This window comes from Streptomyces sp. NPDC050619 (genome assembly GCF_040654815.1).
GTDB lineage: Bacteria > Actinomycetota > Actinomycetes > Streptomycetales > Streptomycetaceae > Streptomyces.
Genome location: NZ_JBFAIR010000010.1, coordinates 169,398 through 225,084 on the forward strand (window position 1 = coordinate 169,398; position 55,687 = coordinate 225,084).

54 protein-coding genes and 1 pseudogene (2 of these 55 only partly in view) are annotated in these 55,687 nt (G+C 68.1%); 24 read left to right on the top strand and 31 right to left on the bottom strand.

All coding sequences use genetic code 11. The annotated features are described in order from the left end of the window. Positions 1-450, top strand: partial view of a hypothetical protein gene (locus AB0I77_RS18730; protein WP_363283676.1) — the 3' end only. The gene continues 801 nt to the left of window position 1, outside the view; 450 of the gene's 1,251 nt are visible here — the last part of the coding sequence; its start codon lies beyond the left edge, outside the window; it ends in the stop codon at positions 448-450. A gap of 55 nt (positions 451-505) precedes the next feature. Here AB0I77_RS18730 and AB0I77_RS18735 read toward each other — a convergent pair whose 3' ends face one another. Both AB0I77_RS18735 and AB0I77_RS18740 read right to left on the bottom strand, forming a co-directional pair. Continuing rightward, on the bottom strand, positions 506-976 hold the full coding sequence (locus tag AB0I77_RS18735) for a DUF3592 domain-containing protein (RefSeq protein ID WP_363283677.1): 471 nt from the start codon (positions 974-976) through the stop codon (positions 506-508). 168 nt (positions 977-1,144) lie between these two features. After that, a complete protein-coding gene (locus AB0I77_RS18740) occupies positions 1,145-1,849 on the bottom strand; it encodes a DNA alkylation repair protein (RefSeq protein WP_363283678.1) in 705 nt (234 codons plus the stop codon). A 49-nt stretch (positions 1,850-1,898) separates the two neighbouring features. On the opposite strand from AB0I77_RS18740, the gene AB0I77_RS18745 reads away from it, so the two are divergent. The 4 genes from AB0I77_RS18745 to AB0I77_RS18760 all read left to right on the top strand — a co-directional run bounded on the left by AB0I77_RS18745 (position 1,899) and on the right by AB0I77_RS18760 (position 6,527). Then, positions 1,899-2,657, top strand: coding sequence for an alpha/beta fold hydrolase (locus AB0I77_RS18745; RefSeq protein WP_363283680.1), 759 nt, complete (start codon positions 1,899-1,901; stop codon positions 2,655-2,657). A gap of 272 nt (positions 2,658-2,929) precedes the next feature. Beyond that, the gene (locus AB0I77_RS18750; RefSeq protein WP_363283682.1) at positions 2,930-5,233 is read left to right on the top strand and encodes a PQQ-binding-like beta-propeller repeat protein; all 2,304 of its coding nucleotides are present in this window, start codon (positions 2,930-2,932) and stop codon (positions 5,231-5,233) included. 95 nt (positions 5,234-5,328) lie between these two features. Then, complete coding sequence (locus AB0I77_RS18755; protein WP_363283683.1) at positions 5,329-6,075, top strand: phosphotransferase; 747 nt, start codon at positions 5,329-5,331, stop codon at positions 6,073-6,075. Between the two features lie 89 nt (positions 6,076-6,164). Continuing rightward, on the top strand, positions 6,165-6,527 hold the full coding sequence (locus AB0I77_RS18760) for a DUF805 domain-containing protein (protein ID WP_363283684.1): 363 nt from the start codon (positions 6,165-6,167) through the stop codon (positions 6,525-6,527). 61 nt (positions 6,528-6,588) lie between these two features. Here the strand turns inward: AB0I77_RS18760 and AB0I77_RS18765 are convergent, their stop codons facing one another. From AB0I77_RS18765 to AB0I77_RS18780, 4 genes are all read right to left on the bottom strand, one after another. After that, positions 6,589-7,113: a hypothetical protein gene (locus tag AB0I77_RS18765; protein WP_363283685.1), complete on the bottom strand. Its 525-nt coding sequence runs from the start codon at positions 7,111-7,113 to the stop codon at positions 6,589-6,591. 180 nt (positions 7,114-7,293) lie between these two features. Then, complete coding sequence (locus AB0I77_RS18770; RefSeq protein ID WP_363283686.1) at positions 7,294-7,797, bottom strand: hypothetical protein; 504 nt, start codon at positions 7,795-7,797, stop codon at positions 7,294-7,296. 42 nt (positions 7,798-7,839) lie between these two features. Continuing rightward, a complete protein-coding gene (locus AB0I77_RS18775; RefSeq protein WP_363283687.1) occupies positions 7,840-8,277 on the bottom strand; it encodes a hypothetical protein in 438 nt (145 codons plus the stop codon). A gap of 234 nt (positions 8,278-8,511) precedes the next feature. Further along, positions 8,512-9,003 (bottom strand): hypothetical protein, encoded by a 492-nt coding sequence (locus AB0I77_RS18780; protein ID WP_363283688.1) that lies wholly within the window; start codon positions 9,001-9,003, stop codon positions 8,512-8,514. Positions 9,004-9,194: 191 nt separating this feature from the next. On the opposite strand from AB0I77_RS18780, the gene AB0I77_RS18785 reads away from it, so the two are divergent. Then, entirely contained in the window at positions 9,195-10,469 is a 1,275-nt protein-coding gene (locus tag AB0I77_RS18785; RefSeq protein ID WP_363283689.1) for a transcriptional regulator, read from the top strand. Here AB0I77_RS18785 and AB0I77_RS18790 read toward each other — a convergent pair. The 3 genes from AB0I77_RS18790 to AB0I77_RS18800 form a co-directional block, all read right to left on the bottom strand. Continuing rightward, entirely contained in the window at positions 10,450-11,112 is a 663-nt protein-coding gene (locus AB0I77_RS18790; protein WP_363283690.1) for an HAD family hydrolase, read from the bottom strand. The genes AB0I77_RS18785 and AB0I77_RS18790 overlap by 20 nt on opposite strands. 358 nt (positions 11,113-11,470) lie before the next feature. Beyond that, positions 11,471-12,187: a very short patch repair endonuclease gene (locus AB0I77_RS18795; protein WP_363283691.1), complete on the bottom strand. Its 717-nt coding sequence runs from the start codon at positions 12,185-12,187 to the stop codon at positions 11,471-11,473. Between the two features lie 77 nt (positions 12,188-12,264). After that, positions 12,265-13,581, bottom strand: coding sequence for a DNA cytosine methyltransferase (locus AB0I77_RS18800; protein WP_363283692.1), 1,317 nt, complete (start codon positions 13,579-13,581; stop codon positions 12,265-12,267). 119 nt (positions 13,582-13,700) lie between these two features. Here AB0I77_RS18800 and AB0I77_RS18805 point away from each other — a divergent pair, with 119 nt between their 5' ends. Then, positions 13,701-14,483: a GIY-YIG nuclease family protein gene (locus AB0I77_RS18805; RefSeq protein WP_363283693.1), complete on the top strand. Its 783-nt coding sequence runs from the start codon at positions 13,701-13,703 to the stop codon at positions 14,481-14,483. A gap of 53 nt (positions 14,484-14,536) precedes the next feature. On the opposite strand, the gene AB0I77_RS18810 is transcribed toward AB0I77_RS18805, so the two are convergent. After that, positions 14,537-14,674, bottom strand: a complete 138-nt coding sequence (locus AB0I77_RS18810) for a hypothetical protein (protein ID WP_363283694.1) — start codon at positions 14,672-14,674, stop codon at positions 14,537-14,539. 446 nt (positions 14,675-15,120) lie between these two features. Between AB0I77_RS18810 and AB0I77_RS18815 the strand changes: the two genes are divergently transcribed. The 5 genes from AB0I77_RS18815 to AB0I77_RS18835 all read left to right on the top strand — a co-directional run bounded on the left by AB0I77_RS18815 (position 15,121) and on the right by AB0I77_RS18835 (position 22,451). After that, complete coding sequence (locus tag AB0I77_RS18815) at positions 15,121-17,478, top strand: ATP-binding protein (RefSeq protein ID WP_363283695.1); 2,358 nt, start codon at positions 15,121-15,123, stop codon at positions 17,476-17,478. Further along, on the top strand, positions 17,475-19,139 hold the full coding sequence (locus AB0I77_RS18820) for a DEAD/DEAH box helicase family protein (RefSeq protein ID WP_363283696.1): 1,665 nt from the start codon (positions 17,475-17,477) through the stop codon (positions 19,137-19,139). The genes AB0I77_RS18815 and AB0I77_RS18820 overlap by 4 nt, the downstream gene beginning before the upstream one ends. Beyond that, a complete protein-coding gene (locus AB0I77_RS18825; RefSeq protein ID WP_363283698.1) occupies positions 19,136-19,735 on the top strand; it encodes a hypothetical protein in 600 nt (199 codons plus the stop codon). The genes AB0I77_RS18820 and AB0I77_RS18825 overlap by 4 nt, the downstream gene beginning before the upstream one ends. 9 nt (positions 19,736-19,744) lie before the next feature. Next, the gene (locus tag AB0I77_RS18830) at positions 19,745-21,094 is read left to right on the top strand and encodes an RNA polymerase subunit sigma-70 (RefSeq protein WP_363283699.1); all 1,350 of its coding nucleotides are present in this window, start codon (positions 19,745-19,747) and stop codon (positions 21,092-21,094) included. Positions 21,095-21,311: 217 nt separating this feature from the next. Next, entirely contained in the window at positions 21,312-22,451 is a 1,140-nt protein-coding gene (locus AB0I77_RS18835) for a DUF3578 domain-containing protein (RefSeq protein WP_363283700.1), read from the top strand. 232 nt (positions 22,452-22,683) lie between these two features. Here the strand turns inward: AB0I77_RS18835 and AB0I77_RS18840 are convergent, their stop codons facing one another. The 5 genes from AB0I77_RS18840 to AB0I77_RS18860 form a co-directional block, all read right to left on the bottom strand. Next, positions 22,684-23,562, bottom strand: coding sequence for an Eco29kI family restriction endonuclease (locus tag AB0I77_RS18840; protein WP_363283701.1), 879 nt, complete (start codon positions 23,560-23,562; stop codon positions 22,684-22,686). A gap of 1,301 nt (positions 23,563-24,863) precedes the next feature. Next, positions 24,864-25,595, bottom strand: coding sequence for a transglycosylase SLT domain-containing protein (locus AB0I77_RS18845; RefSeq protein WP_363283702.1), 732 nt, complete (start codon positions 25,593-25,595; stop codon positions 24,864-24,866). A 98-nt stretch (positions 25,596-25,693) separates the two neighbouring features. After that, positions 25,694-26,122 (bottom strand): VOC family protein, encoded by a 429-nt coding sequence (locus AB0I77_RS18850; RefSeq protein ID WP_363283703.1) that lies wholly within the window; start codon positions 26,120-26,122, stop codon positions 25,694-25,696. 49 nt (positions 26,123-26,171) lie between these two features. Next, the gene (locus tag AB0I77_RS18855) at positions 26,172-27,110 is read right to left on the bottom strand and encodes a sigma-70 family RNA polymerase sigma factor (RefSeq protein WP_363283704.1); all 939 of its coding nucleotides are present in this window, start codon (positions 27,108-27,110) and stop codon (positions 26,172-26,174) included. Positions 27,111-27,120: 10 nt separating this feature from the next. After that, the gene (locus AB0I77_RS18860) at positions 27,121-28,386 is read right to left on the bottom strand and encodes an FAD-dependent oxidoreductase (RefSeq protein WP_363283705.1); all 1,266 of its coding nucleotides are present in this window, start codon (positions 28,384-28,386) and stop codon (positions 27,121-27,123) included. A gap of 347 nt (positions 28,387-28,733) precedes the next feature. On the opposite strand from AB0I77_RS18860, the gene AB0I77_RS18865 reads away from it, so the two are divergent. Then, entirely contained in the window at positions 28,734-29,246 is a 513-nt protein-coding gene (locus AB0I77_RS18865) for a hypothetical protein (protein ID WP_363283706.1), read from the top strand. Between the two features lie 27 nt (positions 29,247-29,273). Here the strand turns inward: AB0I77_RS18865 and AB0I77_RS18870 are convergent, their stop codons facing one another. From AB0I77_RS18870 to AB0I77_RS18880, 3 genes are read right to left on the bottom strand one after another with little or no spacing between them, the layout of a single operon-like run. Then, positions 29,274-30,284 (bottom strand): SEC-C domain-containing protein, encoded by a 1,011-nt coding sequence (locus AB0I77_RS18870; protein ID WP_363283707.1) that lies wholly within the window; start codon positions 30,282-30,284, stop codon positions 29,274-29,276. Positions 30,285-30,331: 47 nt separating this feature from the next. Beyond that, positions 30,332-31,531 (bottom strand): MFS transporter, encoded by a 1,200-nt coding sequence (locus AB0I77_RS18875; RefSeq protein ID WP_363283708.1) that lies wholly within the window; start codon positions 31,529-31,531, stop codon positions 30,332-30,334. Positions 31,532-31,575: 44 nt separating this feature from the next. Then, positions 31,576-33,048, bottom strand: coding sequence for a glycoside hydrolase (locus AB0I77_RS18880; RefSeq protein ID WP_363283709.1), 1,473 nt, complete (start codon positions 33,046-33,048; stop codon positions 31,576-31,578). A gap of 218 nt (positions 33,049-33,266) precedes the next feature. On the opposite strand from AB0I77_RS18880, the gene AB0I77_RS18885 reads away from it, so the two are divergent. After that, entirely contained in the window at positions 33,267-34,073 is an 807-nt protein-coding gene (locus AB0I77_RS18885) for a class E sortase (protein ID WP_363283710.1), read from the top strand. Between the two features lie 404 nt (positions 34,074-34,477). Here the strand turns inward: AB0I77_RS18885 and AB0I77_RS18890 are convergent, their stop codons facing one another. After that, positions 34,478-34,771: a hypothetical protein gene (locus tag AB0I77_RS18890; RefSeq protein ID WP_363283711.1), complete on the bottom strand. Its 294-nt coding sequence runs from the start codon at positions 34,769-34,771 to the stop codon at positions 34,478-34,480. A 733-nt stretch (positions 34,772-35,504) separates the two neighbouring features. Between AB0I77_RS18890 and AB0I77_RS18895 the strand changes: the two genes are divergently transcribed. After that, on the top strand, positions 35,505-36,737 hold the full coding sequence (locus AB0I77_RS18895) for a thioesterase domain-containing protein (protein ID WP_363283712.1): 1,233 nt from the start codon (positions 35,505-35,507) through the stop codon (positions 36,735-36,737). A gap of 51 nt (positions 36,738-36,788) precedes the next feature. On the opposite strand, the gene AB0I77_RS18900 is transcribed toward AB0I77_RS18895, so the two are convergent. Further along, the gene (locus AB0I77_RS18900; RefSeq protein WP_363283811.1) at positions 36,789-37,193 is read right to left on the bottom strand and encodes a hypothetical protein; all 405 of its coding nucleotides are present in this window, start codon (positions 37,191-37,193) and stop codon (positions 36,789-36,791) included. Between AB0I77_RS18900 and AB0I77_RS18905 the strand changes: the two are divergent. After that, a pseudogene (locus AB0I77_RS18905) lies at positions 37,108-37,308 on the top strand (transposase); the annotation flags it as partial. The gene AB0I77_RS18900 and the pseudogene AB0I77_RS18905 overlap by 86 nt on opposite strands. Positions 37,309-37,928: 620 nt before the next feature. Here the strand turns inward: AB0I77_RS18905 and AB0I77_RS18910 are convergent. Continuing rightward, positions 37,929-39,305, bottom strand: coding sequence for a pyridoxal-dependent decarboxylase (locus AB0I77_RS18910; protein WP_363283713.1), 1,377 nt, complete (start codon positions 39,303-39,305; stop codon positions 37,929-37,931). Between the two features lie 339 nt (positions 39,306-39,644). Between AB0I77_RS18910 and AB0I77_RS18915 the strand changes: the two genes are divergently transcribed. Continuing rightward, positions 39,645-40,568 carry a trimeric intracellular cation channel family protein gene (locus tag AB0I77_RS18915; protein WP_363283714.1) on the top strand — a complete coding sequence of 308 codons (924 nt, stop codon included), beginning with the start codon at positions 39,645-39,647 and terminating at the stop codon, positions 40,566-40,568. 79 nt (positions 40,569-40,647) lie between these two features. On the opposite strand, the gene AB0I77_RS18920 is transcribed toward AB0I77_RS18915, so the two are convergent. Together AB0I77_RS18920 and AB0I77_RS18925 are read right to left on the bottom strand one after the other, a co-directional pair. After that, complete coding sequence (locus AB0I77_RS18920; protein WP_363283715.1) at positions 40,648-41,010, bottom strand: hypothetical protein; 363 nt, start codon at positions 41,008-41,010, stop codon at positions 40,648-40,650. Positions 41,011-41,071: 61 nt separating this feature from the next. Next, positions 41,072-42,415: a hypothetical protein gene (locus AB0I77_RS18925; RefSeq protein WP_363283716.1), complete on the bottom strand. Its 1,344-nt coding sequence runs from the start codon at positions 42,413-42,415 to the stop codon at positions 41,072-41,074. Between the two features lie 535 nt (positions 42,416-42,950). Here AB0I77_RS18925 and AB0I77_RS18930 point away from each other — a divergent pair. From AB0I77_RS18930 to AB0I77_RS18940, 3 genes are all read left to right on the top strand, one after another. Next, positions 42,951-43,262, top strand: coding sequence for a DUF6412 domain-containing protein (locus AB0I77_RS18930; protein WP_363283717.1), 312 nt, complete (start codon positions 42,951-42,953; stop codon positions 43,260-43,262). A 90-nt stretch (positions 43,263-43,352) separates the two neighbouring features. Beyond that, a complete protein-coding gene (locus AB0I77_RS18935; RefSeq protein WP_363283718.1) occupies positions 43,353-44,066 on the top strand; it encodes a YidC/Oxa1 family membrane protein insertase in 714 nt (237 codons plus the stop codon). Positions 44,067-44,222: 156 nt separating this feature from the next. Then, positions 44,223-45,080 carry a fumarylacetoacetate hydrolase family protein gene (locus AB0I77_RS18940; protein WP_363283719.1) on the top strand — a complete coding sequence of 286 codons (858 nt, stop codon included), beginning with the start codon at positions 44,223-44,225 and terminating at the stop codon, positions 45,078-45,080. Positions 45,081-45,171: 91 nt separating this feature from the next. Here AB0I77_RS18940 and AB0I77_RS18945 read toward each other — a convergent pair whose 3' ends face one another. The 3 genes from AB0I77_RS18945 to AB0I77_RS18955 form a co-directional block, all read right to left on the bottom strand. Further along, positions 45,172-46,050, bottom strand: a complete 879-nt coding sequence (locus tag AB0I77_RS18945) for an LLM class F420-dependent oxidoreductase (protein WP_363283720.1) — start codon at positions 46,048-46,050, stop codon at positions 45,172-45,174. 70 nt (positions 46,051-46,120) lie between these two features. After that, on the bottom strand, positions 46,121-46,636 hold the full coding sequence (locus tag AB0I77_RS18950; RefSeq protein ID WP_363283721.1) for a heme-degrading domain-containing protein: 516 nt from the start codon (positions 46,634-46,636) through the stop codon (positions 46,121-46,123). Further along, a complete protein-coding gene (locus AB0I77_RS18955) occupies positions 46,633-47,751 on the bottom strand; it encodes a Gfo/Idh/MocA family oxidoreductase (protein WP_363283803.1) in 1,119 nt (372 codons plus the stop codon). Before AB0I77_RS18955 ends, AB0I77_RS18950 begins: the two co-directional genes overlap by 4 nt. Before the next feature lie 119 nt (positions 47,752-47,870). Here AB0I77_RS18955 and AB0I77_RS18960 point away from each other — a divergent pair, with 119 nt between their 5' ends. The 4 genes from AB0I77_RS18960 (at position 47,871) to AB0I77_RS18975 (ending at position 50,857) form a co-directional block, all read left to right on the top strand. Then, positions 47,871-48,596: a hypothetical protein gene (locus AB0I77_RS18960; RefSeq protein ID WP_363283723.1), complete on the top strand. Its 726-nt coding sequence runs from the start codon at positions 47,871-47,873 to the stop codon at positions 48,594-48,596. A 100-nt stretch (positions 48,597-48,696) separates the two neighbouring features. After that, a complete protein-coding gene (locus AB0I77_RS18965; RefSeq protein WP_363283724.1) occupies positions 48,697-49,476 on the top strand; it encodes an HAD-IIA family hydrolase in 780 nt (259 codons plus the stop codon). A 139-nt stretch (positions 49,477-49,615) separates the two neighbouring features. Next, positions 49,616-50,188, top strand: coding sequence for a hypothetical protein (locus AB0I77_RS18970; RefSeq protein ID WP_363283725.1), 573 nt, complete (start codon positions 49,616-49,618; stop codon positions 50,186-50,188). A gap of 6 nt (positions 50,189-50,194) precedes the next feature. Continuing rightward, complete coding sequence (locus AB0I77_RS18975; RefSeq protein ID WP_363283726.1) at positions 50,195-50,857, top strand: class F sortase; 663 nt, start codon at positions 50,195-50,197, stop codon at positions 50,855-50,857. Positions 50,858-50,929: 72 nt separating this feature from the next. Here AB0I77_RS18975 and AB0I77_RS18980 read toward each other — a convergent pair whose 3' ends face one another. The 5 genes from AB0I77_RS18980 to AB0I77_RS19000 form a co-directional block, all read right to left on the bottom strand. Continuing rightward, positions 50,930-51,187, bottom strand: coding sequence for a hypothetical protein (locus tag AB0I77_RS18980; protein ID WP_363283727.1), 258 nt, complete (start codon positions 51,185-51,187; stop codon positions 50,930-50,932). Positions 51,188-51,521: 334 nt separating this feature from the next. Then, the gene (locus AB0I77_RS18985; RefSeq protein ID WP_363283728.1) at positions 51,522-52,511 is read right to left on the bottom strand and encodes a zinc-dependent alcohol dehydrogenase family protein; all 990 of its coding nucleotides are present in this window, start codon (positions 52,509-52,511) and stop codon (positions 51,522-51,524) included. Then, positions 52,508-53,389 (bottom strand): carbohydrate ABC transporter permease, encoded by an 882-nt coding sequence (locus tag AB0I77_RS18990; RefSeq protein WP_363283729.1) that lies wholly within the window; start codon positions 53,387-53,389, stop codon positions 52,508-52,510. Before AB0I77_RS18990 ends, AB0I77_RS18985 begins: the two co-directional genes overlap by 4 nt. After that, a complete protein-coding gene (locus AB0I77_RS18995) occupies positions 53,386-54,348 on the bottom strand; it encodes a sugar ABC transporter permease (protein ID WP_363283730.1) in 963 nt (320 codons plus the stop codon). The genes AB0I77_RS18990 and AB0I77_RS18995 overlap by 4 nt, the downstream gene beginning before the upstream one ends. 81 nt (positions 54,349-54,429) lie before the next feature. Then, a protein-coding gene (locus AB0I77_RS19000; RefSeq protein WP_363283731.1) for a sugar ABC transporter substrate-binding protein crosses the window boundary here: on the bottom strand, positions 54,430-55,687 show its 3' portion. Its footprint extends 95 nt past the window's final position; 1,258 of the gene's 1,353 nt are visible here — the last part of the coding sequence; its start codon lies off the right edge, out of view — the gene reads right to left on this strand; it ends in the stop codon at positions 54,430-54,432.

The following is a 55,687-nucleotide window of genomic DNA, read 5'->3' on the forward strand; positions in this document are numbered from 1 at the left end:
ACGGTCATCGCCTCGCTGCGCCGCATACGGGGCACCAGCGCCCCCTATATGTTGCCGCTGGCGTCGGCGGTCCTGAAGTTCCCCACCGGCGCGCTGTCGGCCTTCCTCGGAGTGCTGCTGATCAGGGGCGCCTTCCTCCCCGGACTCAGCGACCTGGACAGCAGGGCGCAGGTCCTCGCCTGGGCGGCGGTCTTCGGCGCCGCGCAGCACCTGGTGACCCGCCTGGTCGACGATCGTGCCCAGATGACCCTGTCGGAGGTGGGCAGGCCCACCGATGCGACGCTCGACCCGGAGAACGCCGCCATCAAGGAGGTCCGCGAGGCGGAGGACGCCGGCACCCACGCATCGCAGACCGCCGACCGGGTCGACGGTGCACCCCGCAGCGGACAGCCCGGAAGCTCGGACGGCGAACCTGCCGAGGAAGCACCGGCGGAGCAGCCTCGACAGTAAGTTGGAGGCATCGGCCAGGCGACAGTCGAGGGCATGGCTGACCGGTTCACACGGCCTAGGAACGCCCCCGCGTCGCCATCGCAACGCCCGTCCCGATCCCCGCGATCACCAGCCCGATCCCACCGAAGATCAGCGGCAGCAGCCACAGCGAGGCGAACCCGTTGATTCGCGCGTCATCGGGGGAATCGGCGCGGTACAGCACCTCGACCCGCTCGCCCTCCTCGTACGCCGGTGGATTGGCACCCGTCGAGTTCCGGAACGTCCTCCGCGTGCCGTCCGCCGATGTGAACTCGACCACCGGGTACGCCGCGGGCTTGTCGTCCTTCCGCTTCTTGAAGGATCCGCCGTTGTGGTCGTTGCGCCACTCCAGCGCCACCACCGTGCCCTGGGCACGCTCCGCATCCGCCAGGAACGACACCGACACCCCCGCCAGGATCACCCCGACGACCAAGAACAGCGCCCCGAACGCGATCGCCCCGAAGGTGAACCACCGGCGGGCACCCCGCCCACGCACCTGAACTCGCACGCCATCCCTCTCACTTGTCCGGAGTGAGGGGGACGCTATCCCAGGCGCCGCGGTCGCCGTCTCCCGCCCCCTGGCCACGTTGGACCAACGCTCGGACCGGTGGAGTGAGAACCGGGCGCGGGAGCCTCGTCTACGTCTACGTCTACGTCATCTGGGCATCAGGAGTACCTAACGCGTCTTCACGAACCGGGCCCGCAGGCCCGGCGCCAGGCGCTCGGTCGCGTACCGCACAGTGATTCGGGGCAGCTCGCCGAGATTCCGGTCGAGGAAGTCCACCATCACCTGCGCGTCCCGGCGGCCGATCTCCCTCAACATCCATCCCAGCGCCTTGTGGATCAGCGGCTCCGGATCCTGGCGCAGCCTGTGTGCGAGTCGGAAGGTCGGCTCGAAGCGGCCGGCTCGGATCAGTGCCAACGTGGCCACCACGGCGATCCTGCGATCCCACAGCCACGCCGACCCGGCCAGCACGTCCATCACGTCGATCACGTCCGACGTTCCGTCCAGGAGCCACGGCCCCAGCACGACATGCGCGGAACCGTCCACCAGATCCCAGTCGTCCACGCAGTCGGTGCGTGCCAGATAGAAATCGACCAGCGCCTTCCGGTCGGCACCCCGGGCGCTCCGCACCTGCTCGGCCAGGACCAGCAGACCGGCGAACCGCTCCTCATGCACCCGGCTGTGCAGCAGAACGTCCACGTCCTCCAGCGGCAACTCCCGGTACCGCTGGGCCAGTTTGCGTATCACCGGAACGCGTACGCCGAGCAGTTGGTCGTCGTCCGCGGGGCTGAGCACCCGCACCTGCTGCGCCCGGACATTGGGCTCTGCCTGGTCCCTCAGCTCGGACCGTAATTTCTTCAGCGTGCCGGTCGCCATGCTGACGGACGCTACCGCCCGACGTTCGTAGTCGCATGTACTTGTTGCCATGCGAGGACCACTGAACCTGATCTTGGTGCACAGCCCTCTCGTAGGCGCTTCGACATGGCAGCCAGTCGCACAACTGCTGGGCGCGCGCGGACACATGACAGCGCCCTCCCTGGCAGGGGTGTTCGAGGACGCCGGACCGTACTACCCGAGGCTCGCCGCCACCGTCGCCGATGACATCGCTCGGCAAGGCGGCGAGCGGATCGTTCTCGTCGGCCACAGTGGCGCCGGCGCCCTGCTGCCGGCGATCGCTCACGCGACGGCGAAGACGACTACAACTACAACTACGACTACAACTACGACTACGGGGACGACGACCGCGACGGTCGTCGGCATGGTCTTCGTCGACGCGTTGCTGCCACATCCGGGCCGCGCTTGGTTCGACACCGTGCCGACGGAATTACGGGATCAGCTGCGCGGGCTCACCAGGCAGGGGATGTTGCCACCCTGGAACGAATGGTTCCCGCCGGGCACCATCGAGGAACTCCTGCCCGACCCCGCTCTGCGAAGGCGCTTCAGCGAAGAACTCCCCCGTGTCCCCCTGGCCTACTTCGACGAGCCCGCCCCCGAATGCCCAGCCCCTCCTCCCGCTCACAGTGCCTACCTGCAACTGAGCGACGCGTATGCGGCCTCAGCCGACCAGGCCGAGCACGAAGGATGGCGCGTCACCCGTCGCAAGGCCCACCATCTGGCCCTACTCACGGAACCGGAAGAGGTCAGCGCCACGCTGGAAGAACTGATCCAGGACCTCGTGACCTGATCTCGCCGAGACGTGGCAGGCGCAGGGGAGGGTCGGCCGGTTGGGGCACCGCAAGGAGCACCGGACCGGTGACCCGGTGACCCGGTGACCCGGTGACCCGGTGACCCGGTGACCCGGTGACCCGGTGACCCGGTGACCCGGTGACCGGTGCGCGTCTGCGCGAGAGCGGACGGGCGATGTCTGCTGTCGCCCGGGTCCTGGGTCATCGGGGGCCACGGTCTACGATCAACGCTGCCGAGAGAAATCCGCTTACCGCCGGGGGACTTGGGGCTGTGGACGACCGGGATCTGATACTCGCTGACCGCTACCGCCTGGTGCGCCCGCTGGGGCGCGGCGGGATGGGGGAGGTGTGGGAGGCGCAGGACGCCAGTCTACGGCGGCCGGTCGCGGTCAAGATGATCTCGGTCCTTGCGGGTGGCGGCAGCCGGGCCGAGGAGGCGCGCGCACGTTTTCTGCGGGAGGCGCGGATCACCGCCGCGCTTCAGCACCCCCATATCGTGACCGTCCACGACCTCGGTGAGGCAGCCACCGGCCAGGGCACGACGCCGTTTCTCGTGATGGAACTGCTGCGGGGCGAGGGCTTGGACGCCGTTGTCCGGCGTGGACCGGTCGGCGAGGAGGAGGTGGCGCGGTGGGGGGCGCAGGTGTGCGACGCGCTGGGTGAGGCGCATGCCGCCGGCATCCTCCACCGCGACATCAAGCCCGCAAATCTGTTCGTCGCGGCCTCGGGCAGCCTGAAGGTGCTCGACTTCGGGATCGCCCGCGCCGCCGACGCCTCGGCCACCGGTGACCGGCTGACCCAGACCGGGTTCATGGTGGGCACGGCCGCGTACATGGCACCGGAGCAGGCACGCGGGCGCCCCGAGCAGCGCAGCGACCTGTACTCCCTCGGGTGTGTGCTGTTCGAACTGCTCACCGGGCGGCTGCCGTTCGTCGCCCCGGACACCCTCGGGTATGTCACGGCGCACCTTCACGATCCGGCCCCCGCGCCGAGCAGCCTCGTGCCCGGCGTCTCCGCTCCATGGGACCGTCTGGTCGGCCGGCTGCTGGCCAAGGACCCGCGCGAGCGATACGAATCGGCCGCCGTGCTCGCCGACGAGCTGCGGCGCTTCGGTGCTGTGCGGCAGGCCGTACCCGCGGCCCGTCCCTACACCCCCACCGTCGTCGACCGGGAGGAGGACGGGGCGAGCTCAGCGCCCTCGGCTGCCTCCGTGTCCGACGATCTCGCGGCGGCATCCACGGTTCAGGCGCCGGCCGGGCCGTCCGATGGAACAGGCATGAGCCGGCGCAGCCTGCTTCAGAGGGGCGCGGGCGTCGCCGCGGTCGCGGTCGCCGGAGGGGCGGCGGCGATGTACCTGACCGGCGACCCGAAGCGGGACCCGGTCGCCTGGTCGCAGAAGATCGCAGACGTCGACGTGATCAACTCCGACGGTCCGGACGTCGTCCTGGCCGACGGCCGCTGTCATGTGGCCGCCGGTCACTACTACAAGGAGACCGCCGCGCTCCACACCTTCGACCTTGCCACCGGTAAGCGTCTGTGGAAGGCGTCCCTCAACGCGGCCTGGACCCGGAAGGCACGCTTCACGGTCATCGGCGGCACGCTACTCGCCCTGACCCAGGGCCCCGATGACGTAGACGGACAGGTGCACGCCTTCGACGCCGCCACTGGCGAGCGCCGGTGGCAGCTGCCGGTCTCCACCGGTGCCTTGGGGTTGGATGTGCACCGGCCCAGCGGCCTGCTGATCACCGGAGACGGCGGTACGGTGACCGGAATCGATGCACGCACCGGCCACACGCGATGGGCGATCGACGCATCCTCCCCCTACGACGCCACATGGATCCTGGCCGGCGACCTGATCCTCTGCAGCGGCGGAATCGCAGTACTCGGCAAGACGGGCAAGGAGCTGTGGACACGCTCCGACTTCGAGCCGCACGGCGACCTGGCGCAGCCCCTGGGAGAGGGTCTGCTCTGCTACGAGACCGGCAGGACGGTCCCCGTCGACCTCGTCTGCCGTAAGGCGGACACAGGTGAGGTGATGTGGCGCAGCCCGTTCCAGAAGACCAAACCGGACTTCAGCAGCGCGGCCTACCAGCCGCTCGACGAGTTGGTGTCGGGCACCACGGTGTTCCTCCCGCTGCCCGCGGGGTCCCGCCGGAAACCGACCGCCCTGAACGGACTCACCGGCGAGCAGACCTGGACCTACGGCCGTACGTACCAAGAGGTTGACCTGAAGGAACGGGCGACGACGAGCGTGCCGGGCGGGTTCGTCCTGCCCACGGGATCGGGACTGGTGTGCCTGGCCGCCGACAACGGCACAAAACGGTGGGACGCCGATACTCAGCGAGTGCAGACCACCGGCAAATACGCCCTGCTCTCCGGGACAGGACAGGCACGAGTGTTCCAGCACTGGACCAGCGTGCGGATCGTCGCAGCGGAGCACGGCCGCACGCTCTGGACAGGCCAGTTCGACAGCACGGCCATGGGCGAGCCTGCCGCGAGCGGCGACTCCATCGCGCTCCTCGACGGCAACGGCACACTGTGGGCGGTGCGCGCCCTGCCTTCATCCACGCAATAGAAGAGCAGGCCCAAACCCTGGCTGTTCACGCGGACTTGGGAGCCACGCGATAAACCCGGCGACGTCGGCGATCATCCCCGGGATACTGGTCGCCCATGGATGAGGTCAAAGTCGTAGTCGCCCATTCCGAGCGCGCGACTCTGCGCGTCGGTGACGTGTTCTTGAAGGTGGACGCCGATCAGGCGCGCATCGACGTCGAGGTCGAGGCGATGTCCCTCGCGCCGGTCCCGACCCCGGAGGTCCTGTGGCACAAGCCGTCCGTGCTCGCGATCGCCGCACTCCCGGGGACGACGCTCGGGCGCCTGGGCGGGCCGTCGACCGGGTCGCCGGCGGCGTGGGCCGCGGCGGGCGCCGCCATCCGGAAGCTGCACGAAGCGCCCCTGCCGCCCCTGCCGGGCCGGGCCGGCCGGAGCATCGTCGCGCTGGCGGCAGAACTCGACGACGAGTGCGAGTTGCTCGTGACGAACGGCGTCCTGCCCGCCGACCTGGTCACCCGCAACCGCCAGGTCGCCGAGGCCGCGCTCCGGCCGTGGACTGCGGCGTTCACACACGGCGACCTGCAGATCGCGCACGTCTTCGTCGACGGCGACGAGGTCACCGGCATCATCGACTGGTCCGAGGCGGGCCAGGGGGACGCCCTGTACGACCTCGCCACCTTCACGCTCGGACACGAGGAGCACCTCGACGACGTCATCGCCGGCTATGGCACCGACATCGACCTCGACGTGATCCACGCGTGGTGGTCGTTGCGAAGCCTGCTGGCAGTTCGCTGGCTGGCCGAGCACGGCTTCGACCCCTTCGCGCCGGGCTGTGAGGTCGACGTGCTGAGATCCCGGATGTGAGGCTGCGCGGGCCCGACTGCTACGTCGGGAGGGGTCCCCACCGGGGCGTCTTACCGTGCTCGTCGACGGCAATGACGCGGAGGTGGGCGATGGTGAGCTTCTCGGAAGCGGTTCAGCACGGCCTGGCGCAGACCTTTTCCTGGGAGGGCCGGGCCTCTCGGTCCGAGTACTGGTGGTTCATCCTCTTCGGCATCATCTGCTACGCACCCAGCATCGCCCTGACCATCGCACTGGAGTTCCCGATCGTCCTCCTCGTGTGGCTGTTCCTGTTCGTGCCGACGCTTGGCGTCTTCGTGCGCAGGATGCACGACTGTGGCCGGACCGGCTGGTCGTGGTTCTGGTCCGTTGTCCCGTTGATCGGGCCCATCGTGCTCCTCGCGTTCCTCTGCGAACGCGGCGACCCGAAGACCAACGAGTACGGCCTGCCGCCGGGCACGAAGGTGGATTGGTGAGAGGCGGGGGATGGGCGACTCTCAACCTTGGCCGGCACAGCACATTGGCGCCGACCCGAACTCAGGGGTCGAGTGGATCTGAGTCATAGAAGATGAACTCCGCACGGACAGGCCAGTCGGTTGCGGGTGGCTTGGACCGCGCAGCACGCGGGTTCAGTGGCTTGAAGTGGTGTGGACCGCTTTCCCGGCGAGCGGGCGTCACGCCATCCTCCTGGCGGAGGAGGATGACCGACCACAACAGCGCAACCATCGAAAAGGCGCTGGGCAGGAGAGTTTGATTTGCGCTCTCATCGCCCCGAATCATCATCACCGTAAGCGCGATAGACACCGTAAGCACCGCGCCCGCGATGAGCGCGATAGCGAGCCACCGCCGCTGGCGTGCCTTCGCACCTGCCTCACTGTGTAGGCGGAAGCCGACCATGTCACCGCACGTGGCGCACCGCAGGTACCCAATTTGGACCCCCTCAGGCGGCCGGTCGACCCAGGCGGTCTGGATCTGGTAGTAGCGGTAGGTAGTTGATCCGCGGTACTCAGTGCCGGTGATGTGGATCAGTCGCATTCCGACCCTGGACCCGATCTGCTGCACTGCGTCCTCCGCCCGCCTTGAGCCTGCCATTGACCAACGGTAATGACTGAACTTGGGAGGGGTCCCGACGATTCGAAACTGCTGCCCTTGCGACGTAAGGGCTTCCCTGGGTGATGCACGACAGTCGTTGATGCCACGGAACTGGGCTGGCCACTGAGCACTCCCTCAGCGGGCCGCGCATCACCGCTGCGAAGCCCGGGGAGCCGACGACCTACTGCTCGCCGGCCTTCCGGCGGGCGGTGTGACCGTGCCGCGCAAGGCAGACAGCCCTGAACCCAGCAGAGCGATCCGCCCGGTCATCAGGATGTCGTGGTTCGCGAAGAGCGCGTCGAGTTCGACACGACGACGGATGTACGCCGTCCAGGTCGCGCGGGGCAAGTCCGTGTACGCGTTGACCATCCGGACCCGGCTTGCCTGCGTGAGGATCCATCGGGCCTGGTCGGCGCCGTTGGCGCGTCCTCCCAAATCGCGCGCCAAGCGCCACAGTTCCTCACCGTCGCTGTGTTCGGCGACGACGGTGACAAGCCCGATGTCGCCCAGGCCGCGCTCGTCGCTGGACTGGGTGGTGTAGGCGACTGTGAGTCTTTCGAGGGGGAAGACGGTCACGCGGCTGGTCGCGGACAGCTCGGTCAGGGACACGTGGGTGAGTCCGTTCTGGCGCGGGGGCGGGCCGACCGCGGACATGACCGGCCCGCCCCTGTCGGGGAGTTAAATGGGGAGTGCGGATCAGCAGCAGGGGCCGTCGCCACAGCAGGTGGGCGCGTTACATTCCGCGGCCGTACCCCACAGCCGTTCGTCGACCTCGAACCCCGCGGCCCTGATCTTCCCCACGACGTCGACCATCAGACCGCGCGTGCGGACCTTCGAGTTCGGCTGGTGGTGCAGGAAGTGACCGAAGCTCCTCTCACACCAGTCGGCGTACCAGCTGGTGTGCAGGATGAGCGTGTGCCATCCCGGGTCGACCTGCTGGGACGGCGCCATGACGGTGCCCTCGCCCGTCGATCCCATGACGAAGACCAGGGCGAGCGCCTGGTCGACGATGCGCTCGGCGACACAGCGTTCCAGGCCGTATTCATCGGCGCAGAAGGTGGCGAGTATGTCGAACTCGGGGGCGGTGACGAGGGAGCGGCCGGAGCGGGTTGCGGCGGCGAGGGCGGTGGTCATGGCATGGTCTCCCTTGTGCTGGAGCCGCTGGTGGGCGGGGTCGGGCCGGGCGGCCTTTCGGGTCCTGGTGGTGTTGTGAACAGCACGGATTCACCTCGCAGTTGGGGATCTTGGGCGTGGCCCTCTCCTCGAGCGCCGAATGCATGTCGAGTGCTCGGGGAGAGGGGTTCGCAGGCCGCTGCGCGACGTGCGTAGACCTGTACGCGGTGGCAGACACTCGGCCGGCCGGGAAGATCAATCCGACGTTTGCTGAATGAGCTGCCGGTGGCCGGCGTCGACCAGGTCTCGAACCGCCTGTGGCCTGCACAGGTTGCCGTCGTAGCGAGGCGGAACGACCCAGTAGGTTCCAGGCGGTTCTCGGCGATCGATTCGCGGGACGCCCAGATACGTGTCGTCTCGCAGGCACGGTGCGCTGCGGTTGTAATTCCAGACCAGGCCGGCATGCCACTGGATGAGTGCGTAGTACGTCGGGCCCTTGGCGCGGTGGTCATGGATAACGGGACCGCGCAGTCGTTCAGACAGGGCGTCGGCCACCACGCCCGGCTCGCCCGAGTTGAGGGCGGCGTACACCAGTACGCCCGAGAGCCTTACCGCGGCGAACCTTCGACCAAGAGGTAAAAGGGCCACCCCCTGGTTCGACCACTCCGCCAGAGCCTGTTCCGGCACCGGGTGCGCCCGCGCGAGCCACTCGGCAATCGTTCTGTCCAAAGCTTCTTGAGTGTCCATGGCCTGCCCTCGTCATGGTCTGTGGTCAGGTACGGCACATAGAGTTCATGAACTGACCCGCCGATTCGAGGACTCTGAAAGGCCTCCAACAGGGCGTAAAGAGGGCCTAGATGACACCTTTAGAGTGAGAGCACGCTCAACAGCGGACTTACTGTGGGATGGTTGCGGCAGTCGCCATCAGGAGGTGTCCCGTGCCTCGGCCCACAGGCAACGTCCGACTCAAGGCCGCCCGTGTAGCAGCGGGCTTCAACTCACAGCAGGACTTGGCCGACGCCCTGACCAGTAACGCAAGACAAATGGGCATTCGCGGCCTGTCTGTCGGCGTACGGCAGGTTCGGCGCTGGGAGTCGGACAACCCGCCTTGGCCGCAACCGGACTGCCAGCGTGTACTCGTACACCTGCTGGGTCAGAGCATGGAGGCACTCGGCTTCACGCCGCCGTGGGGCTCGGACGGATCACATCCCAGCCACCCCCGGCGCACGCTGGTAGCCGGTGGCGTGTCCTCCGTCGGACGGGCCGTGGTACCCGGACGAGCCGTCGTGGCGCCTCAACCAGCCACAGCTGGTGTGGACTTCGAGGCGGTGACACGCTCCCACCGTCGGCTTTACTGGTCTGTCGCCCCGACCACGCTGCACCCCGCCGTCATCGCGCACGCGACGCTGGGCTGCGCTTTGCTCCCCGAGACGACGGATTCCACGCGCCGCACGATTGCGGCCGCGCTGGGGGAGACGTATCTTCTCGCAGGCCGGATCGAGTTCTTCGACCTCCGCGAACCAAGCACGGCTAACGACACCCTCCTCCTGGCGTTGCAAGCCGTGGGTGAGGCCGACGACCCGCTGCTCGGCTCCGCGATCATCGCCCACATGGCGTTCATCCCGGGCTGGGCGGCCGATCGTGAAGCGGCCTTGGAGCGAATGATCGCGGCACGCACGTACGCTCGCCGCGCCCCCGCTTCCGCGGAATTCCTTGCATGGCTGGACGCGGTGGAAGCCGAATGTGAGACCCGGTGCGGCAACGCTCGCACCGCCCTGCATCTGATCGGGCACGCCGAGGACATCCTGAAGACCGGCAACGAACACCCCTCGCCCGAGTGGATGGACTGGTTCTCCCCGGCCCGGCTTGCGGCGTTCAAGGGGAACACCCAGATGACTGCGGGCCATCTCCCGCAGGCGCGCGAGACACTGCTCGGCGTCCTGGACGCGATGTCGCCCGCCGAAGACAAACAGCGCACCGTCGTCTACGGCGACCTGGCAGCCGTCGAGGCGGCGTCCGGAAACCCGGAGCAAGCCTGCGAGTACGCGGGACGAGCCCTCGATCAACTGGCCATCACCTGGTACGCGACGGGCATGGATCGCGTGCGCGAGGTCCGCCGCACGTTGACCCCGCACCAGCATCAGCCCTGCGTCCGTGCCCTCGACGACCGGCTCTACGACTGGTCGACGACCATCAGCGCACTGGGCCGTTGAACTCTCGGATCCGGGTGGGCAGTTCGAGCAGGCTGTCGACACGGAAGGTCGGCAGCTCCGTGGCCTCGCGACCGTTCCATTGGATGGTGGCCCACGGCCCGCGACGCACGAGCGCGGTGTGCATGCCGGCCTCGCGGGCCGGGTGGATGTCGTTGTCGCATCGATCACCGACGTAGAGAATCTCGTCGACATCGAAGGGCGCCGCATCGGCGACCCGCTTGAAGAACCCGGGATCGGGCTTGCTGGCACCCCAGTCGTCCGACGTACCGATCAGGTCGACGTCGTCGGAGAAGAGCGACCGCAGGATCCGCCCCGCCCGCACGGTCTGGTTGCCCGCGATACCGAGCCAGAGTCCGTCGGCACGGAGCTGGGCGAGAGCCGGGCGGACGTCTGCGTACAGATCCGCTTCGCCGAACGTCTCCGGTTTCCCGGCAGTAGCCCGCTTCTCGCGCTCCTCGGAGAGGTCGAAGCCGGGCCTGAACTCCTGGAAGGTCTCCCGGTAGTCGCGCCCCTGCGCGACGACAGCCCCGAACATTGCGTGGAAGGTGTGCCGCGGCACACCCAGCCAGTCGGCCCAGGTTCCGTACTCACGGGTTTCGTCTACGAGGCACTCACCGACGTCGAAGACCACTGCGCGCATCATGGGGGCAGGGTAGCGAGACACGATGCGGGGACTCGCCCGGAGACCCGGTGCACCACGTCGTGGTGATCGCGATTCTTGAAAACGACTCCAGTACGCAATCGGGCCACCGAGGAGAACGCGCGCAAGGACGCGGAGGCTGAGCACTAGCTTGGTCTGGGACCTATGAGTCTGCCGCAGACACTGGGCGTCGTGGCGGAGGGGCCCCTGCCGGCCTGGCCCCTTCTCGCTTCCTCAGAGGGAATCGGACCCACGACACTCGGCTTAAGGGGCTCGATCAATGGCTGGCTTGTCCTTCTCGAGCTGACCACCAGTCGCCCTGATCAGGGTTGTGTTCACCTGGCACAGTGCCCATCAGGGCTCAACTCTGATTTACGCCGCTCGTACGTTGTCTCCGCCTCACTGCTCTGGCCACGTTTTGGGCTGCTTTGTCTGGATCTTCGTGTTCCCAAACGCGGAGGACGAGCCAACCGGCGTTGCGCAACGCCTCGTTGGTCTCGGCGTCGCGGGCTCGATTTCCGGCGATCTTTTCCCGCCAGAAGGTCGCGCCTTTCTTTGCGGGCCGGTGGTGTTCCGGGCAGCCGTGCCAGTAGCAGCCATCGACGAAGACGGCGACGCGGGCCTTGGTGAACACTACGTCGGCGGTCCGACGCAGGTCAGGGATCGGCCTGACTCCTACGCGGTATCGCAGTCCGTGTCTGTGGAGCGCGGACCGCAACAGCTTCTCGGGCTTCGTGTCACGTCCCTTGTTGGCGGACATGACCGCTCGGGAGGCGGGGGAGGACGCCCACGAGTCGGAGGGAACGGTTTCGGTGGTCACGTAACCGGCGGCGTGGGCCATCTCCCATGCCTGCGTCAAATTCGCGGCGCGAGTCGCGGCGTCCACCTCGCCGACATAGCGTTCCTGTGTCTCACCATCTTGAGACCACCGCAGGTAGGCGCGGATGCGGCGGGTGCTGCGGTACAGGCGCAGCGCGATGGACGCGCGTGCGTATCGGCCTTCGCCGAGGTCGACCGCGCGTGTGAGGCGGCTGCCGGCGGCCCGGTCCTGCTCAGCCGCTCGGGCCTCCCTGCTCATCCCCACTCTCGGCTTCCACGCTCGATCGGGAGGCATTCGATCCTTCCAACGCCTCTGCCGATCTCTCGTGGTTTCGGTCACTTCCGCTTCTCCGGGTCCTCCAGTGCCCCAACCGACTTGAGAGCGTCAGCGACGGCGTTCGCGAAGACCGTGCCGAGCTTGACGGGCACGGCGTTCCCCAACTGCCGCATCTTCTCTCCTCGCGGGCCGTCGAGAATCCAACGGTCCGGGAACGTCATGACTCGCGCGGTCTCACGCACGGTCATGTAGCGGTATCCGGTTCCGCCCCCCGCGTTGACGAAGTTGACGTTGTCGAGTTGAATCACGGATTCACCGCCCGGCACGCCGTGCACACCCGCCTTCACGGTCTTCGCGGGTCGGTCCAGCACGTTCGGGGTGTGCCCGGTATACATGCGGGCACCAGGCCATCCGACGTGATCAGGGATGTCCCCCACTTTGAGCTTCTTCTCGACGGCTTTCTCCGTCACGGGCGGAAGCGGCTTTCCCTCATTCTCGTCGATTCCCGCGATGGCGTCACGCAGGGTGCGCCACGGCTCCAGTTTCAGCTTTTCCTTGACCTTCTTGTTCTCGTAGTCGAGTTCCGGAAGGTTGGCAATAACGCGCTTGCGAACATCGGCGGACACCTTCTTGTGTCGCTCCGTCCAGTATGGTCCGCCCTCGCGCATGGAGTGGATCAGCGATTCCTCGGAGTGTGTCTCCTTGGGCATGAACTCGTCCCAGTTGACGCCAAGGTCGGCGCGGAACGCGACGATGATCACTCGATTCCGAATCTGAGGTACGCCGTAGGCGGCGGCGTTGACCTCCATCTCCTTGACTGTGTATCGCTCCGAAAGATCAACCGAGTCGTTGGCGATCAGCTTCTCAAGGAGTTCGTTGTGTTCTTCCCACGTAGCCTCCTTGTCGCGCTCCACGAAGGGGAGGCTCAATTCATTCAGGATGTAGTTGAAATACGGTTTGAAAGACGGGCGAAGCAGGCCGCGTACGTTCTCGCAGATAACCGCCTTGGGTCTCATTTCCCGAATGGCGCGGAACATCTCTGGGAACATGTTTCGCTTATCTTCCGTGCCCTTGTGGACTCCCCCAAGGCTGAAGGGTTGGCAGGGTGGCCCCCCTGCGAGAACGTCGACCTCATCACTGACGCGGTCGGTGAAGCTGATCTCACTCACGTCGCCCGGGACGAGCGGCCATCCCCTCTCCGGATCTTTGGGGTCCGGTGGGTTGTCCCTCAGGGACTGGCAGGCTCGCGGGGCCAGTTCATTCACCAGGAGCGGACGGAAGCCCGCAGCGTGCACAGCCAGCGCAAGCCCCCCGCCGCCGGCGAACAGCTCGACACAGGTCCCCACCTCTTGGCGCTCTTCTCGCAGCTCAGGCATGAGAGAAGCGTACCGCGGAGTTTGCGATCATCAAGTCGTTTCAAGGAAGACAGGCAACATGCGCCTCGTTTTCACCGGTTAAGGTGATCTCGATCACTCACCCGAAGGGAGCTCAGGCCTTGCCGCTGGAGAATCACGCCGAGTTCAAGCTGAGCATCACGAAGGCGCTCGGTGATCAGCTGGCCGCAGCCCTGGAGACGCTTACTCCCGCACCCTTGACCGAGGAGAATATAAGCCTCCTACCGCGCCACAAGGGGGTGTATCAGCTTCACCGGCACGGTGAGCCCGTCTACATCGGGAAGGCTGATGCCACCCTCGGGCAAAGGTTGAGGAAGCACCTCAAAAAGCTCAGCGGACGGGAGAACATCCACTTGGAGTGGATGACCTTCACGGCTTTGTCGGTGGACGAGGATTTCGCGGCGGTAGCTCCAGAAAAGCTCCTCATCGACAGGTTTCAGAGCAACGGCCAGGCGCCTTGGAACGAGAACGGTTTCGGCATCAATGATCCCGGGGTTGAGCGCGACACCACGGTTTTCTCAGATGATCACTTCGATCAGCTCTATCCCGCCAATCTTGAATGGGTGATAAGCGACCTGCCCCAAGGAACTCAAAACCTACGCTCCTTTTTGAAGTTCGCCAAGACGACGCTGCCCTACACGTTCAGGTATGCGTACAATCGAACTCAGAGGGAGAGTTTCTACGAGCAGTTCGAGGTAACCATCGGACAGCCCGAGATGACGGTGAATGAGTTCTTTCGTTTCGTGAGTTCCCAGTTGCCTGATCCATGGCAGATTATGGTGCTTCCTGGATACGCTGTTATGTATCCGAGGGAGCTGTACTCCCAGAGTGCACGAAGGCTCTACATCGCCGGTCAGGAACTCCCGCCTAGGGCTGCGAATTAATCACAGACAAATGCCCCGCCCGCGGTGTGAAGCCGTGGGCGGGGCGCGTTGTGCTACGGGTTGGTGTTCTGTCGCGGGGCGTCGACGGCGGCGAGCACTCCTCGTGGATTGGAGAGGTGGCTTGCCTCAATGGTGCGGACGCGGCCGGCGCACTGGCTGTGGTTCTTGGGCTTGGCGAGGGACTCCGGCACCGGGGCGCCCCCGTAATGGATCTTTTACGCTGCGGGTGGTCGTGATGCGAGCGAGCGGGCAGCGTCGTTCAGGGGATGCGTCCGGGTTGATCACACGATGCGCTCGGTGCGGCGTGACCGGAACGAGAAACATGTTTCTGGGAGCACCAGGACCCCGAGGCGGCCGCGGCGCACGTCGCGCACGGTGTGGGGGAGAACGAGCCGCCGATTTGCGGCGACGCGTCAACACCTGAGCCTGAGGCCTTCCGCGAAGGGCTCCGGCTCAGGTGTCCTCCTGTCCCGGTCCCACAATTTCGGAGTCCCCGCAAACGCCGGACGGATTGTCAGTGGTCGCCTCTAGTCTCGGGGTTGAACGCGTGACTCATCCGAGTCAGGCCGCTTCGCCGTTCGTTGGCGCGCCGGAGTGGCCTCGAGCGCGCCCGATTCGTCAGGAGGGTTCCGCCGGAGTGAAGATCACCCCTTCCGCCCGCGTACTACGCATGCTGGGCGAGATCGAGTTCGACGAGTGGCAGTGCGTGGCCGAGCTGGTCGACAACGCCTTCGACGACTTCAGCGAAATCCTTCGCTCCGGCGTGGAGTGGCCGGACGGCTACAAGGTCAGCGTGTCCCTGCCCTCCTCGGCCAACGGGCAGCTCCTGATCGCTGACACCGGCCAGGGCATGACGTACGAGCGCCTGGAGCGCGCGGTGCGGGCCGGCTGGTCTGGCAACGACATGCACGACAAGCTGGGTCTGTTCGGTATGGGCTTCAACGTGGCCACCGCCCGCCTCGGCAAGCGCACCCGCGTTTTGACGACCCGCCCCGGCGATACCGAGTGGATCGGCGTCGAGATCGATCTCGACCACATCAAGGACGACTTCGAGGCTACGGACATCACCGAGCTGAAAAGTGACCCGGCCGAGCACGGCACGAGGATCGTCATCGACCGCCTCAACCGGACGCGGGCGGACTGGCTGCGTCGCAACGGCCCCGCTCTCCGCAACACGCTGGGCTCGGTGTACTCGTGGATCCTCACCGAGCGCGGCTTCGACCTGTATGTCGGCGGAACCCGTGTCAAGCCGGTCCGCCCTTGCCGCTGGGGTGAGGACCGTTCCGTGCTCCATAACGGCAAGGAACGGATCCCCGCCTACATCCCAATCAATGAGAAGCTTGAAGACGGGCTCGCCTGCGGTGATTGCGGCCAGTGGCAGTTGGTGCGCGGCGACGTTTGCGCCGACTGCGGGAGCGAGAAGCTCACGGTCCGCGAGCGCCGGATCCACGGCTGGCTCGGCATCCAGCGCTATCTCCACAAGACCGAGTACGGGATCGACTTCCTACGCAATGGCCGCAAGATCCTCCGCTGGGACAAGCAACTGTTCACCTGGCATAACCCCGACGGCGTCGTCGGCAACGAGGACCCGGAGTACCCCGTCGACCTCGCCCACCAGGGCGGACGTCTCATCGGGGAGATACATCTCGACCACGTCCCTGTCACGTACCAGAAGGACGCCTTCGAGTACGCGGATCGCAGTTGGCGCAGCGCTGTGGAACTGCTGCGCGGCGTGGCTCCACTCCAGCCCAAGCGGGCCGATGCCCTCCACTACCCGGAGAACGAGAGCCCGCTCGCCCTACTATTCAAGGGATTTCGCCGCAACGACGCCGGCCTGCGTTATCTCGTCCCGGGTGACGGCAGCAAGCCCATCCACGAGGAAACCCGTCGCTGGGGCCTGAAGTTCCAGAAGGGCGACCCTGACTTCGAAACGGACGAGCGCTGGTGGCGGGCGGTCCTCGAGCACGAGGAGCTCAAGAACAAGGGCAAGGAGGTCAAGACGGCGGCCAGCGTCCCGAGTCAGCCTGACGAGCGGGCGGTCATGGACGCCCTCGGCCTCCCCTCCGACGCCCCCGCCTCCGGTGACACTCGGCCGAAAGGGCCAGTGTCCGTCCCCGTCCCCGCCTCACCCGCCGCCAGGGCCATGGAAGACGTGAAGGCTGAGATCGAGACCCGGAGTGAGCGCCTGGCGCGTTACGAGAACGCTTCCACTTTGTACGCCTATCTCAGCCGCCCTTTCGGCCATCCCACCCTCGGCTACCTGAACGTCGAGACCCGTCTACTCGCGGACGGTGAGCGTTTGCTGGACGACGCCGGACAGGCCGTCCCGGTCCTCCTAGACCAGCGCGCGGGCAACGAACTCACCGCCCTCGTCGACCCCGCCCACGAGGTGTTCCGGCGGTTCGGTGCGGACTACGCCGACCTTCTGTTGGTAGAACTGGCCGCTGTCCTGAAGGTCCGCGCGCGTTCCGACTGGAGCCCGTCCCGGCTCGTCGCCGCCATCCGCGCCGAGTCCCTCAAGGACAGCGCGCTCGACGGGACCACGGTCGGCGCCGAAGCCCGCGACTTGCTGGCCGAGGTCCGCCGCCGCCTGGTCGGCGAACTCGACCGGACAGGCAAGTCCGACACTGCCTTCGGCCACCTCACCCATGAGGAGGTCACCGCCACCGAGGAGTCGATGATCGCCTCGGGCCGTGTCGGCCAAGTCGGCCGTCTTGGCGAAGACGGCGGGTTCGTCTCGTTCGCCCCCGCCCTGGCCTTGGTCCGGCTGGTCGAGGCGATGCCCGAGGCGTTCTTGGACGGCCGTGTCTTCCGGGGCCCGTACAACGGTGTGACCTCCAAGTCCGCGAAGTCCCTGAGCTTGGCCCGTGTCACGGGCTATCTCGCAGACGTTGCCACCATCGGCACGTTCGCGGGGGAGGCCACGGCCCTCCAGCTTCAGCGCGCCCGCCTCAGCGTCACCCTCCTCGCCGACGAACTGGCTGGTGAGGAGTGAAAGCCGCGTTCCTGGCGGCCGCCGAACTGCGTGACGGCGGCCCGGCGGGACTGACCAAAGCGCTCGAGCGGACTCTCTGGCACCTGGGCTTCCATGACGTGCGTGTCGTGGATGGCGCCCATGACCACGGAGCGGACCTCCTCGCTGTCCGGGACCGCGAGCAGTGGGTGTTCCAGAGCAAATGGAAGGCCCACGGCACAGCGGACCATGCCGGCGTCGACGACCTCGAGCGCGCCCGCACCCACTATCGGGCCGACAAAGCCGTCCTGGTGACCAATACGAACATTGCGGCGTCAGCCGAGGCGCGGCGCCGGGCCCTGGCGGGCATCGGCGTCGACATCGTCCTCTGGCACGGGGCAACCCTCGACGCCATCGGTGAGCGCATGCCCGACATTGTGCCGAGCCGTTACGCGCTGCGGCCCTATCAGGCTCGGGCCGTGGAGGCCATCGAGCGCGACCTTGGCGCCGAGGGCTCGGCGCTGCTAGTCCTGGCGACCGGCCTAGGCAAGACGGTCGTTGGCGGCGAGGTCATTGGAAACCTCCTGAAAGCCCGCCCGGATGCGAACGTCCTCGTCGTCGCCCACATGCGCGACCTCGTCGAACAGCTCGAGAAGGCGCTCTGGCGGCACGTCCCGAAGAGCGTCCCCACTCGCCTCCTTACCGGCGATAGCAAGCCCAGGGACTTGGATGGCGTAGTCGTCGCGACCGTCGAATCCGCGCTTGCTGCGGCGCGTACCGGCTACCGGCCTGACCTCATGATGATCGACGAGACTCACCACGTGGCCGAGACCGGCAGGTTTGCGGAACTCCTCGATCTGTGTGGGACTTCGGGGCGATTCGGAGTCACCGCTACCCCTTGGCGCGGCGACAAGTTCGACATCACCGCCCGCTTCGGTCACCCCAGCTTCAAGATGGGCATCGCCGAGGGCATGGCCGCCGGCTTCCTGTCCGCCGTCGACTACCGGCTCTACGCGGATGGCGTCGACTGGGACGTCGTCAAGGAGATCAGCCGTCACGGCTACTCCATCAAGGACCTAAACCGGCACCTCTTCCTGCCCCAGCGGGACGAGGAGATCGTCGAGCACCTGCGGGCCGCTTGGCGGGAGACCAGCGAGCCCCGGGCCATCGTCTTCTGCCAGACGATCGATCACGCCGAGCACATGGCGGGACTCCTCGCGGTCTCCGACCCGCAATGGGTCAATGCCTCCTACCTCCATAGCGGCCTACCGAAGCGTCACCGCAACGTCCTGCTGAACGAGTTCCGCCTGGGTCGCGTCCCCGTGATCACCTGCGTCGACGTGTTCAACGAGGGTGTCGATGTGCCGGACGTGAACCTCATCGCCTTCCTTCGCGTCACCCACAGTCGAAGGATCTTCGTGCAGCAGCTCGGCCGCGGACTGCGTCTCAGCCCTGGCAAGAAGGCCCTGAAGGTCCTCGACTTCGTGACCGACATCCGCCGCGCCGCGGCAGCCCTGAACCTGCGCCGGACTCTGGAAGCCGAGGAGGCCGAACACCTGGAACTCCCCCACACCTCACGGATCGAATTCCAGGACGGGACCGTCGGCTCCCTCATGGACATGTGGATCCAGGACGCCGCCGACCTCGAGACCGCGGCGGACGAGGTCCGCCTCCAGTTCCCCCTACCGAGAGGAATACTGTGACTGACTACAAGATCCCCAGCGATGTCGAGGCGGCCGTCGTCACCCGGATCTACGAGTACGCCGACGAGGCTCGCTGGACCCATCTGCAGGACGCCGACCGAACCCGCCTGTATCAGGAGTGGACGGACGATCCCGAAATCGGGGGCCGGCTGATCGGGTTCGTTGGGCAGACCGCGAACATCCGGCCCTGGCTCAAGGATTGTCCGATGAAGGAGTACGGGCGGGCCCGTCGCGGGGTCGGCAAGTACGCCAAGTACGTCAAGAACCGGGCCGCGACGCTCGACGAGATGGTTGAGAAAGCTCTGGGAGTGGAGTGGGAGATCGTCCCCGGGTCCAAGCGGCAGAAGCCGATGCGTGCCAAAGTCCGCAAGATCGGTTACGAGGACGACGAGCGAAACTTCGTGGCGGGCGCCGCGTCGAGTCTCAAGCACCTGGTGTGGCCTGCCATCCTCGACCGCTCAAGTGGCGAGACGTCCCCCTGGATGATCTGCGTCGTCGACCCCTTCCTCGATCCGCTCACGCTCGAGCAGAAGGCGGAGCACCAGCGCATAGCCGCCTTCCTCGGCGTGCGGATCATCTATTTCAACGAGATGTAGGGGGAGTTCATGAGTGACGGCGATTGGATAGTCCGAGCATGGCACTCGACCGAGCTCGACGACCGTGACCGGGCCGTCGCCGCTGCCCGGGCGGCGGGACGCACCCTGGGCGACGTCGGGGACGAGCACGGTATGAGTCGGGAGCGGGCGCGCCAGATCCAGGTTCGCGTGCAGCGAGCGCTCGCGGCTGCGGCCGATGCCGTCCACGGCGGCTGGCGCTCGACGACGCGCGCCGCTGGCGAAGCGCCGGCCACCCCCAGAGCGGCCTTTGCGGCGGCCCTCGGGGTACCAGACCACGTCGCGCTCGATTCGCTGCTGCCCGAGGCGGGCCTCGGCGCGCCGCGCACCTGGGCGGGCCCGCTGCACGGCTGGTGGACCACCCGCCCCGACGCACTCGACGCCGCACTACGCGAACTGGCGGAGACCGCCCCCCTGCGCGGCGACGAACTCGGCCAGGCCGCCACCGCGGTCGGCGTGCCAGAGGACCTTCCCCTGGCCCGTCTCCTCGCCGACTCAGGATCCAGGCTCGCGCTCAGCCCCGACGGACACTGGGTACGCCGTAGGGCACGGGGGCGCGACGCCGCGTACCTGTGGCTGCTCGAGGCCGGGCGCTCGTGCACGGCCGACGAGCTGCTCAGACCTATGTCCGCGACCACTGTGGCGGCCGTGCGGGAGGCGCTACGCCGCGACGACCGATTCATCCAGATCCGGCCCGAGGGGACCTGGGGCCTGACCGAATGGTCCCATCTGCGGCTCACGCCGTATGCCAACGCCGTCGAGGCCCTGGTCGCGGTGGTCACGGAGTCCGGCCCGATCTCCCAGGCCTCCCTCTTTATGAGGGTGACGGAGCTTTACCCCGTCACCCCATGGCGGCTCAAGCAGTGCCTGCTCAGCGACCAGATCGGTGAGACTGCCGATGGCCTCGTCGACCTCGTCGCCCGGGGCGCCCGACCGATGGAGGAGGAGGAACCGCCCCAGCCTGACTCGATGGCTCTCGAGGGCGATGTCCTCGGCGTCCGAATCACCGTCAACCGGGAAGTCATGCGTGGCAGCGGTGTCGGTGTGCACTCCTGGCTGACCTGGTGCCTCGGCCTGCGCCAAGCCCCCATGAGCCGCACGTTCGCCACCGTCGACGGCCATGCACCCCTCACCGTCCGCCGCAGTACCAGCAATGCCCAGGTCTCCAGCCTCCGCCGCCACGCCCTCGAACTCGGGATGGTGGAGGGCTGCGTGCTCGCTCTCCTCCTCCGCCTCAGTGACGAAACCGCCCAGGTCCGGCACGGATGCGCGGAGGGCGCCTGTCCAGCGCGGGCGGCCGTGTCCCACCATGGATCATCGAGGAGAACGGCTCGACTTTGATCTCCCGTTTCCATCAGCCAGGCCTCTGATCGTGGTGTTGTCGCGATCCTCGGTTCCCCGTCGGCAGTGTCGACCATGTGTCTAGGTCGGCTCGGGTTCGGAGGCTCTCTTGGTCACGCGGAGTGATGCTTGCGTGTGCGACGTGATGCGACCGTCTTTTGGTTGTTTAGTTGACGTATTTGAATCGAAGATGATCGAGTCGGCTAACGTCTGACCCATGCCTCTTCGTGACTTGCTCATCCGCATAGCGGAGATCTACGACGCTACCGCCCTGGCCTCCAACGACGTGCCTGCTCAGGTCCTCCTTCGTGGAGTGAAGGAGAGGGATGATCTTCCGCTGCCGCCAGGCTTCACCGCAGACGGTCACGGGGGACAGGGGTTCGCGAGTAGCACCCCCTGGATCGGGGTGTATGACCCTGCGATCAACGCAGAACCACACCAGGGTCTGTATCTGGCATATATCTTCAGCGAGGACCTATCAGCGGCAACGCTGACGTTGCAGCAAGGGGTGACGCGTCTAAAAAAGAGCTTTCCTCGACGACCAGAGTTGAGGCGGGAACTGCGCACGCGAGCTAAGCGACTACGAGCCGCGCTTCCGCCGGATCTGGCATCGAGTTGGAGCCACCAGCCCGATTTTGGCTCTAAGGACTGGCGTCCGCGGTCGTATGAAGCGGGCAGCGTGGCGGCGCGGCGATATGAGATCTCGAACCTACCGCCCGAAGAGATTCTGCAAGCCGATTTGCTGGAGGCTTCCAAGCTGCTCCATGATGTGGCCGCAGCTCAACGTATCTTTCTTCAGATGCCAAGAGCTGATGAGCCCATTGTGGAATACGTTCCCGAAGAGCATGAGACTAACGACCCCCTCGATAGGTTCTGTCCCAAGGGCAGCAGCGATTACTACGTCCATCTGAAGGGTGGGAGACGTCGAAGAACGCGACGGCATGAAGAGCTCATAAAGGACTTCGGATTTCATTCTGTAGCATGCGGATATACGCCCATAATCGCTGGTATGCATCCGCGGGACCTCGTCCTACGCCGAAGCGATTCGATCTCACAACGTGCGTGGCTGGTCGAGGGTAAGGCGGTAAAAAATGGAAATGCAACCAACGCGGTGCGCCAGGCTGTAGGTCAGCTTTTCGAGTACAGCCACTTCTGGCATGAAAAGCGAGATGAGCCCAAACCTTATCTCATAGCGCTCTTCACTGAAGGTATAGGGCATTACGCGGAATACCTCGAAGATCTCGGCATTGCTTCGGTTTGGCGCGAAGGTGATGAGTGGGGTGGCTCGCCCAGTGCCACCTCATGGGGGTTGACAGCGAACTCCGAAGGTCGGGTTAATGATTCTTGGAGCTCGTAAAAGGATCTTGCTGAGGTGCCACGGTCGGGCGTGACCGTTGTGACGACCTGATCGTTCGGTGGGTGTGACGACTCGGCCCTGGATCGTGGACGATGAATTGTGGGCGCTGATCGAACCGCTGCTGCCGCCCTGCCAGACTCATCTGTGAGCCGCATGGCACCTTTACTGAAGGCCTATGGGCAGACCTCCTCGATCTACATGACGTCGCTCTTCCGAAGCCCAGTAGCCCCTCTTACTCATCACTGTTTTGGTCATCTTCATCGTCGAAATGTTCAACGTCGCTCTCTGCTACGGCGCTGGTCGTGTGAGCGGCTCGCCAAGTTTCGGATTCTGCCGAGACACCGAACGCCGCGTTTTCCTCAATGAAGGCATCTGGTCGATAGACGATGGGACGCTTGTCCTTGTTTGCCTTGGGCGGGAGTGACCAGATGGCTTGGTACCTGCGCTCGCGCAGCTGCGCGAGCGCATGGTCGCGGTCAACGCCAGGGGTCATAAGCGACACGGCGATGCCTTCCTTAATGCGAACCTCGATTTCGTTACGGGTCAGGAGCCGGTTGCACAAGTAATTAGCGGCACGTGGGCGGCCAGGATGCAGGGTGTCCCAGAAGGACCTGGGATTCGTGCGTGCTTCGCCCGGGGGATTCGAACCGAAACCAGTAAGCAGTGTGTTCCAGAGGACTGGGCTATAGGCGCGCAGCAGGGCCCTTTCGCCCAAGACGATCCATACATCGTCCAGGAGTATGTAGCGTACGTCGAAATCTTCAACCGAGAGATTGCTCGCTTCGCTGATGCTGGTCCGGTGTTTTTCTATGCGCTTGTACAGTTTGGGCTTTCGCTCGCTTGGTGAGTCACCGTAACTGCTGTTTCCCGCCTCAGCCTTGCCCACATAAAGCGGCACGAGCGTCTCGCTCAGGTCCTGATAGATCGGCAGGTTGCCTCGGTAGTAGAGCGCGTACAGGCCCGCTCCCGTGAACGGCTGCAGGCCCGTTAGCGCCACTTGGGGCTGGGCCTCCAGCGCGCTGCGCAGGTTCTCGCTCGTCTGGGCGAGTCCCAGGGGGTTGAACCGGCCGTATGGGTCGCCGGATGACGCGTCCGGAGAAGAGATCGACATGCCGAAGATCCTAGAGACCCTCTGTCTGGATGGAGGGCTGGGAGTCGTGACGGTCTCCGTGCGGTGAGGAACTATCGGCAGTTCGCCACTCGGCACTGCGGTTGGCTACAGACTGAGCGCTCAGAAGAGACTGAATCTTGTACGCCGCCATCAAGTCGCTGACCTGCGGTGTAGCCCGAGCGCCTCGCGCTGGCTATCGAACGCCACCGTGGGCTCACCGGACGGTGTTCTTCCGGTGTGCCGTGGCACACGGACGGATCGCGGCGAACAATCGTTGCTGACGGCTGCGATGGGCGACTTGAGGACAGTTGAGCTGGACGTGACCTGACATGCGAAGATTCTGCGCTGAAAGATGATCGTTTTTGGTCGGTCATCCCTCGGTGCCTACGAGCTGGGCGACGCCGCAGATGAGCACTGCCCGTACTGCACGTACCGCACATCGTCATAGTTGCCGTCGGACCGCCCGCTTCCTGGCCAGTGTCGTGCCTCCACGGCCCGCCTCAAGGGCGCTCCGCTGGCGCTCCGCGTCGCCTGGCGGCGATCGGCCTGCGGCCGACCCTTGACCCGGGCCGTTCCAGCACGGGGAAGAAGCGAGCGGGTGCCCCGGAAAGGCGGGGGCCCAGGTCGGAGGGGGTTCTGTGGGCTGCGTGGCGGGCCGAGGTGACGGGCGCGTTCGCGGGATGGGGGCACGCCGGGACGGTTCAGCGTCCTGCGGGCCGGTGGAGCAAGCGACCGGCAGGGCCGTTGGAGGCGGCGACCGGCGGGGCCGTGGAGGCAGCGGCCTACGGCCCGGCGGAGCACGCGACCTACGGCACGGCGGAGCGACCTGTGGCCCGGTGGGTGGGGGTACGCACCCGTCCGGTGGGAGCGGAGGGTGCAAGTGGAGTGTTTGTGTCAACCGCGAGGCCCAAAAGCCCAGGTCGAGTGGCGGCGGAGTGGAACAGCCGCTCCAATCGTTCGCGGAAGCCGCCTCGCCGGTCGTAGGCCGCCGGCCCACCCGTGGTCCCGTCCAGCCGAGGCTGCCCCGCCTCCGCTTGCCGCCCTACGGCGAGCTCAGCCCCCCTCCCGCCGAGCTCAGCCCCCTCCCGCGAGGCGGCCGAGCCGCCGCGCCCTCCCCCCTCGCGCCGCGAACGTCGTCCCATCCAGCGACAGCAACCCCTTCGCCCGGCGACGCTTCCTCCGACGCGGCGGATGTCTCGTACCTCGTACGACGGGGCAGTCCCCTCCTCACGATCCGCAGGTTCGGCGGGCCGGATGACGTCGGCTCTCGAAGCTACGCGCTGTGGGTGAGTGCCGCGGCCTCAGTAGGAGTTGTTGGCCTGCCAGTACGCCCAGGCGTCGCAGGGGCTGCCGTAGCGGTCGTTCATGTAGTTCAGGCCCCACTTGATCTGTGTGGCGGGGTTGGTCCGCCAGTCGGCTCCGACAGAGGCCATCTTGGAGCCGGGGTAGGACTGTACGAGACCGTATGCCCCGGAAGAGGGGTTGACCGCCAGGTAGTTCCAGCCGGACTCGTGGTCCACGATGTTGCTGAAGCACTGGAACTGGTCGCCGGGCACTATCTGCCGTGCGATGGCCTGGACTTGGGCGGTGGTGTATGAGGACTGCGGCGTCAGGATGGAGGTGCCTGTCGCCGAGGAGTCCGTCGATGAGCTCGTCGAGTTCGACGAGCTGCTGGCCTTCCGCTGCGCCTCCTGGCGGTCCTTGGCGTCCTGAAGGGCCTTCTGCTGGGCCGCCTTCTGCTTGGCGACGGCGTCCTTCGCGGCCTGCTTGCGGGCCGTCTCCGCCGCGGTTTTCCTTGCGCTGCTGTCCGCGGCGATGGCCTGCGCGTCGGCCTGCTGGGTCAGTGAGGCCGACTGGACCTGGGCCTGCTGCCCTACGGGTAAGTCCGCGAGGAGGGTCGCGTCGCTCGCCGTCGTTTCCGCGTCGTTCGCCGGCTGACCGGTGCTGCTCTGGGCAACTCCCGTAACGGCGCCGACAGTCGTGACCGCTGTGGCAGAGGCCACCGCGAATCCCCGTACTAAATTCCCGCTCACACCTTTTCCTTCCAGCATGGCTAGATCAAGAGTTCGAGCGTGGCAAGACTAGACGGTTGAGCGGCCGTACTTGCGGAAACGGCTCAATACCGCGGCTCTCAGTCGAGACAGAACTCGTTGCCCTCGATGTCCTGCATCGGGATGCACGCATCGTTGCCGTCGTAGAGGGTATGCAGGTGTATCGCGCCGAGCGGGAGCAGTCGTGCGCATTCGGCCTCGAGTGCGGCGAGGCGCTCTTCCCCCACGAGTCCGGTGGCGACCCGCACGTCAAGGTGCACCCGGTTCTTGACGGCCTTCCCTTCGGGGACGCGCTGGAAGTACAGTCGCGGGCCCACACCTGAGGGATCAACGCATGCGAACCATGAATCCCGCTGCTCAGGTGGCTGCGAGCGCTTGAAATCGTCCCAGGTGGCGAACCCCTCCGGGGGCGGCGGTACGACGTACCCCAACACCTCGCACCAGAAGCGAGCGAGGCGCTCAGGTTCCGCGCAGTCGAAGGTGACTTGGAACTTCTTGATCGACGTCATCGGTCCACCATATTGGGGCGTGCTATTCACCAGATCGCCTGAGACGCGGTCACCACTGGCCGATGACCGGCGCGTCGGGTTCCTGTTGCCGCCACATCTCGGTGAGGCGGGCGAGGCGTTTCGTGGCGGCGAAGCCGTGCAGTGCCGCCACCTTGCCGTCGGTGATCTCGAACGCCGCGGCGCCTACGATCCGGTCGTCGAGTACGGCGAGTACGGCGGGCCAGCCGTTGACCTGGCCGATGTGGAACGTGGGCGAGCCGCCGGCCAGGCGTCGCTTCGCGGGAGTGGGTTTGAAGGCGGTCCGCATGATGGCGGCGACGCGCTCGGGGGTCTCGTAGCGCTGCAGCGTCCTGGAGAGGCCCGCGCCGTCGGAGATCGCGGTCGCGTCGTCGGTGAGGAGCGCCACCAGGCGTTCGGTGCGGCCCGAGGACGCGGCGGCGAGGAACTCCTCGAGGACCTTGCGCGCGGATGCCGGGTCGACCTCACCGCCGCCGCGGCGCGCGGCGGCGACCCGGCGCCGGGCCCGGTGGACGTGCTGCTGGCTCGCGGACTCCGAGATGTCGAGGATCTCGGCGATCTCGGAGTGGGGGTAGGAGAACGCCTCGCGCAGGACGTAGACGGCCCGTTCGACCGGTGAGAGCCGCTCCATCAGGGTCAGGACGGCGAGCGACACCGATTCGCGCTGCTCGAAGGTGTCGGCCGGGCCGAGCATCGGGTCGCCGTCGAGGAGGGGCTCGGGCATCCAGGCGCCGGCCGCGCGTTCGCGGCGTACCGGTGCCGAACGGAGCCGGTCCAGGCACAGGTTGGTGACGACCTTGGTCAGCCACGCCTCCGGCACCTCGATCCGCTCCCGGTCGGCGGCGTGCCAGCGCAGGTACGCGTCCTGCACGATGTCCTCGGCGTCGGCCGCCGAGCCGAGCAGACGGTACGCCAGCGAGGCCAGCCGGGCCCGGCCGGCCTCGAAGCGATCAGCGACGGTGCTCTCCATGCGGTCGACCTTATGCGGCGGCATTCTCGGGCGCGGCAGCGTTCTTGGGCGCGGCAGCGTTTCCGGTCGCGGTGGTAACGGTCGTGGTGGTAACGGCCGTGGTGCCGGCTGCCGTCGTGGTGGCGGTCAGGCGGTGCTTGCGCTTCGGCATGCCGAAGGTCGGGTGCGAGGTGGCCCACAGGCTGCCTCTGAGGATGCCCGCCTTGAGCCGCGCGGCTTTCCGGCCGCCCAGGAACCAGGACTTCGCCCGTACGTCGCCGTCGACCATCTGGAAGATCGCGTCGTACCGCCCGAGGCTGATGTGGTTGCCGATGTAGGTCTTCTTGACGCTCGGAACCCGGCGTCCGGTCAGCCGCGCCACGATCGCGTCCGTCGCCTGCATGTTGGTATGGCCCGCCGAGGCGCAGGACATCGGCAGCGGCCGGCCGTTGTCGCCGATCGCGAAGGCGCTGTCGCCGGCGGCGTAGACGTCGGGGTGCGAGACCGAGCGCATGGTGTCGTCGACGACGATCCGCCCGCCCTCGGTGACCTCGAGACCGGCGGCGGCAGCGATGGGGTCGACAGCGAAGCCGGCCGTCCACACGGTCGCGTCGGCCGGGAAGGAGGTGCCGTCCGCGCCGACCGCGTACGTCGCCTCGACGGCCTCGATGACGGTGTGCTCGTGGACGGTGATGCCCAGCCGGTCGAAGGCCTCGCGCAGGTGGAGCCGGGCCCCCGGGGAGAGCCAGGCGCCCAGCTCACCACGGGCGGCGAGCGCCACCGAAAGACCGGGACGTGACTCGGCGAACTCGGTGGCGGTCTCGATGCCGGTCAGGCCCTCGCCGACGACCAGTACGGTGCCGGCTGAGCCCAGACTGTCCAGGCGGGCGCGCAGCCGCAGCGCCGACGGCCGTCCCGCGACGTCGAAGGCGTGCTCGGCCACACCGGGGACACCGTGGTCGGCGACCCGGCTCCCGAGCGTGTACAGCAGCGTGTCGTAGCCGAGCTCGCCGTCACCGTCCTCGCCGGTCACGGCGACGGTGCGGCGCTCCGGGTCGACCGCCGTGACGCGCGCCACGTGAAGTCGTACGCCAGTGCCGGCGAACACGTCGGCCAGCCGCCGGGTCGCGAGTGCCCGGCCCGCCGCGAGCTGGTGCATGCGCATCCGCTCGACGAAGACCGGCTCGGCGTTGATGACGGTGATCTCGGTGTCGGCGGGCGAGAGGCGGCGGGCCAGGCTCCCGGCGGCGAAGGCCCCGGCGTAACCGGCGCCGAGGACGAGGATGCGGTGCTTCATGATGGGCTCCTGTCTGGTCGCTTGCCCCTTGAGCGGGACAGGGCGGCGATTCCTGACAGGAGCCGGGTGTGATGTGGGTCACCGGATCGGTGCGCTTCCGGCCGCCGAGTCTGCGGTGCGACCCGAGTCCTGCCGCAAGCCCCCTTGCCTGTCCTCCTTCGGTAGCACCACTCCCTCGGCAATACGGCGGACCTGGTTCAGCCCACGGCTCGATTCGCGGTGACCCTCCCGGGTGCGAACTTCGTGGTGTACGGGCCGGTTGGGCCCAGCGAGACAGAGGACCGCACATGCAGCCGTTCCCGCATGTCCGTAAAGCCGCAGCCCGCCCCGGGCGATTACATGGCGTATTGCGGGCCGCCCACCAGCCCGTCGCCGGAGTCTCCCGGCGTCTGCAACGAACGGCCTACGCCGTGATGTTGGTCGTCCTGCCGTCCAGCCTGTGGCGGCTCCCGGCCGCTTTCGATCGTGGGATCGGGATCGGCGAGCGGCTGTACATCGTCTTCCTGTCGGTCTTGTCCGAGGCTCTCGCGTTCACCGCGTTCGGCCTGATCGCTCGGTGGGGTGAGGTGTTTCCGCGCCGGCTTCCGTTGGTGGGAGGCCGCCGGGTCCCGACGATGGCGGCGGTCGTCCCCGCCGCGATCGGAGCCGCTCTCCTCACCTTCTTATGGACCCTCCTCGCCCCCATCACGCAGATCATGGGCACGACGCTCCGTGGTGACGCCCTTCCCGACGACTTCCCGAGCGAGGTCGGCGGCTGGGAGGAGGCCTGGTTCCTCTTCTGCTACACGCCGCTGGTCCTGTGGGGCCCGCTCCTGGCCGTACTGACCGTCGCGTACTGGAAACGCCGACGGGCGCAGTAACGCAGTAACGCAGTAAGTGGAACGGGGTCACGCCCCGTGGCACTCCCCATACGTCCGCCCCGACCCGCACCAGCACCCCGCGCCCCTCTGCGGGGGCCACGCCACCGCCCTCCCCCTCGCCGCCAGCGTCGTCGCGTACTGCGGCAGGAGCTCCGCGTCCCCGGGTGACACGCCCTCCGACGCCGCGAAGGCCTCGTACGACGGGACCGTCCCCGTCACGATCCCCAGGTTCGGTGTGCCGGAGGCGGCAAGCTCCCGCAGTGACGTCTCTATCGTCGCCAGGTGGGTGTCATGCGAGGGGTACTCCGCCGCGAGCGAGGGATACGCCTCCACCAGTTCCGTCAGCTCCCCTGCCGGCCAGTGCAGGACCGCCACCGGGAACGGGCGGGACAGGGCCTCGCGGTAGGTGCCCAGTTCCGCTCGCAGGCGGGAGATCTCCGCCTCCAGCTCCGCCGGGTTGTCCGAGCCGAGGGACCACACCCGCTTCGGGTCGTGGAGTTCGTCCAGGGAGATGGGGGAGGTGTGGAGGGTGTCGGCCAGCACGTCCCAGTCGTCGTGGGTGACTCCCAGCATCCTGCGCACCCGGTGGCGGCCGAAGAGGAGCGGGTGAGTGGAGTACGGGGGTTCCGGCACGTCCGTCAGCAGCAGGCGCGCTCCCTCCGTGAAGGTCTCCTGGGCCTGCTCCAGCTCGTCGTGGGACTCCAGGGCCTCCGCGACGATCACCCACGGTGCCGGGTCGCGGGGAGCCGCCGCGCGGACGCCGTCGATGATCGCGCGGGCCTCCGCCTCGTGGCCGTACTCCCAGAGGTTCGACGCCTTCAAGGCCCGTACCAGGTACGCGTTCTCCAGGCCGTCGGGCTTTGCCAGCAGGCGGTCGTAGAGCGTGGTCGCGGCCGGGCGGGCGCCGGACAGTTCCAGGTGGGCCGCGGCTTGGAGGAGCAGGGCCTCGGCGTCTTCGGGGTACAGGTCGGCGGTCCGCTCCAGGCGTGCCGCTTCGGCGGAGTGGTCGACGTTCTCGGCAGGCGTGTCGGGGCGCATGGGATCACCGTACTGCCGACGGCCGACGAAGAAGAGGCGTGTGCAGGTCAACGGGTGGTGGGGAGTTCGTGGGGGGAGGCGGGGGTGCGCGGGTGGCGGTCGGGCCGTCGTGCCGCGTACGTCATCACCGCGAGCCCGAGCAGGACGATCGCCGCGCCCACGTACAGCGGGGCGGTGTAGCCGAGGCCGGCGCTGATGGCGAGGCCGCCGAGCCAGGCTCCGAGGGCGTTGCCGACGTTGGACGCCGAGACGTTGGCGCCCGCGGCCAGCGGTACCCCGTGGGCGTGGTCGGTGACGCGGGTGATCATGCCGGGGACGCTCGCGAAGCCGAACAGGCCCGTGAGGAAGACCAGGATCACGGACGCCGTATGGCTGCTCGCCAGCAGGCCGAAGGCGGTGAGCGTGGCGGTGAGACCGGCCAGGGAGACGATCAGGGTGAGGTCGCGGTCGTGGTCGGCGCCTCGGCCGCCTGCCATGTTTCCGGCCACGAGGCCGCTGCCGTAGACGATGAGCAGCCAGGCGACGTCCGTACTGGAGAAGCCGGTGACGTCGGTGAAGGTGTAGGCGAGGTAGCTGAACGCGCCGAACATGCCGCCGTAGCCGAGGGCGGTGGCGGTGAGGGTCAGCCACACCTGCGTGGATCGGAAGGCGCTCAGCTGGGCGCGGAGGCCGTCCGCCCGGCCGCCGGCGGGCACCTTGCCCGCCCACGCCGGCACCAGCGCCGCGATGGCCACCGCCGCCACGACCCCGATACCGGTGATCGCCCAGAACGTCGCCCGCCAGCCCCAGCGTTCGCCGACCAGGGCGCCGAACGGCACGCCCAGCACGTTCGCGACCGTCAGCCCGGCGAACATCACCGCCACCGCCCTCGACGCCCGGTCGGGCGGAACCATGCGGCGGGCGACGAGCGAGCCCAGGCCGAAGAACGTGCCGTGGCACAGGGCGGCGACGACGCGTCCGAGCAGCATCACCTCGTAGTTCGGCGCGAGGGCGGACAGGAGGTTGCCGGCGACGAACAGCGCCACCAGACCGACGAGGACGGGCTTGCGGGGCAGCCCGGAGGTGGCGGCGGTCACCGCGATCGCGCCGACCGCGACGGTCAGCGCGTACCCGGAGATCAGCCACCCGGCCGCGACCTCCGACACGGCCAGGCTCCGGCCCACCTGCGGGAGCAACCCGGCGATCACGAACTCCGTCAGCCCGATCCCGAAACCGCCGAGCGCGAGCGCGACGAGCCCGGCGGGCATCCCTCGCATGCCGTCGCGTGCGCCGCCGGGCCTGTCGCCGTCCCTCAGATCGTCACCCCGTCGATCTGCAACGTCTGCACCGCCTTCGCCGCGAACGGCACGCTCACGCTCTTCCCGCTCAGCCGCGTGTCCGAGTACGCCGCGTACTTGTCGCCGCCCGTCGTGACCGTGTTCCAGCGCGGGACCAGGCCGCCCGAGCCGCCCGTCACCGTGGTGAAGCGGGAGAGGTCGAAGGTCAGGGTCTGGGCCGAGGTGGAGGTGTTCACGGCCACGATCACCAGGCGCTTCGCGGTCGCGTCGTAGCCCGCCGCCGCGTAGCTCACGCCCGTGTCGAGGATCCTCATGCCCGGGCGGATGTGACGGCTGAACTGCGCCATCACGTAGTACTTCGGCTGGACCGTCGTCGGCTGGAGGGTGTTCTGGTCGTACGCGATCATCGCCCAGCCCGTCGACGGGTCCATGACCTGCCAGTAGACCCAGGCCGTCGGGTGCAGCCAGCGGAAGTCCATGCACAGGTTGGACGCCATGGTGAGGCCGGTGCCGTCGCTGTCGCCCGTTTCCGAGTTCCACAGCTTCTTGCCGGACGTCGTCACCACGTCGGTGTACAGCAGGTCCCTGCGGCCGCCCGAGCCCTGGTAGCCGTGCACGTTGACCTGGCTGACCAGGGCCTTGGTCGAGGAGTTGAAGGAGGCCCAGGTCGAGCGGGCCGTGTCGTAGTTCGTCTCGTCGGACGCGGAGACCCGCACGCCCGTGAGCCCGCGCTTGTCCAACTCGCTGCGCATGTACGGGAGTACGGCCGCCTGGACCGCTGGGTCCATGTGGCAGCCCTCCTGTGTTCCGGTGGCGGTCCACCAGGTGGAGGCCGGCTCGTTGAAGGGGTCGACCGTCGCGAAGTTCACGCCCCAGTTGGACTTCGCGCGCTGGGCCACGGCCGCCAGGTGGGAGGCGTGCTGGCGGTAGTTCCAGGTCTGGAGGTTGTTGCCGCCGCCCGCCGCGCCCGAGGGGTTGTGGTTGGAACACATCCACCACATGGGGGAGTTGGCGAAGAGTTCGGACACGGCGCCTCGCTGCGTCGCCTTCACCAGCATCGCGCGCTGGTTCGCGTCCGCCGTCCAGTCCCAGGCCGAGGAGGCCGCGTCCTCGTTGTTCCAGTCCTGCCAGAAGCCCTCGATCTGCTTGAAGGCGGGGATGTTCGGCGACTCGGCCATCGTGGCGCCCGCCACGCTGTTCCAGCTGCACGCGCCCAGGTTGTAGCGGGCGATGTTGAGGCCGAGGCCGGGGAGTGTCGTGCCGTTGTAACTCACCGACTTGGTGCTGAAGAAGATGTCGGCGAAGTCGTCCCGGGCGCCGAACACGTTGGCCCACCAGGCCAGCGAGGTGCCCCAGCCCTCCCATGTGCCGTACGACGTCCCGGGGTTGACGGCGATCGTGGCGTCCGCGTGTGCGGTGCCGGTCGCCAGGGCGCTGCCGAGGACCGTCCCGCCTGCCGCGGCCAGCAGGGTTCTGCGTCGGATCATGGCTTGGCTTCTCCGATTCGGTCGGACCGCCGGTCCCTGAACCGGCGTCATGGCCTGTCCCGCTCATGCCAACAGGAAGCATCCGGTGTGGTGTGCGGCTTGTCGAGGGTTGTGACAGCCCTTTTTAAAACCTGTGTACGAAGTACCGAACAGAACAGGCTGGTGACTTGCCGCGCCTCCCCTTATCGTGCGAGCGGCCTGGTGAAGGAGGCGTAGGCATGCGCGTTGCCGTCGTGCCGCACAGCACCCTGCGACGGCGCGCCCTGCGCCGGCGTGCGCTCTGGACCGGGGGCGAACTCCTCGTCACCGTCGGGGTCTTTCTCCTGCTCCTCGTCGCGCACCAGCTGTGGTGGACCAACCGGGAGGCCCGGGAAGGCGCCGAGCGGAAGGTGGAGGCGCTGGAGCGGGAGTGGGCCGGCGGCAACGGCAGCACCAGCCGCGGTGAGTCCGATACGACGGCCGCCCCCGCGCCTGACACCGACACCGACTCCGACCGCGAACAGCCACAGCCCACCCGCGCCCCCCAGCGGCCCGCCACCGCCCCACCCCACCGCTCCCAGGCCTACGCCATCCTCAGCATCCCCCGCCTCCACCTCCGCGTCCCCGTCGCCGAAGGCATCGGGCAGCGGGGCGTCCTCGACAAGGGGTACGCCGGCCACTACCCGCACACCCAACAGCCGGGCCGGGCAGGGAACTTCGCCCTCGCAGGGCACCGGAACACCCACGGCGAGCCCTTCCGGTACATCAACCGGCTGCGCCCCGAGGACACCATCGAGGTCGAGACCAAGGCCGCGACCTACACGTACGCCGTCGACCAGACCCTTCCACAGACCTCGGCCCAGGACTCGGGTGTCATAGCGCCCGTCCCGCGCTCCGGCGCCAGACCTTCCTACGGCTATCAGGACCCCGGCTACTACATCACCCTCACCACCTGCACCCCGGAGTACACGTCCAAGTACCGGCTGGTGGTGTGGGGCAAGCTCGTCTCCATGCGGCCCCGTTACGGACCGGGGCCGGGACGGTGAGTCTCACCGGTGTGGTCGGCCCCACGGGTCGGGGTACCGAATTCCCTGATGCGTTCGACCGCACGCAGGGTTAGGACATTTCAGTGTGTCGGATGCAGGATCCGGAGATGGCCACGCGCAGCCACAGTAAGCGCAGGAGAGCGTATAAGCCGGATGTGGCGCTGCCACGGTTTTCCTTCGAGGTCTCTCCGTGGACTCATCCGGGTCACACACCCGACACAACCACGCCCAAAGTTCCCATAGCAGCAACACCCCGAAAATGACGCCCAACACGATCCACGCGACGGTATCCCCTGCCATGGCTCAGTCCCTTCTCCGCCGCCTTCTCGTTTCGAGGGGCCAGTTATGCCCGTTCGGGGCTACTGCTTGAGGAGAAGCTCACGGCGCCCACGCACCCTGGCTTCTCAGCGAATCCTGTGGGGCCTACCGTCCGCGTCCCAGATGAGATCACAACGCGGGCACTGGACGGGGTCTCGGCCGTATCTCTTCACCTGGGCCTTGGTGACGATCATGATGTCGGGCCGCTTGAACCGGTGCGCGCACGACGGGCAGGCCAGCATGCCGTCCGTCGCACCGCCCCCCAGCGGCGACGCCTCGCCCTCTGACCACCTCACCGCGCGACGGCTGCGCACTACCAACACGCAACCCACTACCAGCGCCAGACCGATCACCAGCCCAACGATCACTACGACATTCACGCCGCACTCCTTGGCCTGCCTTCGCTTCGTAGACCGGAAGACCCTAGCCCCGCCTCCTCGGGACGGGTCCCGAGACGGCGGTGGCGCCGTGGGAGAGGCGTCATGGGTGTGCCACGGACCCAGGCGGAACGACGCTGTCGCCGTTCGCGGCAACACCGCAAGCCATTACTCTGCGTGACGCCCGAAGATGAAGCGCAAGGTCAGAAACTGTGTTAGAGCAGGTGATCTGTGACGCTCTGTGAGGCGTAGCGCTCCTCAGGTGCCGTCGCGGAGCATCGCGCAGAGCGCGTCGGCTCGTCGTCTCGCGGGGCCTGTTCCCGGTGGGGCCGGGGCCTCGGTCTCTCTGGCGGGCTCGCTGCGTTGGCGTGCCGGTCGGAGGCGCGTCGAGTCATCACGCGGCAGCGCCCCAGCCCCCCGATCGCACGATCCGGACAATTGCGGCACGCGGTTTGAAGGGCGATCAGCCGACCGAACGATCGGCGTCCGCCTACCTTCCGACCGTTTCCGGCCGAAGGGCCATGCGTTCGCGCGGGAAACGCTTCACTCCCGAACGGTCGGCGGTCACGCGCCCGCAACGCCGGAAGGTCATAACTGTCCGCATTCGATCTAGTGCAGAGAGTGATGGAGGGGTTGTCATTGCTTTGCCGGGAACGGACGCGACGTCACAAAGCCCCCAACCCGGCATGCGATCCGTAAGGAGGGGCCCCGCCCCCACCCTCAGGAAGGGAATGCCATGAGCACCACCGAAGAGCAGGCCGCCGAAGCCTTCCGGTCCGGTCCCCCGATCATCCTGGCACCCGGCCCACGCACCACCGACCGCATCCCGCCCCCGCCCAACGACGTCTGGGACCTCCCCCATGGCACCGCCTGGGTCTACCACGGCGAGGGCAACGGCCAGCTCACCCGCCCGGTCCTGATGGCGGACGGCTTCAGCACCGGCCCCAGCGACCTCGGCTTCACCTGGGAGCACCTGGAGTACGGCCCGTACCCGCTCCTGAGCGAGCTCCGCCGCAGGGGCCGCGACGTCGTCCTCGTCGGCTACCACGAGCGCAGCGCGTCGATCCTCCAGAACGCAGAGACGGTGATGGCGGCCGTCATTGAGACGATCGACCGCCGTGTCGGCGACCACCCGCTGACCGTCGGCGGCTTCAGCATGGGCGGCCTGGTCGCTCGTTATGCCCTCGCCAAAATGGAGACGGTCGGCATCGAGCACCAGACGCAGCTTTACTACTCCTACGACACACCGCACACCGGCGCCTGGATTCCCATCGCCCTCCAGGCGTTCGCGCACTACACCAAGAAGCTCGACTCTCGCTTCTCGGACCAGATCAACAGCCCGGCCGCCCAGGAACTGCTCTGGAAGCACATCGCGAACTGGGAGGACAAGCCCGCCACCAGCGAGCTGCGCCTGGCGTTCCTGCGCGCGCTGGAGGAAGTCGGCAACTGGCCCCGGGCGAGGGAGACCCGGCTGATCGCCATCGCCAACGGTCCGGACACCGGCGCCGGCAACGGCGTGGCTCCCGGGACCGAGGCCGTCATCGGCAAGGGGCTGGCCGTCATCGGCACCGAGCTGCGGACCCAGTCCGAGGGCGATGACCAACTGGTGGCCAAGCTCCGGGTGGTCACCCTCCCCACCCGGGAGATCCGCACCAGCCAACTGCCCGACATCGACGGCGCGCCCGGCGGCACCCTTCACGGTTTCGGCATCCTCGCCGACGCGTTGAACGAGATCCCGCCCCTGCTGGGCTTCGGCGTCGACAACCCGATCCGCGAGCACTGCTTCGTCCCGGCCGTCAGCGCCATCGCCCTACGGGAGCCGGCCACCCACGACGACCTCTACACCCCGATCAGCGATGAGGAACTGGAGGAGACGCCCTTCCACGCCGTCAAACTCGCCTCGCAGAGCGATACGCACACCCTGATCACCGAGGAACTCTCCACCTGGTTCCTGGACCAGCTGCCATAAATCAGCTGCCGTTCGAACCCGGATGCCTCGATGCGCCGTATCAGTTCAAGATCAGCGCAAGGTCGTGGGGGCTAGTCGGATCGGCTGGGGCTGCTGCATCCGGAGGCGTATGGGCTTGGGCTTGCCGGCCGCTTTCACCGGTTCGAGGGGGTGCGGCGTGGTGCGCTGTGGTCGGGGAGGGCGGGTGAGGCGGCGGACCATGAGGGTGATGAAGGTCCAGGTGATGTGGGCCTCGCTGTGGGAGACGAGCCGTTCGTAGATGCGGACGTTTCTCCTGGCTCTCATGATCCACGAGATCGCCCGCTCCACCCGCCACCGCTTTGCCGGCACGGCGAAGCCGTCCTGGTCCTTGCGGCGGGGCACCGTCTCGCGCCGGCCCTGGGAGAGGCCATCCTCGTCCGCGCAGTTGACCCCGGCCCGTGTTCGCCGCGGGTTCAGGAACCTCCGTCCCCACACGCTGTGTCCAGCCCGTGTTCCCAAACCCCGCGGCACCGGCCCCGGACGGCCACCCGGTGTGAAGAACCGGTGGCGGGCACCCCGCTACGACGTCGGCAAGACCGTCAGACGCTAAGCGACCCTGGTCGCTCCGCGTGACGCCCGAAGATAAAGAGCAAGCTCACGGCCGAACAGCAAAGCGACGACGCTCTCTCCGGTAGGCCAGTAGTCGGCTGACGCGTTCTTCGCCCGATCCTCGTAGAGCCCTTCGACCCGGCGCATGTTGACATCATTGAGCTTGCCGCGTTTCGCGAGGGCCGTCGCCATGCCCAGAGCAGCAGGAGCAGTCAGCGGAGACTGATGGACCGCTGAGCTGATCCACGCAGGGCTTCAGGGCCACGAGGGAGGCGGTGTCTGGAGGCTGTATCCCTCGCGGCAAAAGGCTGTGCGGGCTCCTGGCTCTGTCGCTGGTGGCTGGCGTGGTCGGCCGGATCCGGGAACATTCGCGCCCACATCCGCCATATGAACCTCATGCTTCCCCCACCTTTCTGTGATCTCAGCATGGCAACGGCCATGGCGAGTGTCCGTGACCCTGGATTGCGAGCCGAACAAGAACTGACAACGCTGGAGGCGCTGAGCCGTTCCCCGGTGCTGGTGTTGACGGACGCTTGTGGCGGGTCAGCCACAAGCGTCCTTCCCGGTCGTCTCCATGTGTCCAGCGTGGTGCGCGACTTGGCCCAATGGGTGCCGCCCGGATTACGACGCCCGCGCCAGCCGCACGATCGCCGCAATCGACTGGTCGACGTCGGCCTCTGTCGTGGCGTGGCCGGACACCGAGATGCGAATCAGCCGCCGGCCGCGCCAGGTGGTGGCGCCCACCCAGCAGGTGCCGTCGTTCTGCACTGCCTGCACGACGTGGTCGGTGCGGGCGTCGTCGCCGAAGCTGACGAGGACTTGGTTGAGCACCACGTCGTTGACCACCTCGAAGCCCGCCGCGGACAGGCCGTCGGCGAAGCGGCGGGCGAGGGAGCAGCAGCGGTCCACGAGTGCGGCGACGCCGTCACGGCCGAGTTCGCGCAGCGCCGCCCAGGTTGCGAAGCCGCGTGCGCGGCGGGAGGACTCGGCGGTGTAGTCGGCGCCACCGGCCGCAGTGCCGTCGGCGCGGGTGAGGTAGGAGGCCGTGTACGACAGGGCGTTGGCGTGGACGGCGGGGCGGGAACAGAAGGCGTAGCCACAGTCGTAGGGCACGTTCAGCCATTTGTGGCCGTCGCAGGCCCAGGAGTCGGCCAGCTCGACGCCGTCGACGAGGTGGCGGGTCGCCGGGCTCGCGGCGGCCCACAGGCCGAAGGCGCCGTCGACGTGCACCCAGCCGCCGTGGGCGCGGGTGAGGTCGCAGACGGTACGGAGGTCGTCGCAGGCACCGGTGTTCACGTTGCCCGTCTGGGTGCAGACGATCGTCGGCGTGCCTGGGGCGGACGCCAGCACGCGGCGCAGGTCGTCGGTGTCGAGGGCGCCGCGTCCATTGGTGCGGACCGTCTCCAGGCAGTCGGTGCCCAGGCCGAGCAGCCGCAGCGAGCGGTCGATGGTGGCGTGTCGCTCCTCGCCCGCGACCACCCGCAGGTGCGGGGCGCCGCCGAGCCCCTTACGCCCGACGTCCCAGCCGGCCTGGGTGAGTAGGTGCTGCCGGGCTGCCGCGAGCCCTGCGGTGTTGGCCGCCTGGCCGCCGGTGACGAACCCGGTGGACGCCGTGGCGGGGATGCCGAGCAGGTCCTTCAGCCAGCCGCCCGCCGCCTCCTCCGCGGCGAGGGCGGCGGGCGAGAGCGCGGCGTTGAAGGCGTTCTGGTCCCACCCGGCGGCGAGGATCTCCGCGGCGGTGGCAGCGGGCAGCGCCCCGCCGACGACGAACCCGAAGAACCTCGGGCCCGCGGTGGCGACGAGTCCGGTCTCGGCGACGGCCACCAACTCGTCGACCACCGTGAGCGGGGCGGTGGGCGAGCGGTCCAGCGGGCGGGAGAAAGCGGCGCGCAGGGCTGCGTAGTCGACGGGCCGCGCCACCGCCCGCTCGGGCAGCGAGCGGCGGTAGGCGGCGGCGTGCTCGGCGGCGCGATTGAAGATCTGGGTCAGCTCGTCCATGGCCGGACCGTAATCGCCCGTCCGAGTGGCCGAAACGGCCAATGGGGGGAAGATTGGACTGCCCCTCCGATCCCTCAGCCCCGACGGCAGGAAGCTCGACGGCCTGCGCCGGCACCGCATAAGACAAGGGCCCACGGACTGTGAACACTCCCTTCACCAGGCCCCGACAAGGACACCGGAGACAGGGCCGAATTCCTGTCCGTACGGGCCGAGTCGCGGTGAAGTCGCGTCCGGCAGGAACGCGGAGAGGCGCTGCGGCGTCTGTCCCCTCGGAATGCCTTCGTCCACCTCACCCCCACACGCATCACGCACCTTCACCGTGTCATGGAGACTCCACCCATGCCGATCGACGACCTGAGCGGCGCCGTCCAGTACGCCATGGATCTCGTGGGCATCTTCGCCTTCGCCCTGTCCGGGGCCTTCATCGCCGTACGCAGGGACTTCGACATCTTCGGCACCGTCATCCTGAGCGAGGCCGCCGGGCTGGGCGGTGGCCTCTTCCGGGACCTGGTCCTCGGAGTGACGCCGGTCGCCTTCACCGATCTCGGGTACTTCTTCACGCCCTGTGCGGCCGCCGCGATCGTCTACTTCGGCCACCGGCTGTACGACGACGGCAAGGTTCACGGGAGCGGGCTGTTCGACGTCTCCGACGCCGCCGCGCTGGGGCTGTTCAGCGTCACCGGCACGATCAAGGCGCTCGCCCACGGCTTCAACCTGCCCGCCGCGGCGACCCTCGGCAGCGTGAGTGCCGTGGGGGGTGGCGTGCTGGCCAGTCTGCTCGCGCTGGAGGTTCCGTCGCTGCTGCGGTGGGACCGGGATCCGTACGCGCTGCCCGCCCTGGTAGGCGCGGGCGGGACCGCAGTGTTGTACGCCGCCGGTCTGCTCAACGTCGGGACCGCTGTGGGTACGGCCGTGGTCGCCGTCTCCCTGCGCCTGCTCGCCCTGCGCTACAGCTGGCGCATGCCGCGCTCGCACTTCTGGCGGAACCCGTTCGCGGGGATGCGGCTCCAGCCGGCCCAGGAACCAGGAACACCCGCACCGGCGCCTCTGGAGGCGGAGACCATCAAGATGAGTCCCGCTGACATGGGTTTCATCAAAAGGGCTTCCGTCAACAGGAGTTCCGTCAACAGGAGTTCCGTCAACAGGAGTTCCGTCAACGGGGGTTCCGTCAACAAGGGTTCACCCGCGCCCGACCCGCGTTTCCTCCTCCAAGCTCCCCGGAGGGACGAGACCCCTCCGTCGGCTCCTCGCGAGCGGCGCTGACCCCTCACCGCCATCGCCACATCCGCGCCGTGCGCGAGTCCGCCGTCCGTCGAGGTCGCGAGGGCGATGGGCGGGCGCGTCATGGCCTGCGTCGAGCACGTACCAGAAGCAGGTACGGCGGAAGGGCGGCAGCTCCCGCCACCACCACCGCCGCGGCCGACAAGGGGCCGTCGCGTGTGGGCAGGGGGTCGGAGCGGAGGCGGCGGTCATTCTGTGCGGTGACGATGATGCGGCATCCGCCGCCGGTCATCTCGACCGCGTCCGCGATGCCGAAGCCGCTGTCGCGGCATTGGTTTGCCGCACGAGCGCCGGCGGCCAGCCACAGCCCGGCCGCGCATAGCAGCGCAAGACCCGAGGCGCACAGCGCGGCGGCGAGCCGCCGCCCCGTCCTGGGGGCGGCGGCTGCCGTGGAATTGCCGTTGATGCTGTCGTTGTTCGTCATGCTCTCTTGTCTTCCCCGCCCGGAGCCGCGGGGCCTAGGGGCGTCAGGTACTTCCGGTGCGTCAGCCGTTCGCCGGACAGAAGAGCTCGCCGTTGCGGGTGTACGACGGGTTACCGTCGTACCAGCCAACACAGCCGGGAACGGTCCACTCACGGGACTTGTTGACGATCAGTTCCGTACCGCTGCCTTCCCGGTTGGCGTTGAGGCCCATGCAGGACGAGCCGGGGTCCATGCCCAGGTTGTTGCAGTCGTTTGACAGCTTCTGGGCGCCCATCTCCATCGGCGACGAGTCCTGGTCGCCGTCCATGGCGTAGATCCAGAAGCTGTACGCGGTGTCCGGTGACAGCTCCTGCGGGTAGCCGATGCCGACGGAGAAGTCGATCTTGTTGCACGGGTCGGTGACGTCGTCCCAGTCCCAGTACGGGGCAGCCTCGCCGGGGATGTCCCAGCCGTAGCTCACGGCGTTCCATTTGAAGGCCCAGACGTCCCAGGCCGCCCAGAAGTTCTCGTATTCGTCGTAGACGATCGAGTCCCAGGGGGCGCAGTACGGACGGGTCCAGCCCGAGATGTCGTCCTCGTTGTAGAGGGAGACGTTGTGCTCGTAGCCGAAGTCGTCCCCGAAGGCATCGAGATCAGCCCTGTCGTTCCACTGAAACTGGTGGTAGAAGGTGTTGGGGTAGTCGTCGTCCTGAGGGCCGTCGGGGTAGACCCAAGCCTGCATGGTCGCGCCTATCGGCGACCAGGGGTGAACCTTGGACAGGGTGGAGACGTCGCCGTCGCCGCTTCCGTCAGCCTTGGGACGCTGTGTGCTCAGGGAGTCGCGCTTGGGCTCGGGCGCGGGGACGCCAGCCTTGGCGAGTTCGGCCTCGCGGGCACGGGTCGCCTTGGTGGCCGCGGTGAGCGTGCCTTTGGGTAGCTGGTCGATCATGCTCGTGTCCGAGGCGAAGTACTTCACCGCCACTCCGGCCTGTGACAGTGTGCGCGTCGCGTCCGCCGGCAGTTTCCCGTCGAGCACCGCCATGTAGACGAGCGGTTCGGCATCCCAGCGCGCCACCGTGTCCCGTCGCAGGTCCGCGACGGCCTTCGTGACGGACGACCCGGGCCCCGACTGGGACACCCCACCGACGTCGCCGGTATAGCGCAGTTGCAGGACCGCACGGCCTGAGAGTTCGTCGGTGAGCTCGTCGAGGGTCCGCGGCTCCTTGAAGAGCAGCCTGGTTACCTGGCCGGAGACACGCGGTCCCTGGCTCTTGCTCTCCTTGTTGGACTGGGGGGTGCTCACTGTGTCGGTTGCGGTCGTCAGTCCGTCCTGCGCTGCCGCCGTCTGCTGTGTGCCGCCGATCAGCAGCATGAACGCCGCCGTCACGAGCAGCCCCGTGGTCCTGATACGGAGTCTTAAGCCCATGTGTCACCTCACTTCCCGTTAGCCCTGGATTTCATGGGCACGACAGGAAGCTAGGCGTGTCTGTTTTGGCATGTACAGGGTCGGCGGCTCGATGACGCCAGGGGGCATAAGTGTCAATAGGGTAGAGATGGTGTCGCTCCGGTGGAGGTCCGGCTACCCGGACGAAACGCCACCTTCACGAAGGGCGGGATATACGCATATCTCGGCCGCCGGCACACAACACCTTCACGTGCTCCTGCGGGTGTCAGAGCGCGCCGACGCCATCTCATGCACTGTCAACCCTCGTGGCGCGTAAGGGAATTGACCGATATGGGCGGGTGCTGAATGAGGGCTGCCATTCTGAAAGCGGCAGTCCACAAGGGCTGGTGTGGACGCTCGTTGGCGTACTCGTCCCGGTCGGCGGCGGCAGTCCGCGGGGTGAGCCGCCCCAACCACAGCCAGACCAGGGCCCCGAATAGAGACCGATCCTGTATAACCGACGGTGGACAGAGTGGAAGAGCTGGGACAAGCACACGTACGAGAGGGGGAGCGGGTCATGATCCGTAGCTGGACCAATCCGCGCCCCGCCGCCGTGCTGCTGATCCTGCTCCTCGAGGTCGCCCTGCTCGACGCCGGCAGCCTCTCCGCCGCCGTCGCGCTCGCCGCGACCGCCGCGGCCGGTTCCGCCGTCGCCGCCTGCTCGTTCCTCGCCGCGCGCTCCGCGCCCGCCGTGCCGCCCACCCGGGTGCGCACGGCCATCCGCGACCGCGCCCGCCGTACGGCGTTCCTGCCGCAACGCGATCCCGACGCCAAGGGGCGCACCCGCCCCCGAGCGCCGGGACGGGCCCTCCCGGCGACCGTCGCGTAGGGCACGTCTCTCCCCACTCCGTGACCCCGCGCGGGTCGTCATGCCGCCAACTCCGTTTCCGGCACGACGAGACCCCCGGAGGGCTCACCCATGTCCGTTTTCGCCGACCTGGTCCAGCACCTGGCCGACCTGCTGCAGCCGCTGTTCGGCGCCACCGCGGCCGCCGCCGCGATCGTCCTGTTCACCGCACTCGTACGACTCCTCGTGCACCCCTTGTCCCGGGCGGCCGCGCGCGGGCAGAAGGCCAAGATCGCCTTGCAGCCGAAGATCGCCGAGCTGCGGAAGAAGCACAAGAAGGATCCCGAGAAGCTCCAGAAGGCCGTCATGGCCCTGCACGCCGAGGAGAAGGTGTCGCCGCTGTCCGGATGTCTGCCCAGCATGTGCCAGCTGCCCGCGTTCTTCCTGCTCTACCACACGTTCTCGAACACGACGATCGGCGGCCGGGCGAACGAACTGCTCGCGCACCAGCTGTTCGCCGCGCCCCTCGGCGACCGGTGGGCGGACGCGCTGGGCGACGGCGGGATGTTCGGCGCCGCGGGGCTGGTGTACGTCGGGCTGTTCGCGTTCGTCGCCGTGGTCGCCGTCTTCAACTACCGGCGTACGAAGCGGATGATGGCCACGAACTCGCCGGTGCCGGTCACGGACGGGGAGTCGGTGCCCGGGATGGGTGCGGTCAGCAAGGTCATGCCGTTCATGTCCTTCTTCACGCTCTTCACGGTGGCGGTGATGCCGCTGGCCGCCGCGCTGTACGTGGTGACCAGTACGACGTGGAGCGCGGTGGAGCGGGCGGTGCTCTATCGCTAGTGCCTGCCGGGGCACTAGCACCGCTGATCGGCAGGTGGCCGGTCGGTCCAGTCCGTGAACGGGGTATTGCGGACTGGACGCCGAGCTTGGAGGATCGACCAGTCCTCCGATGGCTGCACCATCGGTCGGCGCCCGCGATTGAGGGAGATTGTCATCATGAAGTTGCTGCGAGTCGGTACGGCGGGAGCGGAGCGGCCCGCGCTGCTCGACGCCGAGGGGACCCTGCGGGATCTGTCCGGCGTCGTACCGGACATCGACGGACCGCTGCTCGCCGACGACGCGGCGCTCGGCCGGATCCGTGCCGCCGTCGACGCCGGTTCGCTGCCCGTGCTGGACGCCACCGGGCTGCGCGTCGGACCGCCGCTCGCCCGGATCGGCAAGATCGTGTGCATCGGGCTGAACTACCACGACCACGCGCGCGAGACGGGCGCCGAGCCGCCCGCCGAGCCGGTGATCTTCTTCAAGGCCGCGGACACGGTGGTCGGGCCCTACGACACGGTGCTGGTCCCTCGCGGGTCCGTGAAGACGGACTGGGAAGTCGAGTTGGCGGTCGTCATCGGACGTACGGCTCGGTATCTGGGGTCCGCCGAGGAGGCGCTGGGGTACGTCGCCGGGTACGCGGTGGCGCATGACGTGTCCGAGCGGGAGTTCCAGATCGAGCGGGGCGGGACGTGGGACAAGGGGAAGAACTGCGAGACGTTCAATCCGCTGGGGCCGTGGTTGGTGACGGCGGACGAGGTGGCTGACCCTCAGGATCTGTCGCTGCGGCTGTGGGTCAACGGGGAGTTGAAGCAGGACGGTACGACCGCTGAGCAGATCTTTCCGGTGGGGGAAGTGGTGCGGTACGTCAGTCAGTTCATGACGCTGTATCCCGGTGATGTGATCAATACGGGGACGCCGGCGGGGGTTGCGCTGGGCGCGCCTGAGCCGAAGCCGTTTCTTCGGGCCGGGGATGTTGTTGAGCTGGAGATTGAGGGGCTGGGGCGGCAGCGGCAGGAGTTTAAAGACGCCTGAGGGGTGGGGGACTGCGGTTGTTTTGGCGGGTGCGGCGCCGTTGTGGCTTGTCGCGCAGTTCCCCGCGCCCCTAAAAGACGGCTCGGTCAGGTCACGTCAGTAGTGAAGCGAGCCTTCGCCATTCCTGCCTCGGCAGGGCGTCGCGCGGGCCGCCGCTCACCACCTGTAGGGCCACATGGTCCGCGCCTGCCTCGTGGAAGGCGTCGATACGGGATCGGATCGTCGTCTCGTCGCCCCAGGCGAACAACGCGTCGATCAGGCGGTCGCTGCCGCCGTTCGTGAGGTCGTCCTCGGTGAAGCCGTGGCGCAGGAAGTTGTTGGTGTAGTTGGGGAGGGCGAGGTACACGGCGAGGTAGTCGCGGGCCAGTGTGCGGGCGCGGGTCGGCTCCGATTCCAGGACGACCTTCAACTCGGGGGCCAGGAGCGGGGCTTCGCCGAGGATCTCGCGGGCGTATGCGGTGTGTTCGGGGGTGGTCAGGTACGGGATCGCGCCGGCGGCCCGGTCGCGGGCCAGTTCCAGGGTCTTCGGGCCGAGGGCGGCCAGCAGACGGCGGCTCGCCGGTACGGCCGCCTCGTTCATGGCGTCCAGGTAGGCGACCAGGGCCGAGTAGGGGCGGCGGTACTGGTCCGTCTGCTTGGCGTGGCTGACCCCGAGGCCGAGGAGGAAGCGGCCGGGGTGGGCCGCCTCCAGCTCGGCGAAGCTCGCGGCGCTGTCGGCGGGCTCGTGGTCCCAGATGCTCTGGATGCTGGTGGCGACGGTGAGCGTCGAGGTCGCCTCGATCAGCGGTACGGCCTCGGCGGCGGAGCTGTTGCCGCCCAGCCAGAGGGCGCCGTAACCCAGCCCCTCCAACTCGGCTGCCGCTTCGGCGAGTTCGGCCTGCCCGGCCGGGTCGTCCGAGCGCATGAAGGCGCGCCAGATGCCGTACCGTCCGACGGTTTCCTTCAAGGCGTCACTCAAGGCGTCACTCATGGGGGGCGGTTCCCTCCGGTCGATGTGCAGTACAGCGGTGCCAACCGGAGGGTGCCCCGAGATCTTCCCGTCAGTCGCTCAAGTACTGCTCCAGCGCCTCTACGACGAACCGGTGGTCCTGCAACTGCGGCAGGCCGGACACCGTCACCGCGCCGATCACGCCCACGCCCTCCACGGTGATCGGGAAGGAGCCGCCGTGCGCCGCGTACACATCCGGATCCAGGCGCGAGGACTCCTCGAACGTCGTGCCCTTGGCGCGGAAGCGGGCGCCGACCAGGTAGGAGGCGGAGCCGTAGCGCTCCACGACCCGGCGCTTGCGGTCGATCCAGGCGTCGTTGTCAGGGGCCGAGCCCGGCAGCGCCGCGTGGAAGAGCTGCTGGCCGGCGCGGTGGATGTCGATGGCGACGGGCGCCTGCCGCTCCCGGGCCAGGTCGACGAGGAGGGAACCCAGGGCCCAGGCGTCGTCGTAGGTGAACTGGCGGAAGACCAGACGCCGTTCCTGCGCCTCCAACTCCTCCAGGCTCGGGGTGAGTTCCGGGTGGAACTTCGGGGTGAGTTCCTGGGTATGGGTCTGCTTGTTCGTCACAGCGTCACCGCCACCGAGTCGCGGGCCGAACGGCGTGCCGCCTCCAGTACGTCGAGGGCGGCGGCCGCCTCCTGTGCGGTCACCGGGTTGGGACCGCCGTCGGTGAGGGCCCTGGCCACCGCCGCATAGTAGGCGGGGTAGTCGCCGGGCAGGGTCGGTTCGGGCCGGCCGCCGCCGGTGAGCGGGGACTCGCCGGAGCCGATACGGCCCCACAGGGACTCGGGTTCCTGGCCCCAGTCGGCCGTTGTTCCGGGGCGCTTGCCCTCCCGCAGGGCCGCCTCCTGCGGGTCGAGGCCGTACTTCACGTAGCCCGCGCGGGAGCCGAGGACCCGGAAGCGGGGGCCGAGCTGGGCGGTCGTCGCGGAGGCGTACAGGTGGGAGCGGACGCCGTTCGTGTGCGTGATCGCGATGAAGGTGTCGTCGTCGGTCTCCGCGTCCGGGCGGCGGATGTCCGACTCGGCGTACACGGAGGCGGCCGGGCCGAAGAGGACCAGCGCCTGGTCGACGACGTGGCTGCCGAGGTCGTACAGCAGACCTCCGATCTCTGCCGGGTCGCCGGACTCCCGCCAGCCGCCCTTGAGTTGAGGCCGCCAGCGTTCGAAGCGGGACTCGAAGCGGTAGACGTCGCCCAGTTCGCCGTCGGCGATGAGCCCCCGCAGGGTCAGGAAGTCGTTGTCCCAGCGGCGGTTCTGGAAGACGGAGAGGAGCAGGCCGCGCTGCTCGGCCAGGGCCGCGAGTTCGCGTGCCTCGGCGGCCGTGCCGGCGACGGGCTTGTCCACGACCACCGGCAGGCCGGCCTTCAGGGCGGCGCCGGCGAGCGGGACGTGCGTCCTGTTCGGGGACGCGATGACGATCAGGTCCAGCTCGCCGGCCCGGTCGAACAGCTCGTCCGGGCCGGCGGCCACGCGCACGTCCGGGAACTCGGCGCGGGCCTGTTCCTGCCGCTCGGGGTTCGAGGTGACCACCGTGTCGAGGGCGAGGCCCTCGGTGGCGGCGATCAGCGGGGCGTGGAAGACGGAGCCGGCGAGGCCGTAGCCGACGAGGCCCACGCGGAGGGGAGCGGCTGCACCAGTCGTACCTGTATCTGTACCTGAACCTGAACCTGAACCTGTCATGCCTGTCATGGGTCCACTTTCGCAGGTGGCGCACCGCGTCCGCTGATCGAGGGGACTTACGGGACCGTACGGAGCGGCACCGCCCACCGGTCACCCTGGCCCGGCATGGTCATGTGTTCATGCGACTGCCTACGCCCGCTTCCCTCTGCCTCGCGGCAGCCGCCGCCGCTCTCGTGCCCGGGCCGGCGCACGCCGATTCCGGCCTCTCCTGCGCTGCCGACGACGGGGGCTTTCCGGTCACCACCCGCATCCACGGCGGCCCCGACTCCTACGAAGCCGGCGGCGGCTTCGGCACCTGGTATCTGGATCTCACCAACACCACCGACCGGACCTGCGGAAACATCCACCCGGTCGTCGTCCTCGTGGACGACGGGCGAGCCCTCGAACCCGGACAGCCCCGCCTGGAGTTCTACGCGGGTGACCGGCCGCATCCTGTTCGCTTCGAGGAGACCGGCGCGGACGAACTCGTCGGCGCCTTCGCCGACGACCGCGCAGGCTTCCGGGGCTTCACCGTCGGCCCCGGCAAGACCCTCACCGTGAAGGTGCGGCTCGCGGTCACCTCGGCGGCCGTACCGAACGAGGTCACCGTCAACGCGGCCGTCGTACAGCGCCACGAGGACGACGGCGACTGGGTCGGCCAGTCGAACGACTACCGCTTCTCCATCGACGCCGGACCGGCCCCGCGGCCCAGCCCCGGAGTCTCCGCCACCGCCCCGGCCACCGGCCGTTTCCCCTTCGCCGACGAGCTCGCCCGCACCGGACTCGTCGGCCCGGCCGCCCTCGTGGCCACGGCCCTCCTCCTCGTCACCGGCGGCGCGCTGGTGCTGGTGCGCAGGCGCCGCTGAAGCCCGCGGAATCCGGCCATTCCCTCAAGATCTGCCTGTGCTTAGTCTGGGCACCCATCACCCAGCACCGCGTACATGCGTACGGCAGGAGATCCCGCACATGGCAGACCGCAGGCCCATCGAGTCGTGGCTCACCGACATGGACGGTGTGCTCATTCACGAGGGCATCCCGATCCCCGGCGCCGACGCCTTTCTGAAGAAGCTGCGCGAGTCCGGCAAGCCGTTCCTGGTCCTGACCAACAACTCCATCTACACCCCGCGCGATCTGCACGCCCGGCTGCGGCGCATGGGCCTGGAGGTGCCCGTCGAGTCCATCTGGACCTCGGCGCTGGCCACCGCCCAGTTCCTGGACGACCAGCGGCCGGGCGGGACGGCGTACGTCATCGGCGAGGCGGGCCTGACGACCGCGCTGCACGACATCGGGTACATCCTCACCGACCACGAGCCCGACTACGTGGTGCTGGGCGAGACCCGGACCTACTCCTTCGAGGCCATGACCAAGGCCGTACGGCTGATCAACGACGGCGCCCGCTTCATCTGCACCAACCCGGACGAGACGGGGCCGTCGACCGAGGGCCCGCTGCCCGCGACCGGCGCCGTCGCCGCGCTGATCACCAAGGCGACCGGCAAGCAGCCGTACTTCGCGGGCAAGCCCAACCCGCTGATGATGCGGACCGGGCTCAACGCGATCGGCGCGCACTCCGAGACCAGCGCGATGATCGGCGACCGGATGGACACCGACGTGCTGGCCGGCATGGAGGCCGGGATGCGGACGTTCCTGGTGCTCACCGGGCTGACCCGGCCCGAGCAGGTCGACGCCTTCCCGTACCGGCCGTCGAAGGTCGTGGACTCGATCGCGGACCTCGTGGACCGAATCTGAAGCAGACCTCAAGGGCCGAGCGATCTGAAGCAGACCTCAGGGCCGAGCGGGATATGACCCGTACGGAGCAATGAGGCCCCCGCTGCGGATGCGGGGCCCGGCTGTGCGGGGGAGCCTCCAGGTATCTGGAGGTTCCACGATGGGTTCAGCAAGAGTCACTCTCCGTGCCGGTTTCCTGGCCGCCGCCACCACCGCCGTCACCGCCCTCGCTCCGACGGCTCCCGCGGCGTACGCGCAGGACGGGGGTGTCTCGGTCAGCCCCTCGTCCCCCGCTCCCGGCAGCGATGTCACCCTGCGGGTGAGCGGCTGCACCGAGAAGACCGCCCGGGCCGTCTCGGAGGCCTTCGTCGCGGACGTCAGGCTCACCGTCTCCGGTACCGACGGCATGCTCGTCGGCCCCAGCCGCGTCCGCACCTCGCTCGAGCCGGGCACCTACACCGTGAAGGTGACCTGCGGCGATGGCGACTTCAAGGGCGCCCTGACCGTCGTAGCGAAGTCGGCGCACGGGGCCGAGCGGCCCACCGTCCACGCCTCGCCGGTCGCCCCCGTGCGGGCGGGCGGCGGCGGCACCGCCCGCCTCGCCGCCGCGGACGACGACGCCCGCGCGACCGGCCCCGGCACCGGGCACACGGTGACCGGGCTGGTCCTCGCCGGGGCCGCCGCGGTGGCCATCGTGCTCCGGCGTACCCGCCGGGGCCGCGCGACGGACTGAGCGGCCATGTCCGACCACGAACGCTCCAGGGGTACCGGCCGCCTGGTGACCGGCGTGGCCTGGGCGGTCCTGCTGCTCGGGCTGTGGCTGTGGGGACGCGAGGTGACCGACGTACGGCACGGCACATCCGTGACGACCACCGGCGACATGGCGGCGGTCGGACGGCCGCCCGTGGAGCTGCCGCCCCCGCACCGCCCGCTCGGCGAGGCACTGCCGCAGCGCCTCGAGATCCCCGGCCTGGGCGTCCAGGCGCCGGTGATGGCCCGCGGCCTCGACGCGCAGGGGGCGATCCAACCGCCGCCCTTCGGCCGGGCCTCGGCCGTGGGGTGGTACGCGGCCGGGGCCACGCCGGGGGCGGCGGGCGCCGCGCTGATGGTGGGTCATGTCGACACCGAGACCCGGCCCGCCGTCTTCTACAAGATCAGCGCGCTCAAGCCCGGCGAGACGGTCCGGGTGATCCGCGCCGACGGCAAGGTCGCCGAGTTCACCGTCGACGACGTCCAGGTCGTCACCCGCGACCGCTTCGACGCCCATCAGGCGTACGGCCCCCGCGAGTCCGGCCGGGCCGAACTGCGGCTGATCACCTGCGGCGGCACCTTCGACCGGGCGAGCCGCAGCTACACGGCGAACGTGATCGTCTCGGCGTATCTGACGGGGACCGGGGTCTAACTGGCCGCACTTTCGAACCTGCGGTCCATCCGTCGACCGCGGCTGCCTGAGCGTGACTGACTGCCCGAGTGGTCAGATGAAGCCGTGGTGGCTGGCCATGGAATGACCGCAGGTGTCCCTGGCACAGCGGATATGGGTGCCTTCGAACTGGTCGCAGGGGCACCGGTAGCAGTACTGGGCGTCGGGGTCGAAGCGCCGGCCGATGGCGGCCAGCCGTGCGGTGGCGGTCTCATCGAAGCTGCGTAGCTGCTTCTCGAGAATGCTGAAGTCTGCCTCGTTTTCTTCGTATGCCTTCTTCTGGGCGTCTGCGGGGTCGTACTCGGGTTGCATGTTCCCTCCCAGCGCCGGGTCGGATGTTCTCCCTTGCCTCCACGATGGCTCAGTGACCAACACTCTGCATGTCGGCCACCAGCAACCGTCGAACGCCAGGGCCGCCCTCCGTCATCCTCGTCCCTGTCGGGGCTGACTTCCTGAAGTTCGCCAGCGCGACGGCGCCCGCAGGGAGAAGCGCCCCGAGGCGCCGGCCTTGTCGACCGTGGCGGCGTACACGGTGACAGCCGTCTGGACTCCGAGGTCGCGTACGGCAGGCGGGCGAGGAATCCCACGGCGAATTGGATGGGTTCCTGGCCCCGGAGACCGAGGTCTCCGGGGCGACGTGAGGAGGTCAGGGGAGCACGACGATCTTCCGTCCCTGACCGGCTGCGAACTGGTCCAGCGCCTGTGGGTACTGGGTCAGCGGCAGGCGGTGGCTGATGAAGACCTGGGGGTCGAGGACTCCGGTGGCGAAGAGTTCCGCCGCGCGTTCGTAACTGTGCAGGACCGCCATGGAGCCGGTGATGGTGATTTCTTGGTTGTAAATGCGGTACGGCGAGATGGTGGCTGTCGTGGCGTAGTCCGAGACCCCGAACTGCAGGAAGGTGCCGGCCTTGGCGACCCGGTCCAGGCCGTCCTGGATGGCGGCCGCGTTGCCGGTCGCGTCGACGACCACGTCCCAGCCACTTGGTCGCCCCAACTCGTCTGCGGAGACAGCTGCCTGGGAGCAACCCAGCTTCTCGGCTGTGGCCAGCCGCTCGGGGTTGACGTCGACGACGTCGATCGAGGCGGCTCCGGTGCGTTTGGCGAGCTCCAGCATCATCAGGCCCATTGTCCCGCTGCCGTAGATGAGCACGTGGGAGCCGAGCCTGCTGTTGAGGACGTCGTAGCCGCGTACGGCGCAGGACAGCGGCTCGATGAGAACCGCGTCCTGGACGTCCACGTGGTCGGGCAGCCGTACACAGTTGGCGACGGGTGCCACGGCGTACTCGGCGGCGCCGCCGGCCCGGGTCACTCCGATCGCCTGCCATCGGTCGCAGAGGTTGTTGCGGCCGGCCCGGCAGGAGCGGCACTCGTTGCAGTACAGGGAAGGGTCCACGGCGACCCGGTCGCCGATGGCGAGTTCGGTGACCGCGCTGCCGAGGCCCACGACCTCCCCGGCGAACTCATGGCCCGGCACGACCGGCAGGGTCGGTGCGAACTCGCCCTGCAGGATGTGCAGATCGGTCCCGCACAGCCCGCACGCCGCCACGTCGATCACGACCTCGCGCGGGCCGGGAGTGGGGTCGGGCACCGTGGTGACGGTGACCTTGCCGGGGGCTTCGATGACGGCGGCTTTCACTTGACTGCTCCTAGGGAGAGGCCGCGGACGAGTTTGTCCTGGGCGGCGAATCCGGCGATGAGGACGGGCAGTGACACCAGCGTGGCGGCTGCGCACAGGCGGGCCAGGAAGAGGCCTTCGTTGGTGATGAAGCCGACGAGGAACACCGGTGCGGTCGAGGCCTGGGTGGCGGTGAGGTTCACGGCGAACATGAACTCGTTCCAGCTGAAGATGAAGCAGATCAGCGAGGTGGCGGCGAGTCCGGGCATGGCGACGGGTGCCACGACCCGCCACAGCACGGTGAGCAGGCCCGCGCCGTCGACCTCGGCGGCTTCCAGGATCTCCTTGGGGACCTCGGCGAGGAAGGAGCGCATCATCCACACCGCGATCGGCAGGTTCATGGCGGTGTAGAGGATGACCAGCGTCCATACGTTGTCCAGCATCCCGGCGTCCTTGACGATCAGGTACACCGGCAGCAGGGCGGCGATGGCGGGGAGGAACTTGGTGGACAGGAAGAAGAACATCACGTCGGTCCACTTCTCGACCGGTTTGATGGACAGGGCGTAGGCCGCCGGCACGGCCAGGGCGAGCACCAGGAGGGTGGAAAGGATGCTGGCCATGGCCGAGTTGAGGAGGAAGGGGGTGATGTCCCGGCTGAACAGGAGTTTGTACTGGTCGAAGGTGACGGCGGCGAAGGGGGTCGGCGGGTTGGTCGCCGCGTCGGCCTCCTGGTGGAAGGAGGTGAGGACCATCCAGGCCACCGGCGCGAAGAACGCCAGGGTGGCGAGCCAGGCGACGAAGGTCCACAGCGGTGACAGGCGCGGGGAGTTGGGGTCGTCCTTGCCGCGGAGGAAGTTTTTGAACCTGGCCCCTGGGGCGGCGACTGCGGCGTGGGTCATCGGGATGTCTCCTCGCGGAACAGTGACGCGATGGTGCGCAGCGCGAAGGTCGCGATGACGAACGCGCCGAGGACGACGACGACGCCGGCGGCGGCTGCCTCGCCGTACTCGTACTTGCGGAACATGGTCAGGTAGATCTCGTAGGGCAGGTTGGTGGTCTGGGAGCCGGGGCCGCCCTGGGTGATGGTGAAGACCGCGTCGAAGGTCTGCACGACGTAGATCGTGCCGAGCAGGACGCCCAGCTCGATGTACTGGCGCAGGTGCGGCAGCGTGATGTGGCGGAAGGTCTGCAGTGCGGAGGCGCCGTCCATGCGGGCCGCCTCCAGAACGTCACCGGGCTGCGCCTGCAGCCCGGCCAGGAGGATCAGCATCATGAACGGCGTCCACTGCCACACCAGCGAGATCACCACGGCGGGCATCGGGTAGGAGGAGATCCAGTCGACGGTGGGCCCGTTGTCGGCGCCGAAGAACCGGTAGACGGCGTTGAGGGTGCCGTTGAGCAGGCCGTAGTCGGGGTTGTAGATGGCGTGTTTCCACAGCAGGGCGGCGGCGACCGGCATGACCAGGAACGGGGCGATGAGCAGGGTGCGCGCCAGCCCGCGGCCGGCGAAGCGGCGGTCGAGGAGCATCGCCAGGCCCAGTCCGAGGATCACGCTGATGACCACCACCGACGCGGTGAGCACGACGGTGTTGAGCACGGCGGTGCGCAGCCGTTCGTCGGTGAAGACGAACGTGAAGTTGGACAGGCCGACGAAGTGGCGTTCGCCCGGCTTGAGGATGTTCCACTGGAAGGTGGAGATGATCAGCGTGGCCACGAACGGCAGCTGCGTGACGACGATGGTGAACACGAGTGCGGGCAGCAGCGGGATGCGCCGCTTCCACTTGGCCGCCGCGCCCGAGGGCTTCCGGGTACGGACGGGTGGAGGTGCTGTCTTGGGGGGTGCGGTGAGCGTGGTCATGAGTGGTTCCTCTGCCGGTGACGGCCGGGGTCGCGGGGAGCGGCGCCCGGCCGGCACAGGGGGCCGGCCGGGCGCTGAAGGTCACTTCTGGTAGGTCTTGGCGACGTCCTCGGCGAGCTTCTGGCCGTCGTTCAGCGCCTTGTCCACGCTGGTCTTGCCGGCGATGGCGGCGGAGATCTCCTGGGTGACCTTGGTGCCCAGGTCCTGGAACTCGGGGATGGCCACGTACTGGATGCCCACGGTCGGCCGGGGCTGGACGCCCGGGTTGGCCGGGTCGGCGCCCTCGATGGACTTCAGGGTGATGTCACCGAACGACGCGGCGGCCTTCTTGTACTGCGGGATCTCGTAGGTGCTGGCCCGCTTGCCGGCCGGCACACGCGCCCAGCCGAGCTTGTTGCCGACGAGGTTCTCGTACTTCTTGCTGGAGGCCCACAGCATGAACTGCGAGGCGGCGTCGGCGTTCTTCGTGGTCTTGGGCATGGCCCACGACCAGGCCCACAGCCAGCCGCTGCTGTCCGTCTTGACGGTCGGTGCGTAGGCGTAGCCGACATTGCCGGCGATCTTGCTGGTGGCGGGGTCCTCCAGCGACCCGGCCGCGCTGGTCGCGTCGTACCACATGGCGACCTTCTTCTGGCTCAGCGCGTTCAGGCACTCGGTGAACCCGGCCTGCGGAGCGCCCGCCTCACCGTGCTCGCGGACCAGGTCGACGTAGAACTTCGTGGCCTCCTTGAAGCCGCCGCTGTTGACCTGCGCCTTCCAGTCCTTGGTGAACCAGGTGCCGCCGAAGGTGTTGACCATGGACGTCAGCGGCGCACCCAGCTCGCCCCAGCCGGCCAGACCGCGCAGGCAGATGCCCTTCATGCCGGGCTCGGCACCGTCGACCTCGGCCGCGATGTCGGCGATCTGCTGCCAGGTCGGGTGCTCGGGCACCGTGATGCCCTTCGCCTTCATGACGTCCTTGTTGTACATGAGCATCGAGGACTCGCCGTAGAACGGCAGGGCGTAGAGCTTGCCGTCCGAGCCGGTGAGCGACTGCACCATCGGCTTGAGCAGGTCGGCCTTGTCGAAGCCCTTGTCCTTGTCGGCGTAGGAGCCCAGGTCGTGCAGCCAGCCGTTCTTCTCCCAGATGGGCACCTCGTAGGCGCCGATGGTGGCGACGTCGTACTGGCCGGCCTGGGTGGCGATGTCCTGGGTGACTTTGTCGCGCAGCTCGTTCTCGGGAAGGATCGTGAAGTTGACCTTGATCCCGGTGTCCTTGGTGAAGTTGTCCTTGGTCAGCTTCGCGATGTCCTCCATCTGCGGGTTGCCGACCATCAGTACGTTGATGCTCTTCCCTCCG

Excerpts from the sequence above, each read along its gene's own strand:
- AB0I77_RS18790 (WP_363283690.1), bottom strand. The coding sequence starts at position 11,112 with ATGATGCGCGCAGTGGTCTTCGACGTCGGTGAGTGCCTCGTAGACGAA.
- AB0I77_RS18990 (WP_363283729.1), bottom strand. The coding sequence starts at position 53,389 with ATGACCCACGCCGCAGTCGCCGCCCCAGGGGCCAGGTTCAAAAACTTC.
- AB0I77_RS18740 (WP_363283678.1), bottom strand. The coding sequence starts at position 1,849 with ATGGCGACCGGCACGCTGAAGAAATTACGGTCCGAGCTGAGGGACCAG.
- AB0I77_RS18970 (WP_363283725.1), top strand. The coding sequence starts at position 49,616 with ATGGGTTCAGCAAGAGTCACTCTCCGTGCCGGTTTCCTGGCCGCCGCC.
- AB0I77_RS18745 (WP_363283680.1), top strand. The coding sequence starts at position 1,899 with ATGCGAGGACCACTGAACCTGATCTTGGTGCACAGCCCTCTCGTAGGC.
- AB0I77_RS18945 (WP_363283720.1), bottom strand. The coding sequence starts at position 46,050 with ATGAGTGACGCCTTGAGTGACGCCTTGAAGGAAACCGTCGGACGGTAC.
- AB0I77_RS18830 (WP_363283699.1), top strand. The coding sequence starts at position 19,745 with ATGAGTGACGGCGATTGGATAGTCCGAGCATGGCACTCGACCGAGCTC.
- AB0I77_RS18800 (WP_363283692.1), bottom strand. The coding sequence starts at position 13,581 with ATGCCTGAGCTGCGAGAAGAGCGCCAAGAGGTGGGGACCTGTGTCGAG.
- AB0I77_RS18875 (WP_363283708.1), bottom strand. The coding sequence starts at position 31,531 with ATGCCCGCCGGGCTCGTCGCGCTCGCGCTCGGCGGTTTCGGGATCGGG.
- AB0I77_RS18935 (WP_363283718.1), top strand. The coding sequence starts at position 43,353 with ATGTCCGTTTTCGCCGACCTGGTCCAGCACCTGGCCGACCTGCTGCAG.
- AB0I77_RS18930 (WP_363283717.1), top strand. The coding sequence starts at position 42,951 with ATGATCCGTAGCTGGACCAATCCGCGCCCCGCCGCCGTGCTGCTGATC.
- AB0I77_RS18955 (WP_363283803.1), bottom strand. The coding sequence starts at position 47,751 with ATGACAGGTTCAGGTTCAGGTTCAGGTACAGATACAGGTACGACTGGT.
- AB0I77_RS18925 (WP_363283716.1), bottom strand. The coding sequence starts at position 42,415 with ATGGGCTTAAGACTCCGTATCAGGACCACGGGGCTGCTCGTGACGGCG.
- AB0I77_RS18940 (WP_363283719.1), top strand. The coding sequence starts at position 44,223 with ATGAAGTTGCTGCGAGTCGGTACGGCGGGAGCGGAGCGGCCCGCGCTG.
- AB0I77_RS18965 (WP_363283724.1), top strand. The coding sequence starts at position 48,697 with ATGGCAGACCGCAGGCCCATCGAGTCGTGGCTCACCGACATGGACGGT.
- AB0I77_RS18995 (WP_363283730.1), bottom strand. The coding sequence starts at position 54,348 with ATGACCACGCTCACCGCACCCCCCAAGACAGCACCTCCACCCGTCCGT.
- AB0I77_RS18910 (WP_363283713.1), bottom strand. The coding sequence starts at position 39,305 with ATGGACGAGCTGACCCAGATCTTCAATCGCGCCGCCGAGCACGCCGCC.
- AB0I77_RS18870 (WP_363283707.1), bottom strand. The coding sequence starts at position 30,284 with ATGCGCCCCGACACGCCTGCCGAGAACGTCGACCACTCCGCCGAAGCG.
- AB0I77_RS18835 (WP_363283700.1), top strand. The coding sequence starts at position 21,312 with ATGCCTCTTCGTGACTTGCTCATCCGCATAGCGGAGATCTACGACGCT.
- AB0I77_RS18920 (WP_363283715.1), bottom strand. The coding sequence starts at position 41,010 with ATGACGAACAACGACAGCATCAACGGCAATTCCACGGCAGCCGCCGCC.
- AB0I77_RS18980 (WP_363283727.1), bottom strand. The coding sequence starts at position 51,187 with ATGCAACCCGAGTACGACCCCGCAGACGCCCAGAAGAAGGCATACGAA.
- AB0I77_RS18755 (WP_363283683.1), top strand. The coding sequence starts at position 5,329 with ATGGATGAGGTCAAAGTCGTAGTCGCCCATTCCGAGCGCGCGACTCTG.
- AB0I77_RS18885 (WP_363283710.1), top strand. The coding sequence starts at position 33,267 with ATGCGCGTTGCCGTCGTGCCGCACAGCACCCTGCGACGGCGCGCCCTG.
- AB0I77_RS18760 (WP_363283684.1), top strand. The coding sequence starts at position 6,165 with ATGGTGAGCTTCTCGGAAGCGGTTCAGCACGGCCTGGCGCAGACCTTT.
- AB0I77_RS18975 (WP_363283726.1), top strand. The coding sequence starts at position 50,195 with ATGTCCGACCACGAACGCTCCAGGGGTACCGGCCGCCTGGTGACCGGC.
- AB0I77_RS18795 (WP_363283691.1), bottom strand. The coding sequence starts at position 12,187 with ATGAGCAGGGAGGCCCGAGCGGCTGAGCAGGACCGGGCCGCCGGCAGC.
- AB0I77_RS18780 (WP_363283688.1), bottom strand. The coding sequence starts at position 9,003 with ATGGACACTCAAGAAGCTTTGGACAGAACGATTGCCGAGTGGCTCGCG.
- AB0I77_RS18770 (WP_363283686.1), bottom strand. The coding sequence starts at position 7,797 with ATGTCCGCGGTCGGCCCGCCCCCGCGCCAGAACGGACTCACCCACGTG.
- AB0I77_RS18860 (WP_363283705.1), bottom strand. The coding sequence starts at position 28,386 with ATGAAGCACCGCATCCTCGTCCTCGGCGCCGGTTACGCCGGGGCCTTC.
- AB0I77_RS18775 (WP_363283687.1), bottom strand. The coding sequence starts at position 8,277 with ATGACCACCGCCCTCGCCGCCGCAACCCGCTCCGGCCGCTCCCTCGTC.
- AB0I77_RS18915 (WP_363283714.1), top strand. The coding sequence starts at position 39,645 with ATGCCGATCGACGACCTGAGCGGCGCCGTCCAGTACGCCATGGATCTC.
- AB0I77_RS18880 (WP_363283709.1), bottom strand. The coding sequence starts at position 33,048 with ATGATCCGACGCAGAACCCTGCTGGCCGCGGCAGGCGGGACGGTCCTC.
- AB0I77_RS18850 (WP_363283703.1), bottom strand. The coding sequence starts at position 26,122 with ATGACGTCGATCAAGAAGTTCCAAGTCACCTTCGACTGCGCGGAACCT.
- AB0I77_RS18855 (WP_363283704.1), bottom strand. The coding sequence starts at position 27,110 with ATGGAGAGCACCGTCGCTGATCGCTTCGAGGCCGGCCGGGCCCGGCTG.
- AB0I77_RS18895 (WP_363283712.1), top strand. The coding sequence starts at position 35,505 with ATGAGCACCACCGAAGAGCAGGCCGCCGAAGCCTTCCGGTCCGGTCCC.
- AB0I77_RS18840 (WP_363283701.1), bottom strand. The coding sequence starts at position 23,562 with ATGTCGATCTCTTCTCCGGACGCGTCATCCGGCGACCCATACGGCCGG.
- AB0I77_RS18960 (WP_363283723.1), top strand. The coding sequence starts at position 47,871 with ATGCGACTGCCTACGCCCGCTTCCCTCTGCCTCGCGGCAGCCGCCGCC.